Here is a 55,691-nt window from a genome sequence, read left to right as displayed (position 1 = left end):
GCCCTTGATGGTGATCATCGAGGTGACGACGCGGGCCCAGTCGACCGGGAAGTCGTCGGCGGGCAGGCCGAGCATGGCGATCTTCCCGCCGTGGGTCATGTTGGCGATCATCGACTGCATCGCCTCGGGGCGGCCGGACATCTCCAGGCCGACGTCGAAGCCCTCGCGCAGGCCGAGCTTCTGCTGGCCCTCCTCGATGGTGTGCTCGGCGACGTTGAGCGCCAGCGTCACGCCGACCTCGCGGGCCAGGTCGAGGCGGTACGGGGAGACGTCGGTGATCATCACGTTGCGCGCGCCGGCGTGCTTGGCGACGGCGGCGGCCATGATCCCGATCGGGCCGGCGCCGGTGACCAGCACGTCCTCGCCGACCAGCGGGAAGGACAGCGCGGTGTGCACGGCGTTGCCGAACGGGTCGAAGATCGCGGCCACGTCGAGGTCGACCGGCACCCGGTGCACCCAGACGTTGGAGGCCGGCAGGGCGACGTACTCGGCGAACGCGCCGTCGCGGTTGACGCCCAGGCCGATCGTGTTGCGGCACAGGTGGCGGCGGCCGGCCAGGCAGTTGCGGCACTTGCCGCAGACCAGGTGGCCCTCGCCGCTGACCAGGTCGCCGACCGCGATGTCCGCGACGCCGGCGCCGATCTCGGCGACCTCGCCGACGAACTCGTGGCCGATCACCATCGGGGTCTTGATGGTCTGCTGCGCCCAGCCGTCCCACTTGCGGATGTGCAGGTCCGTGCCGCAGATGCCGGTCCGCAGGACCTTGATCAGCACCTCGCCGGGGCCGATCTCGGGCTTCGGGACGTCCATCAGCCAGAGTCCGGGCTCGCTCTTGTGCTTGACGAGTGCCTTCACGGGCTTCGGCTCCTGACGTGCGAATGGGCGCCTGCGGACGTGGGCAGGCCGAGGCGGCCCGCAGCGGCCGCTCCTGGCGACCGCACCTCCGGGCAGGCAGAAATCTGCCTGGTGGGGAGGGGTGCGGTCCATCGAGGAATTCTTAAGGGCGGCCACAGCTGGGCTAAACGATCGTGCCCGAGCTGGGCCCCGGCGCGGGTGCGGCGTGCCGTCGGCCACCCGTTCGGCGGAGCGTGCGGCCGCCACGGCGACACCAACCGGGTGGCCGGACGGGGTACTTGACAGCGCGCCGCCAGCCGGATTGGGGCACTCGGCTGACGGCGGGCCCGTTCGGATCAGCCGGAAGTCGGCCCGCGCGCGGCCGGTCGGCAGCGGTGCTTACGGTGGCGCTGCTCCCGTGCGGCCCCGTGGAGCAGCGGCTCCGGGGCCCTCCGCCCCAGAGATTCGCCCCAGAGAGGCGCCTCGATCCATGACCAAGACCCGACGGCCGCGCCCGGCCGTTCCCCGGTCCATAGCCGTCCCCCGGTGCACCGCCACGCCCAGCCCGGTCCGCCGGGCGGGCGCCGCCGCACTGGCGCTGACCGGCCTGCTCTCCGCCGCGGCCTGCTCCGGCTCGTCGTCCGGGAAGCAGGCCGCCGAGCCGGTGATCACCGCCGAACCGGCCGCGCTCAGCCCGTCCTACGCCTCCCCGTCGGGCAGCACGTCCCCGAACGGCGTCGTGGCGCTCACCCCGGACGTCACCGCCAAGCTCGACGCGGCGGTCCAGCGGGTCCTGACCCAGACCGGTGTCCCCGGCATCAACGTCGGGATCATCACCCCCGGCGGGACGTACCTGAAGTCCTTCGGCGTCGCCGACAAGACCGCCGGAACGGCCATGGACCCCTCGCTCCACCTGCGGATCGGCAGCGAGACCAAGACCTTCACGGCGACCGCCGTGCTGCGCCTGGTCGACCAGGGCAAGGTGGGCCTGGACGACCCGATCTCCAAGTACGTGGACGGCGTCCCCGGCGGCGACGGGATCACCGTGCGCGAGCTCGGCGAGATGCGCAGCGGGCTGTTCCCGTACAGCTCCGACCCGGACTTCGTGAACACCCTGATCAACGACCCGAACCACGTGTTCACCCCGGACCAGCTGCTCGCCTACGGATACAAGCACCCGGCCGTCTCCCCGCCCGGCACGCAGTTCCAGTACAACAACAGCAACTACATCATCCTGGGCAAACTGGTCGAGAAACTCGGCGGGCAGCCGGCCGGGCAGTACATCACGGACCAGGTCATCACGCCGGCCACGCTGGGCCAGACCAGCTTCGCCACCGACCGGACCATGCCCTCGCCGTACGCCCACGGCTACACCGAGCAGACGCCGACCGGGGCGATCGCGGACGCCACGAACTGGGACCCGTCCTGGGCCTGGACGGCCGGCGCGATCATCAGCACCGTGGCCGACCTGGAGAGCTGGGCCAAGACCATGGCCACCGGCGCCCTCGTGAAGCCTGCCACCCAGGTCGAGCGCCTCAAGACCCTGCCGACCCCCGACCCCGGCGTCGGCTACGGCTTCGGGCTGTTCAACAACAACGGGTGGATCGGGCACAACGGCTCGATGCCGGGCTACGAGAGCGTCGCGGTGTACCTGCCGCAGGCGCAGAGCACGCTGGCGCTGCAGCTCAACACCGATGTGCTGTACCAGGGTTCGGAGCCGTCCTCGCTGTTCGCGAACGAGATCACCAAGATCCTCTCGCCGAAGTACGTCTACTCGATCCCGCCGGCGACGGCCGCGCCGTCGGCACCGGCATCGGGGTCGGCCTCGGCCTCCGGCTCGGCTTCGGGGTCGCCTTCGGGTTCGGCCTCGGGCTCCGCGTCGAGTTCGGCGTCCACCGGGATCTCGCCGTTGATCCCGGCGGGCAACTCGCCCTCCACCGTGCGGGCTTGAGCGCATCAAGGGAGGAGGCCCAACCCTTCCGGGGTCGGGCCTCCTCCTGGACGCTCCGTCACATGCCCAGCACCCGGGCCAGGTCGTACGACACCGGCTCGTCCAGCTGGTCGTACGTACAGCTCTTCGGCGTGCGGTCCGGCCGCCAGCGGCGGAACTGGGCGGTGTGCCGGAAGCGCGTGCCCTCCATGTGGTCGTACGCGACCTCGACCACCCGCTCCGGGCGCAGCGCCACCCACGAGAGGTCCTTGGTGCCGGTCCACCGGCTGACCGCCCCCGGCAGCCTGCCCTCCGCGTGCGCGGCCTCGTCGGCCCAGGCGCCCCACGGGTGTTCGGAGAGGTCCGTCAGGCGCAGCGGCGCCAGCTCCTCGGCCAGTTCACGGCGCCGGGCCATCGAGAAGGCGGCGCACACGCCGACGTGCTGGAGCCGGCCCCCGGCGTCGTTGATGCCGAGCAGCAGCGAGCCGACGACCGGGCCGCTCTTGTGCTCGCGGTAGCCGGCCACCACGCAGTCGGCGGTGCGCTCGTGCTTGATCTTGAACATGGTCCGCTCCCCCGGCCGGTAGGGCTGGTCCAGCGGCTTGGCCACCACGCCGTCCAGCCCCGCGCCCTCGTACTCGGCGAACCAGGTCTGCGCGAGGTCGCGGTCGGTCGAGGCGGGGGCGGTGAACACCGGGTCGGCGGCGCCGGCGAGCGCCGACTCCAGCGCCGCCCGGCGCGCCGACAGCGGCTCGTCCAGCAGCGACGCGTCGCCGAGCGCGAGCAGGTCGAAGGCGACGAACGAGGCGGGCGTCCGCTCGGCCAGCAGCTTCACCCGGCTCGCGGCCGGGTGGATGCGCTCCAGCAGCTCCTCGAACCGCAGCCGCCCGTCCCGGGCGATGACCACCTCGCCGTCGACCACGCAGCGCTCCGGCAGCTCCCGCCGCAACGCCACCACCAGTTCGGGGAAGTACCTGGTCAGCGGCTTGCCGGTGCGGCTGCCGAGCTCGACGTCGGCGCCGTCGCGGAACACGATCGTGCGGAAGCCGTCCCACTTGGCCTCGTACTGCATCCCCGGCGGGATCTTCGCCACCGACTTGGCGAGCATCGGCGCCACCGGCGGCATCACGGGCAGGTCCATGGGTCCGATCCTCGCGCGCGCCGCCAAAAGGCGCGCGGCGGGCGCGGCGCGCTTAGCGTGAGAGGCATGGGCTCAGCCGTGGAACTGGAGGTCGCCGGGCGCACCGTCCGCCTGTCGAACCCGGACAAGGTGTACTACCCGGAACGCGGGTTCACCAAGCTCGACGTCGCGCAGTACTACCTGGCCGTCGCCGACGGCGTGCTGCGCGGGCTGCGCGACCGGCCGACCACGCTGCAGCGCTTCCCGGAGGGCGTCGAGGGCGAGTTCTTCTACCAGAAGCGCGCCCCCAAGGGCCTGCCCGAGTGGCTGCCCACCGCCCGCATCAACTTCCCCAGCGGGCGCTCCGCCGACGAGATCTGCCCCACCGAACCCGCCGCCGTCCTGTGGGCCGCGAACCTCGGCTGCCTCACCTTCCACCCGTGGCCGGTCCGCCGCGCCGACACCGACCACATCGACGAGCTGCGCATCGACCTCGACCCGCAGCCCGGCACCGACTTCCACGACGCCGTCCGCGCCGCCCACGAACTGCGGGCGCTCCTGGAGGAGTTCGGGCTGCGCGGCTGGCCCAAGTCCTCCGGCGGGCGCGGCCTGCACGTCTACGTCCCGCTGGCGCCGGAGTGGACGTTCACCGACGGCCGGCACGCGGTGATCGCGCTCGGCCGGGTGCTGGAGCAGCGCATGCCCGGGAAGGTCACCACCGCGTGGTGGAAGGAGGAGCGCGGCGAGCGCATCTTCGTCGACTACAACCAGATGGCCCGGGACCGCACCATCGCCTCCGCCTACTCCCTGCGCGCCCGCCCCCGCGCCACCGCCTCCGCCCCGCTGCGCTGGGACGAGCTCGACGACGCCGCCCCCGAAGACTTCGACCTGCGGACCGTCCCCGCCCGCTTCGCCGAACTCGGCGACCTGAACGCCGGGATGGAGGGCGAGGCGTTCCGCCTGGAGGCGCTGCTGGAGCTGTACGACAAGCAGCTGCACGACGAGGGCCTCGGCGAACTCCCGTACCCGCCCGACCATCCCAAGGCCGAGGGCGAGCCGACGCGGGTCCAGCCGAGCCGGGCCAAGAAGAAGTGACGTGACGTAGCCCGCTAGGCTCGGCGCCATGGGAACACGGGGGCTGGCGGAGATTCTGGCGGACGCGGAGGGCGGGGTCTTCCCGCCGTCGGACGGAGCGGTGACGGTCGTCCCGCAGCCGTCGGAGCGTGAGGCGGGTGTGCTGTCGTTCTCCGCGCACGCGGTCGTCTTCACCGACGAGGACCCGGCCTGGGTGCACGGGACGCTCGCCGCCGTGCCGAGCGATCCGCTCGCCGCGCCGCTCTGCCCGCCGTTCCTCACCGCCTTCGCCGCGCGCACCGGGCGCGTGGTCAACAACATCGACCTGCTCACCGTCGCCACCCGCCTGCCCGGCCCGCCGCCGCTCCCGCTGGCCCCCGTCGAGGACCGGGAGCACCCGCGCGTCGTCCGCGCCCTGCGGTACCGCGAGGACGTCCGCGTGTTCACCGCCGAGGGCGGCGTGCTCGTCCTCGGCCGCGGCGTCGCCGGCCGCTGGGAGGCCGCCATCGAGGTCGACCCGCAGGCCCGCGGGCGCGGCCTCGGCCGGGCCCTGGCCACGGCCGCCCGACACCTGCTGCCCGAGGGCGACGTCCTGTGGGCGCAGCAGGCGCCGGGCAACGCGACCAGCGTCCGCGCGTTCCAGGCCGCCGGGTACAAGCCCGTCGGCGCCGAGGTGCTACTGATCGTGGGGCGGCCGTGATGGCCCCGTCCGTCGTCCCGGAAGACGTCCGCGCCCGGTTCGCCGTCCGCTTCGGGCCGTCGGCGGAGGCGTGGTGCGACGCCCTGCCTGCGCTCGTGGACGGGCTCGCGGGCCGTTGGGGCCTGAGCGTGGTCGCGGCGGGCGGGGGCGGGACGGCCCGGGTGTTCCGCTGCACGGACGGCGCCGGCGCCACCGTGTGGCTCAAGCTCACCCCGGACCGCCGGGTCGCGGCCGAGGAGGAGGCGGCGCTGCGGGCCTGGGCGGGCCTGCCCTCCGTCGTCCGGCTGCTCGCGCACGACGACGCGACGGGCGCACTGCTGCTCGCGGGCGTCGCCCCGGGAACGACGTTGCGGCAGCGGGCGTGGCGGCCGGAGGAGGTCGCGGAGCTGCTGTCGGCGCTGCGTTCCGTCCCCGTCGACGGGGTGGCCCTGCCGTCGCTGGCGCAGCGGGTGGACTTCCTGTTCGACCTCACCGAGCGCCGTGCCCCCGGGCTCGTCCCGGCGTCGGCACGCGCCTTCGCGCTCTCCCTCGCGGCGGACGGCCCCGTCGCCCTCGTCCACGGCGACCTGCACCCCGGCAACGTCCTCGACGGGCCGGACGGACCGGTCGCCATCGACCCGCGCGCGACGCTCGGCGACCCGGACTTCGACCTCGTCGACTGGGTGCTCGACGGCGTGACGTCCCGCGCGGACCTCGACCGTCGCATCGCCGGCCTCTGCGCGCTCGTACCCGGCTCCGACCCCGCCCGCGTCCTCGCCTGGTGCCGCGCGATCGCGCCGATCGTCGCCGGCCCGCGCATCGCCGCCGGGCGGGACGGCGCGGACACCGTCTTCCTGGCGGAGCTGGGCGGCCTCAGAGTCCGATGACGGCCAGGGCGATCCAGGCCACCCCGGCGATCGTCAGCACCACGACCAGGACGAGCGCCGCCACCCCCGGCACGAGCATCGCCTTTCCCTCGGCCATGCCCAGCCCGAGCCCCACCATCACCAGCAGCCCGACCGCGCCGGGCAGCAGCGTCAGCGAGATCAAGGTGACCGTCCGCGCGACCTCGGCCGCCGAGACGACGTGGCACTCGTCGCCCTCGCACACCGCCCGCACGCCCTGCCCCACCGAGGCCCCGGACCAGATCCGCGCCCGCTCGTTCGCCGCACCGCCGCCGTCCGGCCGGAACACGCCCCGGCAGTCCGCGGGCGGCGGCCCGTCCTCGTAGGCGGAGATCACGCACGTGGCGGCCGTGAACTCCCCCGACACCCCCACCAGCCCGGCCGCCCGCTCGAACTGCCGCACCGGCCCGCCGACCAGCCACCCCGACAACCAGAGCAGCAGCACCCCGACGACCACGGCCACCGCCCGCCGATCCGCCATGACCCACCCCCGCCACGGGGGGACGCCCGCCGCCGACCCCTGGTTGCCGTCACCCGATCGGGTGTGGTTCGCCCGGTCCGGGCACAAGGCGGCGTGTGGCCGTGTTCCTGGGCTACGACGGAAGGGAGCACATCATGACCGACGCCGAGATCAGGATTCCGGTCGAGGCCCGCGACCGGCTCGCCGCGCTGGCGGCCGCCGAGCAACTACCGCTCCGCGCCTACCTCGTTCGCCTCGCCGGGGTGGTGCCCCCTCCGACGGACAGGACCGAGCACGCCGAGCGGGCCCGCGCGGCCCTCAAGGCGTGGAACGGCTACGACCCGAGCCCCGAGGACGTCGAGGTGCTGGACGCCGAGCTCGCCCGGCGCCTGGCCGGGGCGGTGGCCGGGTGACCGGACGGCATGCCGGCCTCGCGCGGTCCTCGGCGGGACCGCGGCTGCAGGCCGCCGGCGGTCAGCCCAGCCGGGCGCCCGCCGGGGCCAGGTCGGCGATGGTGCCGACGGCTTCGGCGATCTGGGCGTCCGTCAGGTCGCCGCGGGCGGTGAGGCGCAGGCGGGAGATGCCGTCCGGGACGGACGGGGGGCGGAAGCAGCCGACGGCGAGGCCGGCGCGGCGGCAGTCGGCGGCCCAGGCGACGGCGGCCTCGGGGCCGGGGGCGCGGACGGAGACCACGGCGGCGTCCGGTTCGCAGGCGTGCAGGCCGGCGGCGGTGAGGCGGGCGGCGAGGGTGCGGGCGACCTCGCGGGTGCGGTCGGCGCGGTGGGGTTCGGCGCGCAGGAGGCGCAGGGCGGCGAGGGCCGCGCCGGCGGCGGCGGGGGCGAGGCCGGTGTCGAAGATGAAGGTGCGGGCCGTCTCGGTCAGGTGGCGGATGACGCGGCGCGGACCGAGGACGGCGCCGCCCTGGGAGCCGAGGGACTTGGAGAGCGTCACCGTCGCGACGGTGTCGGGCTGCCCGGCGAGGCCGGCCGCGGCGAGGGCGCCGCGGCCGCCGGGGCCGAGGACGCCGAGCCCGTGGGCGTCGTCGACGAGCAGCGCGGCGCCGTGGGCGCGGGCGGCGGCGGAGAGGGCGGGCAGCGGGGCGGCGTCGCCGTCCACCGAGAAGACGGAGTCGGTGACGACCAGCGCCCGCCGCTGCGTGCGCTCGCCGAGCGCCCGGCGGACGGCGTCCGGGTCGCTGTGGGGGGCGCGGTGGACGTCGGCGCGCGCGAGGCGGCAGCCGTCGATGAGGGAGGCGTGGTTGTAGGCGTCGGACACGATGACGGTGTCCGGGTCGGTGAGCGCGGTGAGCGCGGCGAGGTTGGCGGTGTACCCGGAGGAGAAGACCAGCGCGGCCTCCACCCCGCAGAACGCGGCCAGTTCCTCCTCCAGTTCGGTGTGCAGCGCCGTCGTGCCCGTTACCAGCCGCGACCCGGTCGACCCGCCGCCCCACCGCAGCGCCGCGTCCGCCGCCGCCCGGGTCACCACCGGGTGCCGGGTGAGCCCGAGGTAGTCGTTCCCCGCGAGGTCCAGCAGCCCGTCCTCGGCCTCCCGGCTGCGCAGCGTCCGCGTCAGCCCGGCATCGGCGCGCAGCGCGGCGGCCTCGTCCAGCCAGTCGAAGACCCCCGCCGGGGCGGGGGCGGTCGAGTGCGATTCGGGGGCGTCGGACGCGAGGGGGTGGGCCATGCCCGGCACTCTGGCACGCGCCCCGACGACCGGGCAATGTGCGACTCGGCACATGATCGGCGCCCGCGGTTGTGCGCGCCCCGCAGGACGTCCGGCGCGCCGATCGTGCGCCCACCGTGCCGTCGTGAGGGGGCGGGCTTTGCCCGGGGTGGCGGCCAGCAGGCAAGATAGCCGGGTGAGCCTCCTAGATCTGATGCCGAAGCCCGCCACGCCCGATGCGCTGTTCGAGACGTTCGCAGCCTGGGCGGAGGAGCGTGGGATCACGCTGTACCCGGCGCAGGAGGAGGCGCTGATCGAGTTGGTGTCGGGGAACAACGTCATCCTCGCGACGCCGACCGGGTCGGGGAAGAGCCTGGTGGCCGCGGGGGCGCACTTCGCCGCGCTGGCGGAGGGGCAGCGGACGTTCTACACCGCCCCGATCAAGGCGCTGGTGTCGGAGAAGTTCTTCGACCTGGTGAAGATGTTCGGCACCGAGCAGGTCGGCATGATGACCGGCGACGCGAGCGTGAACCCGACCGCGCCGATCATCTGCTGCACGGCCGAGGTGCTGGCGCAGATCGCGCTGCGCGACGGTACCCGGGCGGACATCGGGCAGGTCGTGATGGACGAGTTCCACTTCTACGCGGAGCCGGACCGCGGGTGGGCGTGGCAGATCCCGCTGCTGGAGCTGCCGCAGGCGCAGTTCCTGCTGATGTCGGCGACGCTCGGCGACGTGCGCCGGTTCGAGGAGGACCTGACCCGGCGCACCGGGCGGCCCACGACCGTGGTGCGCAACGCGACGCGTCCGGTGCCGCTGTTCTACGAGTACCGCCGCACGACGATGCACGACACGCTGGAGGAGCTGCTGAAGACCGGCCAGGCGCCGGTCTACGTCGTGCACTTCACGCAGAAGGAGGCGGTGGAGCGGGCGCAGTCGCTGATGAGCATCAACATGTGCTCGAAGGCGGAGAAGGACGCCATCGCCGACCTGATCGGCAACTTCCGTTTCACCACCAAGTTCGGCCGCAACCTGTCGCGGTTCGTGCGGCACGGCATCGGCGTGCACCACGCGGGCATGCTGCCGAAGTACCGCCGGCTGGTCGAGCGTCTGGCGCAGGCGGGTCTGCTGAAGGTCATCTGCGGCACGGACACGCTCGGCGTCGGCGTCAACGTGCCGATCCGCACGGTGCTGTTCACCGCGCTGTCGAAGTACGACGGCACCCGGGTGCGGATCCTGCGCGCCCGCGAGTTCCACCAGATCGCCGGGCGGGCCGGGCGGGCCGGGTTCGACACGGTCGGCCAGGTGGTGGCGCAGGCGCCCGAGCACGTGATCGAGAACGACAAGGCGATCGCGAAGGCCGGGGACGACCCGAAGAAGAAGCGCAAGGTCGTCCGGAAGAAGGCCCCGGAGGGCTTCGTCGGCTGGACCGAGGAGACCTTCGAGAAGCTGATCGCCGCCGACCCGGAGCCGCTGGTGTCGCGGTTCAAGGTGAGCCACGCGATGCTGCTGTCGGTGATCGGCCGCCCGGGCAACGCCTTCGAGGCGATGCGCAAGCTGCTGACCGACAACCACGAGGAGAAGGCGGCGCAGCGCCGGCACATCCGCACCACGATCGCGATCTACCGCTCGCTGCTGGAGGGCGGCGTGGTCGAGCGGCTGCCGGAGCCGGACGCCGAGGGCCGGATCGTGCGCCTGACCCTGGACCTCCAGGAGAACTTCGCGCTCAACCAGCCGCTGTCCACCTTCGCGCTGGCCTCCTTCGAGCTGCTCGACCCGGCCTCGCCGTCGTACGCGATGGACGTGATCTCCGTCGTGGAGGCCACGCTGGACGACCCGCGCCAGATCCTCGCCTCGCAGCAGAACAAGGCGCGCGGCGAGGCCGTCGGCGAGATGAAGCGCGACGGGATCGAGTACGAGGAGCGCATGGAGCGGCTCCAGGAGATCACGTACCCGAAGCCGCTGGAGGAGCTGCTCACCCACGCCTACGAGGTCTACCGCCGGGCGCACCCGTGGATCGGCGACCACCAATTGGCGCCGAAGTCCGTGGTCCGCGACCTGTACGAGCGGGCGATGACGTTCTCGGACTACGTCGGCCACTACGAGCTGGCCCGCACCGAGGGCATCGTGCTGCGCTACCTGGCGGGCGCCTACAAGGCGCTGGAGCAGACCGTCCCCGAGGACGTGAAGACCGACGACCTCAAGGACGTCATCGCGTGGCTCGGCGAGCTGGTCCGCCAGGTCGACTCCAGCTTGCTCGACGAGTGGGAGCAGCTCGCCAACCCGACCGAGGCGGCCACCGCCGAGGTGACGCTGGAGGACAAGGCGGCGCCGGTCACCGCCAACGCGCGGGCCTTCCGGGTGCTGGTGCGCAACGAGCTGTTCCGCCGCGTGGAGCTGTGCGCACTGGAGCACTGGGCCGAACTCGGCGAGCTGGACGGCGAGTACGGCTGGAACGCGGACCGCTGGGCGGACGCCATGGACGGGTACTGGGACGAGTACGACGACCTCGGCACCGGCCCGGACGCGCGCGGCCCGAAGATGCTGATCATCGAGGAGGAGGACTCCGCCTGGCGGGTCCGCCAGATCTTCGACGATCCGGCGGGCGACCACGACTGGGGGATCAGCGCGGAGGTCGACCTGTACGGCTCGGACGAGGAGGGCCGCGCCGTGGTGCGCGTGACCGCGGTGGACCGGCTGGGCGGCTGACGATCGGCCGACGGCCCGTCAAGACGTGAAGGAGGGGGCCCGCTTGAGCAAGCGGGCCCCCTCCGGCGTACTGCAGTGGGCGGGCCGGGACGTGTCTTTCGGATCACCCGGGCTGATCCGAAAGACGCGCCCTACATCCAGACGAACTGCGCGCCCGCCGTGTACGACACGGCGCGCGTCGCCTCGTCGAGGACCTGCTCGGGCGTGGGCGCCGGGGTCCCGGACGCCGACGGGCTCGCCGCGGGCGCGGAGCCGGGCACGGTGCTGGGCGTCGCCGACGGCGCGTGGGCGTCGGCGGGCAGGCGGGAGCTGGTCACCGTCACGTAGTGCCCGACCGCCTCGACCCGCGGCTCGGTGCCGGGCTTGGCGGCAGCGGCGGCCGGGGAGTTGTCCACGTCGGCGTTGGGGAGGATGAAGGCCAGCGCACCGGGCTTGGCGCGCAGCGCCTCCGCGGCCCGGCCGGCGGCGGCCTGGTCGGCGAAGCGCAGGATGGTGACGCTGCTGAGCACCGGCTTGTCCTGGCCGGTGACGCTGACGGTCAGGTAGGCCTGGCAGCCGCTGTCCTTGAGCAGGTCCTGGGCGCGGTCCTGCTGCGCCTCGACGCAGTTCTCGCCGCGCCGCGCGCCGTTGCGCTTGCCCTTGTAGGCGCCGAGCTCGATCAGCCGCTGGGACGGGAAGTACGTCTCGACGTTGAGGGCCTCGGGGTCGGTGGGCGGCGGCGGGGCGCCGACGACCGGCGGGGTCCTGGCCGCGTCCTTGGCGGACGGGCCGAGCCCGGGTATGTAGTCGCCGGGATTGGGCCGGGTGATGATCCAGCCGCCGGCCACGACCACGCCCACGACCGCCGTCCAGCCGATCAGCCGCCGGGCGGACGGCCGCCTGCCCCGGTACGCGCCGGCGCCCCCGCCGAACCGCTGTCCTGCCTGGCCCGTCTGGCCGTCTCCCGGAGTCGGGGTGCGCTCCCCCTGCGTGGTCATGGCGCAGATTCTAAGCAACGGCCGGGTGGCCCAGATCACGGGGTCGGTGCTTGTGGATCATCGCTCACTACTGCCGGGTAACAGCCCGCCACGCACTGCGTTCGGCGGCGAACCAGCCGCTCGCCGGCCGTCCGGGCGACCGTGTCACCGCCGACGTGACTCGCGTCACTACCGTGAGCTCCGACACTGTGACAACTCGCACATCCTCCCGCCGATCTTCTGGTGGGTTTGCTCTGGCGTCGGCCGAACACCAACAGGCAGGATCAGGCCCATGGATCTGCTCGATACCCTCACCGCCAAGGGCCTGCGCGGCGAAGTCCCGACCCGCGAGGAGGCGCTGGCCGTCCTCGCCACCACCGACGACGAGCTGCTGGACGTCGTCGCCGCCGCCGGCAAGGTCCGCCGCAGGTGGTTCGGCCGCCGGGTGAAGCTCAACTACCTGGTGAACCTCAAGAGCGGGCTCTGCCCGGAGGACTGCAGTTACTGCTCGCAGCGGCTGGGCTCCAAGGCCGAGATCCTCAAGTACACCTGGCTCAAGCCGGAGCAGGCCGCGGACGCGGCGCGCGCCGGCGTGGCGGGCGGCGCCAAGCGCGTCTGCCTGGTGGCCAGCGGCCGCGGCCCGACGGACCGCGACATCGACCGCGTCACCGACACCATGGCCGCCATCAAAGACGCCGACCCCGAGGTCGAGATCTGCGTCTGCCTGGGCCTGCTCTCCGACAACCAGGCGGAGCGGCTGAAGGCGGCCGGCGCGGACGCCTACAACCACAACCTCAACACCTCCGAGAGCACCTACGGCGACATCGCCACCACCCACACCTACGCGGACCGCGTGGACACCGTGCAGAAGGCGCACGGCGCCGGGCTCTCCGCCTGCTCGGGCCTCATCGCGGGCATGGGCGAGAGCGACGAGGACCTGGTCGACGTCGTGTTCGCGCTGCGCGAGCTGGGCTCGGACTCCGTCCCGGTCAACTTCCTCATCCCGTTCGAGGGCACGCCGCTCGCCCAGGAGTGGAACCTCACCCCGCAGCGCTGCCTGCGCATCCTCGCGATGGTCCGCTTCGTCAACCCGGACACCGAGGTGCGGATCGCCGGCGGGCGCGAGGTGCACCTGCGCTCGATGCAGCCGCTCGGCCTGCACGTCGCCAACTCCATCTTCCTCGGCGACTACCTGACCAGCGAGGGGCAGGCCGGGCAGACCGACCTCGACATGATCAAGGACGCGGGCTTCGAGGTCGAGGGCGCGGGCGAGGCCACCCTGCCGCGCCACCGGGCCGACATCGCCGCCGCCTCGGGCTGCGGCTCGACGGCCTCCGGCTGCGGCACGAGCGCCGCCGCCCCCACCGCCTCCGGCTGCGGTTCGGCCGCGTCGGCCTGCGGCAGCGGCGGCGGCTGCGGCCCGTGCGGCGGGCACGGCCACGCGGAGCCCGCCCCGGCCGCCGCTGTCGCGAACGACGCCGCCGAGTCCACGGACGGACTGCGCAGCGACCTGGTCAAGGTCCGCCGCCGCGGCGCCGGCACCGAACTCGCGCCCAACGCCTGACGGTTCGGCCGCCACCGGGGCCGCGCGCCCGCCGCGCGGCCGTCCGGCCGGCACCGGACCCACGCTCCACGCCCGACAGTCCAGGAGAACCCCCGTCATGTCGTCCCAGCTGTCCCCGGACACGCTGCTCTCGCTCGACCGCGCCCACGTCTGGCACCCGTACGGCCCGATGCCCGGCACCGCCACCCCGTTCGTGGTGGAGTCCGCCTCCGGCATCCGGCTGCGGCTCGCCGAACCGGTCGCGGGCGGGCGGCGGGAGCTCGTCGACGGCATGTCGTCCTGGTGGGCGGCCGTCCACGGGTACCGGCACCCGGTGCTCGACGAGGCCGTCCGGGACCAGCTGGGGCGGATGAGCCACGTGATGTTCGGCGGGCTCACCCACGAGCCCGCCGTCCGGCTCGCGGCCCGGCTGGTGGAGATCACGCCCGAGCCGCTGCAGCACGTCTTCCTCGCCGACTCCGGCTCGGTCGCGGTCGAGGTCGCGATGAAGATGTGCCTCCAGTACTGGCGCTCCACCGGCCGCCCCGAGAAGCGACGGCTGCTGACCTGGCGCGGCGGCTACCACGGCGACACCTTCCACCCGATGTCCGTCTGCGACCCCGACGGCGGCATGCACCACCTGTGGGGCGGGGTGCTGCCCGGGCAGCTCTTCGCGCCGCAGCCGCCCGCCGGGTTCGACGAGCCGCTCGACCCCGCGTACGCGCGGGAGTTCGAGGCGCTGATGGAGCGGCACGCGGACGAGCTCGCCGCCGTCATCGTCGAGCCGGTCGTCCAGGGCGCGGGCGGGATGCGCTTCCACTCCCCCGCCTACCTGCGGATGCTGCGCGAGCTGTGCGACCGGCACGGCGTGCTGCTCGTCTTCGACGAGATCGCGACCGGGTTCGGCCGCAGCGGCGCCCTGTTCGCCGCCGACCACGCGGGCGTCTCCCCCGACGTCATGTGCCTCGGCAAGGCCATCACCGGCGGGTACCTGACGCTGGCCGCCGCGCTCTGCACGGGCGAGGTCGCGGACGGGATCAGCCGCGGCGAGGTGCCGGTGCTGGCCCACGGGCCGACGTTCATGGGCAACCCGCTGGCCTGCGCGGTCGCCAACGCCTCCATCGACCTGCTGCTCGGGCAGGACTGGGAGACCGAGGTGAAGCGCATCGGGAACGGCCTGCGGGACGGGCTCGCGGCCGCCGCCGACGTACCCGGCGTGCACGACGTGCGCGTCCAGGGCGCCATCGGGGTGGTGCAGTTGGACCACCCGGTCGACGTCGCCGCCGCCACCGAGGCCGCCGCCCGCGAGGGCGTCTGGCTGCGCCCCTTCCGGGACCTGATCTACACCATGCCCCCCTACGTGACGCAGGACGAGGACGTGGCCCGCATCGCGGCCGCCGTAACCGCCGCGGCGGTGGCGGGATGAGCGCGAGTCGCCGCGGCGGTGACGGGATGAGCGCGAGTCGCCGCGGCGGTGGCGGGATGAGCGCGAGTCGCCGCGGCGGTGGCGGGACGAGCGCGCGGATCCTGTTCGTCACCGGGACGAACACCGACGTCGGCAAGACGATCGCCACGGCGGCCGTCGCGTCGGCGGCCCTGCGCGGCGGCCTGCGGGTCGCTGTGCTCAAGCCCGGACAGACCGGCGTCGCACCCGGCGAGCCCGGGGACGCGGCCGAAGTCCGGCGCCTGGCGGGCGATCTGACGATCCGTGAACTCGTGCGCTACCCCGAGCCGCTGGCCCCCGACACGGCGGCCCGCCGGGCCGGGATGCCGCGCCTGGCCCCGGAGGACGTCGTCGCCACCGTCCGCGAGCTGGCGGCGGAGCACGACCTCGTCCTGGTCGAGGGCGCGGGCGGCCTGCTGGTGCGCTACGACGACGAGGGCCGGACGCTCGCCGACCAGGCCAGGGCCGTGCTGGACGCCGGACTGCCCGCCGAGGTGCTGCTCATCGCGTCGGCCGGACTCGGCACCCTCAACATCGTCGCCCTGACGGCGGAGGCCCTCGCGGCGCGCGGACTTCCGCTCGCGGGCGTCGTCGTCGGCTCCTGGCCCGCCGCGCCCGGCCTCGCCGAACGCTGCAACCTCGCCGACCTGCCGCGCTCGGCCGGCGCCCCGCTCCTCGGCGCGCTCCCCGAACGCGCCGGCGCCACCGCCGACTTCGCCGCACTGGCCCTCGCCTCACTGGCCCCGGAACTGGGCGGTACCTGGGATGCGGAGCACTTCGCCGAGGCCCACCGGCCGGAATGAGCCGGGCTTCGCTCGAAGGTGTGATGTCGGCCCCCGAAGCGTGTGCGGGCCGGTTCGGCTCAATACCGTTCTCCCCATGACAGACGGGCTGACGGTAGACGAGGCTCTCCGAGCCTTGGCCGCCCTGGAGGCGGCGTGGAAGGACGACGACGAGGCCCTGTCCGCCCTCTCCGCGGGCGGGCCGGACGAGCAGACCCTCCCGGCATTGGTGGCCGCGTACGGCGAGCACGCGATGGACACGCTCATGGCGCTCGCCTTCGGCCTGCGCTCGACGATGAGCGACGAGGAGATCGCCGAGCTGTCGGACGCCGTGAGCGCCAACATCGGCGCCCGGATGAGCGCACTGCTCACCCGGGCGCTGAAGGTGTGGGGCGCGGTGGCCCCGCCGGACGACCTGGTCGTGACGAAGGCCATCGCCCACGTGGTGATCGACGCGATGCGGGCGGTCACGGAGGACCCGAACAAGACCGAGGTCCTGCCGCTGCTCGCGACCTTCCGCTCGTACGCGCTCAACAACCCCTGACCGCCGGCAGGGCGGGGCGGGGTGCCCGTGCCGCGTCCGGCGGTGGGACGCCCCCTACCGGTCGGCGGGCAGGTCGAACCCGAGCGCGGCCAGCGCCTCCTCGGCGGCCTCCCGGTCCTGCTCGTAGCTGCCGCCGGAGACACCGAGGCCTCCGACGCACCGGCCGTCCGCGAGGACCGGGTAGCCGCCACCCACCGCCATCAGCCGCGGGTGCCCGGCCAGCGGCGTGACCTGCGGATCGGCCAGGTAGCCGTTCCACGCGTGGGTGGGGATCCCGAACGAAGCCGCCGTCCACGCCTTGTCGACGGCCACCTCGGCGGTGAGGAAGGGCGCCCCGTCGGCGCGGTCGAAGGCCTTCAGGTGCCCGCCCGGGTCGAAAACGGCGACGGCCGCCGGGAAGCCGATCCGGTCGGCGGCCGCGCGCACGGCCGCGATCAGCTCGGCGGCGGCGGTCCGGCTCACCGCCTGGACGGGCGTGGTGTTCGCGGACGTGTCGGTCCTCACGAGGCCGCTCCTTCGGTGACGGTCAGGACGATCTTGCCGCGGGTGCGGCCGGTCTCGCCGAAGGTGTGGGCCGCGCCGGCCTCTTCCAGCGGGAAGGTCTTCGCCACCTCGACGGCGACCTCGCCGGCGTCGATCAGGCCGGCGATCGCGGTCAGCGCCGTGCCGTCCGGCTCGACCAGGAACGGGGTCACGCGCACGCCGGCCGCCTCGGCCGCGGCGGCCAGCTCCGGGGAGACGCCGGCCGGGATGGTGACCAGCAGGCCGCCGGGGCGCAGGACCTTCAGCGACCGGGTGCTGCTGTCGTCGTGGGCGTCGCCCACCAGCTCGATGACGACGTCGACGTCGGCGACGACCTCCTCGAAGCGGGTCGTGGTGTAGTCGACGGTCTCGTCCGCGCCGAGCTCCTTGAGCCAGGGGTGGCGGGCGGCGCTCGCGGTGGCGATCACGTGGGCGCCCAGGCGCCGGGCGAACTGGACGGCGAAGTGGCCGACGCCCCCGGCGGCGGCGGTGATCAGGACCCGCTGCCCGGCCTGGACGTGGGCGGTGTCGACGACGGCCTGCCAGGCCGTCAGCGCGGCCAGCGGCACGGCGGCGGCGTGCACGTGGTCGAGGGCGGCGGGCTTGCGGGCGAACTGCCGGGCCGGGGCGGTCACGTACTCGGAGTAGCCACCCGCGAGGCGGGGGAACCACGGCATGCCGTAGACCTCGTCACCGGGCTTCAGCGTGGTCACGCCGAAGCCGACCTCCTCGACCACGCCGGACACGTCCCAGCCGAGGGTGAACGGGCCCTCGCCCAGCAGGCCGGCCATGCCCGAACCGGCACGGGTCTTCCAGTCCACCGGGTTGACCCCGGCGGCGTGCACCCGCACCAGCACCTCGGTGGGCAGCGGCACCGGGCGCGGCACCCGCTCGACCCGCAGCACCTCCGGGCCGCCGAAGCCGTTCTGGACCATCGCGCGCATCGTGTCCGTGGACATGTGTCATCTCCTGCGAAAGGCGCTTCCGGAGAGGCTCTCGCGGGCCTCCCCCTGACGTCGGCGACGCTATCCGCAGGGATGTGGTTACCTTCAAGGGACACTACTTCCTTTTGGAAAGCATCCTGCTGAGGAGAGTAAGAAGCATGGCGACCAGCTGCCCCAGCGGCCAGCACGACCACCACGACGTCTACACCGCCCAGTGCCCCTGCCGCCCGCTGCTCGACCTGCTGGCCAACAAGTGGTCCGCGCTCGCCATCGGCGCCCTGGAAGAGGGCCCGCAGCGCTTCGGCGCGCTCCAGCGCCGGCTCGGCGGCATCAGCCCGAAGGTGCTGACCCAGACGCTGCGCCGCCTGGAGGACTTCGGCATCCTCGACCGCACCGTCTACCCGGCGGTCCCGCTGCACGTCGAATACTCCCTCACCGAGCTCGGGCGCAGCGCCGCCGTCCCGCTGAACCACCTGCGCAGCTGGGTGGAGCAGAACCTGGACCAGGCGGCCCGTGCGGAACCGGTCGCGGAGGCCTTCGCGAGGTGAGCGGGGTGAGCGAGGTGAGCGAGGCAAGCGGGGTGAGCGAGGTGAACGAGAAGTCGGGCCCGCCGACTTCCGGTGTTCCCCGGGAGTACGCTGCTGCCTCGCGAGCCCTCAGAACGGTGATCACGGCAACCGGACCGGGCTGCCACCGCGTCCGAGGGGCAGGACCGGCAAAAGGACACGGGGGAGACGGCTCATGGGAATGCGGCGACCTGACCGGGCGAGCGACGAACGGGCGTTGGCGCGGCGGCAGTTGCTGACGTGGGCGGCGACGGGCGCCGCCGTGCTCGGGGCCGGCGGCGCGCTGACCGGGTGCAGCAGTTCCGGGTCCGCGAGCGCCGACAGCGCCAACGGGGACTCGCCGAACGACTCCTTCTCCCCGGCCGCACCGACCGACCCGCCCGCCGTCCCCGGGCTCCCGGTGCCGTCGGCCACCCCCGTCGGGGTGCGCAGCAAGCCGGTCTTCAAGGTCCACGACCTGCTGCCCACCGCGCCGTCCAACGCCGTCGCCCTGACCATCGACGACGGCCCGAGCCGGCTCTACACCCCGCAGGTGCTGCAGCTGCTGCGCAAGTACGACATCCGCGCCACGTTCTCCGTGGTCGGCAGCGAGGCGCACGCCAACAAGGACGTCATCCGGCAGATCGCCGCGGACGGCCACGTGCTGGCCAACCACACCATGACGCACCCCCAGCCGTTCTCGCACCGCAGCGCCGCGCAGATCCGGCAGCAGCTCACCGACACGCAGTCCGTCGTCGTCGACGCCGGGGCCCCCGTGCCGACGCTGTTCCGCTCGCCCGGCGGCGACTGGTCCCCGACGGTCTTCCAGGAGGCCGCGCGCCTCGGCCTGACCCCGATCGACTGGGACGTCGACCCGCGGGACTGGGCCCGGCCCGGCGTCAACAAGATCACCGAGAAGCTGCTGGCCGCCAAGCCCGGCGACATCCTGCTCTGCCACGACGGCGGCGGCGACCGCTCGCAGACCCTCGACGCCCTGCGCTCGGTGCTGCCGGCGCTCAAGGCCAAGGGCTACGCCTTCGTGACGCTTTGATCGGCGGAGCGCCCGTCACCCGCCGGGCCGCGCTGCTCGGCGGGGCCGCCGCCGTCCTCGCCGGGTGCTCGGACGGGGGCGGGCCGACGGGGTCGCTACGGCTGGCGAGCGGGCCCGAGGGCGGGCCGTACAACGCCTTCGGACGCTCCTTCGCCGACGCCGTGGCGGCCAGCCGCCGGCGGCTGTCCGTCACCCCCGTGAGCACCGCGGCCAGCGTGGACAACCTGCGGCGGCTCGACGGCGGGTCCGTCGACCTCGCGCTCGCCACCGCGGACGCCGCCGAGGACGCGGTGCTCGGCCGCGACACCTTCGCCCGGCCGCTCGCCGTGACGGCGCTCGCGCGGGTCTACGTCAACTACATCCACCTCGTCGCGCCCGCCGACGGGCCGGTGCACGAACTCGCCGACCTCGCCGGGCGGCGCGTCGCGACCGGTGCGGCGGGCTCCGGGCTCCAGGTGACGGCCAAGCGGCTGCTCCAGCAGGCCGCGCTGACCGGCGGCGCCGCGCCGGTGCAGGAGGAGACGCTCGGGCTGGCCGAGTCGCTGGCGGCGCTGCGGGCGGGCGAGGTGGACGCGGTGTTCTGGTCCGGCGGTGTGCCGACGCCCGCCGTGGCCGGGCTCTCGGCGCAGCTGCCGGTGCGGTTCGTGCCGCTGGACGACGTCGCCGGGACGCTGCGCGAGCGGTACGGCCCGGTGTACTCGGCGGTCACGCTCCCGGCCGGGGCGTACGGCCTGCGGAGCCCGATCGGCACCGTCGGAGTCGGCAACTACCTGACGGCCCGCCCGGGTGTGCCGGAGGACGCCGTGCGCGAGCTGCTGCGGATCCTGTTCGACCGGTGGGCCACGCTGCTGCGCGCCGTGACGGCGGGGGCCCGGCTGGAGCCCCGGTTCGCCGTCTCCACCGGGGCGGTGCCGCTGCACCCGGGGGCGGCGGCGTACTACCGGTCGGTCTACGGCTGAGCTTTCCCCAACGCTCCCGTTGCTCACGGCTCCGGACGGGGATCGTCGATGTCGACGGTGGAGATCCCGGGCGGATACAGTTCCGGACAGGCCGTCAGGATCAGGTGCTGCAGCGGACGCACCGGCGTGGGCAGGCTCGTGGAGATCGCATGGGCGACATCCGGGCCGCCGTAGCCGTCGCGGACCATGGTCGCCACCAGGACGGCGGTCGTCGCGTCCAGGAATCCAGAATGATCACGCGCCACGCCTCGGGGCGACCTTGGCACGGGCGTCGGCGGCGGCGATGTCGTAAACCCTTTGCAGCAGGTTGGGGCCCTCGTCCAATTCCTTGTCGGCGAGGGTCATCCCGAAGTGCTCCCGCAGCAGCCGGCGCCCCTCGGCCACGCGCTCCGCGATCTGCTCCGCGGTGGGCTGTGCCTCCACCAGCAGAGCGACCTGGGCGCCGATCGTGGTGCCGCGGGCCGCCGCGAGAGCGGCCAGCCGGTCACGCGTTTCAGGGGAAACCTTGATCGTCGCATCAGCCATATCTCGACCGTACCCCGCTGGTACAACCAGCGGGGTACGGATTGAACCCGAGGGGCCCGGGCCGCCGGCGCTCACGGCCGCTCGGCCGACCCCTGGCTCGGGCTCCGCCTGTCCGCCCCCGGGAGCCGGAGCTCGACGGTCAGTCCGTGCGGGCTCGCCGGGGCGACGTTCAGGGTGCCGCCGCACGCTCGCGCCAGCTCATCGGCTATGGCCAGGCCGAGGCCCGTGCCGGGGACGTTCTGGTGCTCGGGGGCTCTGCTGAACCGCCTAAGCAGTAGCGGGAGTTGCTCGGCAGATACGCCCGGGCCCGTGTCGGACACCCGGACGACGACGACAGTGCCGCCGCCGTCGCCGTCGGGCGCGGCCTCCGCCGTGACGTGGATCCGCTCCCCCTCCGGGACGAACTTGCCCGCGTTGTCGAGCAGCGCGTCCAGCACCCGTCCGGCCGCGTCGGGCAGCGCTAGGGCGCGCAGGCCGGGGGTGACGTCCGCCGTCAGCTCCTGGCCGCCGGCGCGGAACACGGGCGCCCAGGCGGCCACCCGGTCGCGGACGGCCGCCGACACGTCGTGTTCCGCGAGCGGCTCGGACGCGGACTCCATCCTCGCCAACGCCAGTAGCCCGTCCAGGAGTTCGGCCAGCCGGTCGGCCTCGTCCAGGGCCAGGGCGTGCGCGGCGAGGCCGGGGCCGGGCGGTACGTGCGGTTCGGCGTTCTCCAGTTGCAGTACCAAGGTGGCCAGCGGGTTGCGGAGTTGGTGGGAGGCGTCGGCGACGAAGTCGCGCTGGCGGCGCAGCGCGTCGGCGACGGCCTGCGCCATGCCGTTGAAGTGCCGCCGCAGCCTGCGCAGTTCCGGCGGGCCGCCGTCCGACACCGCCCGCGCCTCCAGCCGTCCGTCCGCCAACCGGGCCACCGCGCGGTCGAGTTCGTCGACGGGCCGCAGCAGCCAGCGGGCCAGCCCCGCCGCGACGAGGGCGGCGGCGACGAACGCGGTGACGGCGCCCGCGGCGATGAGCGCCCAGCGGACGAGGACGTCGTGGCGCGCGGCGGCGGTGGGGACGGTCAACAGGACGGCGCCGTTGACGCGTTCGTCCTGGCCCACGGGTTCGGCGAGGAGGACGGTGTCCGGCCCCCAGGGGAGGATCGTGGGCAGCATCTCGGTGGAGCGGCCGGTGAGAGCCCGGCTGCGCGCGTCCTCCGCGATGGCGTCCGTGGGGGTCGCACCGGCCCGGCCGAGGACGCCGCCGGAGGTGTCGACGACGGTCACGGCGGCGCCGTAGAGCTCGGCGTAGCGGGTGAGTTCGGCGGTGAGTTCGCGGCGGTCGGCGTCGGTGCGGATCCGGTTGGCGAGGTCGGCGAAGCGGACGGCGTCGGCGCGGCGCTGGAGGAGGAGGTGTTCCGTCCGGCCGCGGGCGTAGGAGTCGGCCAGGGGCAGCGAGAGGAGCAGCACGGCGGTCCCGATGAGCGCGGTCAGGACGGCCAGCAGGCGGCGCCTCATCCGGTACCGCGCTCCCGCCCCAGGTCGCCGAGCTGGTAGCCGTACCCGCGGATCGTGCGGACGAGTCCGGCCCGCCCGGTCTTGGCGCGGATCCCGGCGACGTGGACGTCGAGGGAGCGCGAGGAGCCGAGGAACGCGTCGCCCCAGATGCGGTCGAGGATCTCCTCGCGCGAGCGGACGTCGCCGGGCTGCGCGGCGAGCAGTGCGAGGACGTCGAACTCGCGCCGGGTGAGCCGGACTTCGGCGCCGCCGACGGTGACCGTCCGGCCGGCGAGGTCGACCGCGACGTCGCCGGTGCGCACCTGCCGTCCGTCGCCGGTGCCGGGGCCGGTGCCGTCCGGGGGCGCGGGCCGTCCGAGCCGGCGGCGCACGGTGTCGACGCGGGCGATGAGTTCGGCCATCCGGAACGGCTTGATCACGTAGTCGTCGGCCCCCGCCCGCAGCCCCTGGACGATGTCGCGCTCCTCGCTGCGGGCGGTGACGACGATCAGCGGCACCTGGCAGACCGTGCGCAGCTTGCGCAGCAGGTCGAGGCCGTCCAGGTCGGGCAGGCCGAGGTCGAGCAGGACGAACCCGGCCTCCCGCACGTGCCGCAGCGCCTCGGCGGCGCGCACCACCCGGCGCACGGTGTGGCCGCGGCGGGCGAGGGCGGTGGCGAGGGCCTGGGCCATGCGGTCGTCGTCCTCGACGAGAAGCACGTGCACGCGGTCCTCCCCACCTGTGAGGTGACTACCGTACGGCCTGCGCCACCGGACCCGCCTCGGGGGTCCCGGCCGGGTCGAGCTCGGCGTCGCGGGTGTCGGGCATGAAGAGGTACGTGACGAGCGACACCAGCGCGCAGGCCGAGACGTACCAGAAGAACCCGGACTCGTGGCCGGCGTTCTTGAACCAGAGCGCCACGTACTCGGCCGTGCCGCCGAAGAGCGCGTTGGCGAGCGCGTACGGGAGGGCCACGCCGAGGGCGCGGATGCGGGTCGGGAACAGCTCCGCCTTCACGGCCGCGTTGATCGACGTGTAGCCGGTGACGATCAGCAGGGCCACCACGGACAGGCCGAGCGCGGACCAGTACGAGGAGGCCGAACCCAGCGCGGACATGAGCGGGTAGGTGCCCACGGTGCAGCCGATCGCGAAGGTGATCAGCAGCGGGCGGCGCCCGATCCGGTCGGAGAGCAGCCCGGCGAGCGGCTGCACGGCGGCGAAGACCGCGAGCGCGGTGAAGCTGACCAGCGTCGCGGTGTTCTTGGGCAGGCCGGCACTGCCGATCAGGTACTTGGTGAGGTACGTGGTGTACGTGTAGTAGGCGACGGTGCCGCCGAGCGTGAGCGCCATGACCAGGACGGCCTGGCGGCGGTGCTCCCACAGCCCGCGCAGCGTGCCCCGGGCGCCCTCGGCCCGGCCGGCGGTCTCCTTGGTGAACGCGTCCGTCTCCGGCAGCCGGCGGCGCAGCCAGAACACCACGAGCGCGAAGACGGCGCCGAGGAGGAACGGCACCCGCCAGCCCCAGGCGTGCAACTCCTTCGCGGTGAGCGTGTGTTGCATGACGATGAGGATGCCGAGGCCCAGCAGCTGGCCGACCGTCATCGACACGTACTGGAACGACGACCCGAGCCCCCGACGGTCCGGTGCCGACGCCTCCGTCAGGTAGGTCGCGCTCGCCGCGTACTCGCCGCCGATGCTCAGGCCCTGCAGCAGCCGCGCCACCAGCAGGACGGCCGCCCCGAGGTACCCGGCCTGCCCGTACGTCGGCGCGACCGCGATCAGCACGGCCGCCGCCGACATCATCGTGACCGTCAGGGTCAGCGCGCTCTTGCGCCCGTGCCGGTCGGCCGCCCGCCCGAGCACCCAGCCGCCGACCGGCCGCATCAGGAAGCCGACGGCGAAGATCCCGGCGGTGTTCATCAGCTTGGCCGTGGAGTCCGACCCGGGGAAGAAGTCGTCGGCGAAGTACACCGCGAAGCTGGCGTAGACGAACCAGTCGTACCACTCCACGAGGTTCCCCAGCGACCCCCCGACGAGCGCGAGCCGCCGCCGGGCCCGCTCCTCGCGCGACGGTTTCGGAGGGGCGGCGATCGACCCAGGCGACACGGACGACGCGGACGGCTCGGACGATGCGGATGACTCGGACGACGACATTGCGGCTCCCACGGGTGTTCCAGGGCGGGTGAGGTGCCCCAGAGCGTGCAGCCGGGCCGCGACCGGCGGCAAGGAGTGCGGCCCAGATCTAACGTCCCGCTAAGGAAGCGGCCCCGCGCTCCGCCGACCGGCGGACTGTACGGCCACACACCGTCAGCACACCTCCGACCGACCTGGCCCTGTGCAACGTGACTCCTCCCCCGGTTGAAGCCGGGGGCTTCTCGCTAAGCCTGGTCGGCTTCGCGACGGGCCGGCCCGGCCCGTAGGACGTTGACGGCTCCCACGGTGTCGGCGTGCGCCGGGCGCCGGAGGCGAACAAGGCTCCCTGACACCTCCCGATTCCCGTGACCCGCAGGGGCGTGGCCGACGTCGGCCACGCCCCTCCCGCGTCTCAGGCCGCCGGGGGCAAGCCGGCCGCCTCGGTGGCCGCGATGGCCTGCCGCAGGGCCTGCCGGGCCTGGTCCAACTCATCGGCGCGGCGGTCGAGTTCGGTGAGCTGGGTGCGCAGCTTGCGCAGCACCCCCGGACACGCGCGCAGCGGGCCCTCCGGCTCGCCGCAGGGCAGGAGCTGCTGGATCGTCCGCGTCGGCAGCCCGGCCGCGAGCAGGGCGCGGATCTGGCGCACGGTCCGCTCGGCGGACGGCTCGAAATCCCGGTAGCCGTTGGGGAGACGCGTCGACGTGAGCAGGCCGACCCGCTCGTAGTAGCGGATCAGGCGCTCGCTCGTGCCGCTGCGCCCCGCCAGTTCGCCGATCCTCATCGTGCCCCGCTCCCCCGTCCGGCTTGACCTTGTCACGGTGTCAGGGTTGAACACTAGTGCCCGTCCCCGCACGGCGGCACCGACCAGGAGATTCCGTTGATCATCGACGCGCACAGCCACGTCCACGACCCGGTGGACAGCCACCTCGCCCTGCTCGACGAGGCGGGCGTCGACCGCGCCGTGCTCTTCGGCACCCGGCCGCACCCGGAGCGGGCCGGCGACCTGGCCGGCTTCAAGCGGGAGATGAGCGTCCTGCACGACACGATCAGCGGCCGCTCGGCCGGGGCGGATGCCCACGCGGCGGCGGTGGACGAGCTCGCGGCCGTCTGCGCGGCGCACCCGGACCGGTTCATCGGCTTCGGCAAGGTGCGGTTGGACGTACCGGCCGAGCGGATCGCCGAGGAGGTGCAGCGGGACGTCGTCGCACGCGGCTTCCGGGGCATCGGCGAGCTGACGCCGCCGCCGGACGGCGCGGGCCTGGTCGAACCGGTGCTGCGCGCCGCCGCCGACCACGGCGGGCTGCCGGTCGTCGTCCACGGCTTCGCACCGACCACCGCCGGCGACATCGCGACGCTGGCCGAGCTCGCCCGCCGCCACCCGCGCGTGCCGCTCGTGCTCAGCCAGCTCGGCGGACTCCACTGGCTGCAGGCGATCGAGCTGGCGCGGGAGACCCCGAACCTGTACCTCGAACTGTCCACGGCGAGCGTCGTGTTCGCCGTGCGGCTGGCGATCCGCGAGGTGCCCGACCGGACGCTCTTCGGCTCGGACGCACCCTACGGCGACCCGGTCGTCACCCGCGCGATGGTCGAGCGCGCCACGCCGCCCGGCGAACTGCGGGACCGCGTGCTGGGCGGGACCTTCGCCGAACTCCTGGGCCTCTGAGGCCGCTTGAGGCTTCCGCCCGCCCCCGACGGGGGTGGGGGCGGGCGGAACGGGTGCCGCACGAAGCCGGCCGGACACAGGCCCGGCGGGCAGGGCGTGACGCGCCCGGGCGGGGAAGCGGCGGCATGCCGAGCGACGGCCCCGCGTCCCGGCCAGAGCGCGGACGAACCGGCCGGACACAGGCCCGGCGGGCGGGGCGTGATCCACCCGGGCGTCGCGGGCCTCGGGCTGAACCGAAAGGCACGCCCCACCCCCACAGGCCGCCGCGGGTCGCGCCACCGTCGGGGCACGGCCGCAGCCCGGGTCTCACGCCTCGGCGGCCGCCGCCAGCGGGCCCAGGGCGGCCGCCCGGCGGGCCGGAACGGCGGCCGCGAGGGCGCCGATCGCGAGCGAGACCGCGCACACCAGGAGCAGCGTGCCCCACGGCAGCGCCGGCGTGTAGTGCTCCACCGCGCCGGTGGCCAGCGGGCCGACCGCCCACGCGCCGGCCAGGCCGGCCGCCAGGCCGAGGAGGGTGCCGTACGCGGCGACGGTCACCGCCTCCAGGCGGATCATCCGCCGGACGCCCGCGCGGTCCAGGCCGACGGCACGCAGGACGCCGATCTCGCGGGTGCGTTCGGCGACGGACACGGCCAGGGTGTTGACGATGCCGAGCGCGCCGATCAGCGCGCCGACGGCGAGCATGCCGTACATGACGGCCAGCAGGTCGCCCATGACCCCGGCCGCCTCGCGGACGAGCTGCGCGCGGTCCTGCACCTTCACCAGCGGGCTGTTGCCGAGGGCGGTGCGCAGCCGCTGTTCGAGGGCCGGGGAGGTGGCGCCGTCGGCGGTGCGGACGAGGATGCGCTGGACGGAGCCGGGCAGGTAGCTGTTCTGCGCCACCTCCGCGCGCGCGGCGAGCACGTCCCGGGCCGTCGGGTCGTCCCGGTAGACCGCCACGACGGTGTACGGGCGGGCGTCCTGGGTGCGGCCCATGCGGGCGTCGAGGCGGTCGCCCGGGGCGAGGTGGTGTTCGCGGGCGACGGTGGCGGAGACGGCGACCCGGCCCGGACCGAGGTCCTGGAGCGAGCCGCCGGTCAGGTCGAGCCGCAGGACGCCGCCCGCCGTGTCGGGGTCGACGCCCGCGACCTCCAGGACCGTGCCGCCGGCCACCAGGGTGGAGTCCGTGACGGCGCTCGCCGTCCGCACGCCCGGGGTGGCGGCGATCCGTGCGACGGCGGCCGGGTCGACGCCGTCCATGGTGGAACGGGAGCCGATCACGTAGTCGGCGGCGAGCCCGGCGGCGGCCCGGTGGTCGAGGGCCTGCGCGGCGGAGTGCCCGATGGTGGCGAGGCCGGTGACGAGCGCGGTGCTGATCATGAGGGTGGCGGCGGTCGCGGCGGTGCGCCGGGAGTCGCGCAGCGCGTTCTCCCGGGCGAGGCGCCCGGCGACGCCGAGGCAGCCGGTGAGCCTGCCGAACGTCCGGATCACCGGGGCGGCGAGCACCGGCCCGAGCGCGATCAGGCCGCAGACGAGCACGGCGCAGCCGAGCATCGCGCTCTGCAGGTTCGCCTCCGAGGCGTCCTTCGCGCCGCGCAGCGACACCAGCAGGGCCGCGGCGAGCGCGACCAGGACGAGGCCTGCCACGGCGCGGAGGCGCAACCGGTGGGCGGTCGGCGGCTGTTCGGCCGTCCGCAGCGCCTCGATCGGCGCGACCCTCGCCGCCCGGCGGGACGGCAGCCACGCGGCGAGCACGGTGACGCCCACGCCCACGGCGAGCGCCGCCGCGACGGGCGCGGGGCCGATCACGAGGGGGCCGCGCGGCAGCCCGTCGCCGAGGAGTCCGGGCAGTGCGGCGGCGATGCCGAGGCCCAGCAGGAACCCGGCCGCCGACGCGGCGAGCCCGACCACGAGGGCCTCCAGCAGGACGGCCCGCGCCACCTGGCGGCGCTGCGCGCCGATCGCCCGCAGGAGCGCGATCTCGCGGGTGCGGCGGGCGACGAGCATGGTGAAGGTGTTGACGATGAGGAACGAGGCGATGAAGAGCGAGACGCCGGCGAAGACCAGCGGCAGCTTCTCGTAGCCGCGGGTGAGGGTGTCGACGAGGATCGTCTGCTGGGCGGCCCGGGCGGCGCCGGTGGTGGCCTCGGCCCGGTCGGCGGGGAGCACGGCGGCGACCTTGCGGGCGAGGTCGACCTGGTCGGTGCCGGGCGCGGCGGCGAGGTCGATGCCGGTGTAATGGCCGGGGGTGGCGAACAGCTGCTGGGCCGTCGCCCGGTCGAACAGGACGAGGGTGCCGCCGGCCGTCACCCGGGTGTCGTCGGTGGTGACGAGGCCGACGAGGCGCTTGGTCATGGCCGGCCCGTCGGTGGCGAGGGTGACCGGGTCGCCGATCCTCAGCCGGCCGGCGGCGGCCGTGCCGCGGTCCACGGCGATCTCGTCGCCGCCGCGGGGCGCGCGGCCCTCCGTCAGCGGGTAGCGGCCGTCCGTCCCGTCCTTGCCGGGGACGTAGGCGGCGGCCTGGTTGGCCCAGCGCGCGCCGACCCGCAGCGGGGTGCCGTCCGCCGCGTTCAGGACGGCCGAGCCGTCGGCGGACGGCCGGACGGCGGCGACGCCGGGCACGTCGGCCAGCTTCCGCACGAGCGCGTCGTCGAGCACACTGGTCGGCTGGTCGGCGCCGGCGCCGGGCCGGGGTTCCTTGGCGGTGACGGTGAGGGCGACGCCGGCGAAGTTCTTCGAGGCGGCGGCGCGGTGGGCCGCCGTGGTGGAGTCCGCGAACACGAGGGTGCCGGACACGAACGCGACCCCGAGGCAGACCGCGAGCACGGTCATCGCCAGCCGGGCCTTGTGCGCCAGGACGTTGCGCAGAGCTGTTGTCAACATGGCTTTCTTCCTGGGCGGTTGGCGGCGTCAGCGGGCGGCGCGCGCGTCGAAGCTCTGCATGACGTCCAGCACGCGGTCGGGCGTGGGGCGCACCATCTCGTCGACCAGCCGGCCGTCGGCGAGGAAGACCGCGCGGTCGGCGAAGGCGGCGGCGACCGGGTCGTGGGTCACCATGACGACCGTCCGGCCCAGTTCGCGGACGGAGTCGCGCAGGAAGCCGAGGACCCCCGTCCCGGCGCGGGAGTCGAGGTTGCCGGTCGGCTCGTCCGCGAACACCACGGCGGGCTGCCCGGCCAGTGCGCGGGCGACCGCGACGCGCTGCTGCTGCCCGCCGGACAGCTGCGCGGGCCGGTGGCCGAGCCGCTCGGCGAGGCCGACCATGGCGACCACCCGGTCCAGCCAGCGCTGGTCGGGGCGGCGCCCGGCGATGGCCAGCGGCAGCGTGATGTTCTCCAGCGCGGTGAGCGTCGGCAGGAGGTTGAACGCCTGGAAGACGAAGCCGATCCGGTCCCGGCGCAGCCGGGTGAGCTGCCGGTCGTCGAGCGGGCCGAGCTCGGTGGTGCCGATGCGCACCGAGCCGGAGGTGGGGGTGTCGAGCCCGGCGGCGCAGTGCATCAGGGTGGACTTGCCGCAGCCGGACGGGCCCATGATGGCGGTGAACTCGCCCTCCCGGAAGCCGATGCTGACGCCGTCGAGGGCGGTGACCCGGGTGTCGCCGGAGCCGTAGACCTTGGTCAGGCCGGTGGTGGCGGCGGCGATGCCGGGCGCATGGTGCAGGGTGAGCGGATCGGGTGTCACGGGGGCTCCTCTTCGGTGCGGGGACGTGCACTTCAGAGGGTGTCGGGGGAACGTATCGGTGCCCTGGGCGGCCGTGTATCGATGGCCGGTCCCGTTTGTAGCAGTTCCGTAGCGCGTCGGACGGGCGTCAGTCCGGTGGCAGGCTCAGGGTCGCGAGGGCGCCGCCGTCCGGGGCGTTGTCCAGGCGCAGGTCGGCGCCGAGGAGCCGGGCCTGGCCGAGGGCGATGGTCAGGCCGAGGCCGTGGCCGGTGCCGCGTTCGCGGGCGCCGGTGTGGAAGCGCCGCGGGCCGTGGAGCAGCAGGTCCGGCGGGTAGCCGGGGCCGTGGTCGCGCACGGCGACCGTCCGGCCGTCGACGCGGACGTGCACGGGGGCGGCGCCGTGGCGGTGGGCGTTGACGACGAGGTTGCCGACGATGCGCTCCAGCCGGCGCGGGTCGGTCTCCACCCGGAACTCCCGGTCCGCCACGGTGACTTCGGCGTCCAGGCCGGTGCGCGTCACCGCCTCCGCGACGACGGCGCCGAGCGGCACCGAGGCGCGGACGGGGCGTTCGGCGCCCGCGTCGAGGCGGGAGATCTCCAGGAGGTCCTCGACCAGGCCGCGCAGGTCGCGCACCCGGGCGCGCAGCAGGTCCTCGGTCTCGCCGGGCGCCAGGAGGTCGACGGCGGCGAGCAGGCCGCCGACCGGGGTGCGCAGCTCGTGGGCCACGTCGGCGGTGAACTGCCGTTCGGCGCGCAGGCGCCGGCCGAGGCTGTCGGCCATGAGGTCGACCGCGGCGGCGATGTCGGCCACCTCGTCGCGGCCGCCGGCCGGCCCGGTGCGGGCGTCGAGGTCGCCGGCGGTGATGCGGCCCGCGGTCTCGGAGACGCGGCGCAGCCGGCGGCCGAGCAGCCCGGCGCCGTAGACGGCGACGGGCACGGCGGCGCCGAGGGCGATCAGCGAGGCGACCGTGACGGTCGCGTCGAGGCGGCTCAGGGTGTGGAGTTCGGGGCTCGTGTTGACCCGGACGGCGAGCACCGGGCTGCCCGGGCCCGCGGTGCGCTGGGCGCCCCAGACGCTCGGGCCGAGGTTGCCGTGGACGCTCCCGTCGTAGGCCGTGTGCCGCTGCCCGTCGACCGGGTCGCGCAGTGCGGCGGGCAGGCCGGCCGGGTCGAGCTCGGCGCCGTCCGCGAGCGCGCCGGTGCGGCGGTAGACGTCCATGGCGGAGTAGACGGTGTTGAAGGCCTGCGCGTCGGCGCGGTCGCGGATGTCCTGCGCCGTCCACACGTGCACCAGCACGCCGACGGCCGCCGCGACCAGACAGGCGGTGAGGGCGGCCAGCGCGGCGATCTTCCACCGCAGGGACGTGCGGCGCGGGCGCCCGGGCGTTCGCACCGCGCTCAGCGCCTGAGCTTGTAGCCGAAGCCCCGGACCGTCTCGATCCGGTCCCGCCCCAGCTTGCGGCGCAGCCGCTGCACGCACAGGTCGACGACCCGGCTGTCGCCGTCCCAGCCGTAGTCCCACACGTCGCGCAGCAGGGTGTGCCGCTCCAGCACGACGCCCGGCCTGGCGGCGAACTCCAGGAGCACCTTCAGCTCCGTCGGCGTCAGCGCCACGGGAGCCCCGGCGACGGACACGACCATCCCGGCGGTGTCGATGGCGAGGTCCCCGAAGGTGAGCACCTCGCCGTCGGAGGCGGCCGGCCCGGCCCGCTCCGGCCGCGGGCCCGGCGCCGGTGCGTACGTGGCCCGCCGCAGCAACGAGCGGATGCGCGCGACCAGCACGAACGTGTCGACGGGCTTGACCACGTAGTCGTCCGCGCCGGCCTCCAGCCCCGCGACGACGTCGAGCCCATCCCCGCGGGCGGACATCATCAGCACGGGCACCAGACTCGTCTCCCGCACCCTGCGGCACAGCCCGATCCCGTCCAGGCCGGGCAGCATGACGTCCAGGATCAGCAGGTCGAACTCCCGCTCACGGAACAGCTCCAGCCCGGTGAGCCCGTCCGCCGCGGCCGTCATCGCGTACCCGTACCGCTCCAGCGCGACGCTGAACGCCCGCCGCATCAACGCGTCGTCCTCGACCAGCAACACACGGACCGGAGGGACGTCGGACACGGGACGGACGCCTCCTCTACGGACGGTCGGCGGGGCGGGGGCAGGAACGTGAAAGGGACGATACCGCAGACATCGGACACCCCCGCCGCACCGGAGGACATCGACGCCGGATCAAGCGCCCGTCGATACACGACGGATACAAAGACCCCAATCGCATTACCCATTAACACATCAGTCTTTACTGATTCTTGGGCATCAACTAGGCTCTCGGGGTTCCAACCACCGACCCGCACCCAAAGGGCGCACCATCCCGTGAGAGTTCCCCGCCTCGACGGCGCCAGGCTCGCCGTCGTCACGGCCCGCGTCGCGCTGGTCGCCGAGGTCCTGCTGAGCCTCTGGATCGCGTATGCGGCGTGGAGCATGCGCAGCGTGGCCTACCTGGACGACGACGGGACCGATTTCTCCCGCTACGGTGTCGCGGTCTTCCCCGCGCTGGGCCTGGTGTGGGCGGCGCTCTGCGGGTGGGGCGTCGTCGCGTCCGTGCGGCGGTCGCGCTCCGGGGAGCGCGGTGTGGTCTTCGGCCTGACCGTCGTCGCGGTGGCGCACTTCCTGGGCGGGATCTGGAGTGCCGTCTGCGGGGGCTGGCACCTGGGCGGGGGGCTGTTCCTCCTCTCCGTCCTCTACGCGACCGCCGCCAACCCGGCCCGGCCGCACCGGGAGCCCGGCCTGACGGGCGGCTGACGGGCGGCTGACGCGCCGGGGCACGGCGAACGGGCGGACACCACCCCGCAGGTGGTGTCCGCCCGTTCGCGGGTCAGGAGGTGGCCTGGACGCCCTGGAGGGCGCTGATCAGGCTGTCCACGTCCTGGACGGTGTTGTAGAGGGCCAGCGACGCGCGGACCGCGCTCTGGACGCCGTAGGCGGCGAGGGCGGGCTGGGCGCAGTGGTGGCCGGCGCGGACGGCGATGCCCTGCTGGTCGAGCCGGGCGGCGACGGCCATCGGGTCGACGCCGGCGAGCAGGAAGGTCAGCACGCCGATCTTCCCGGGCGCGTTGCCGATCAGCCGGAGCCCGGGCACGGTGGCCAGGGCCGCCATGGCGTACGCGGTGAGCTGTTCCTCGTGCGCGGTGGCCGCCTGGCGGTCGAGGCCGGACAGGTAGCGCAGCGCGGCCCCCAGGCCGGCGACGCCGGCGATGTGGCCGGTGCCGGCCTCCAGGCGGTGCGGGACGGGGGCGTAGGTCGTCTCGTCGAAGGAGACCGAGTCGATCATGTTGCCGCCGCCCTGCCACGGGGGCATGGCCTCCAGCACGTCGCGCTTGCCGTACAGGACGCCGATGCCGGTCGGGGCGAAGATCTTGTGCCCGGAGAAGGCGTAGAAGTCGGCGTCCAACGCCTTGACGTCGACCGGAAAGTGGCTGACCGCCTGGGCGCCGTCGATCAGCACCCGGGCCCCGTACCGGTGGGCGAGCGCCGTCATCTCGGCCACCGGCGGGACGGTGCCCAGCACGTTGGACGCGTGGGTGAGCGCGACCAGCTTGGTGCGGTAGCTGAGCAGGTCCCGGTAGGCGTCCTGGTCGAGCTGCCCGTCGGGGAGCAGCGGGATCGGCACGACCCGGGCCCGCCGCTCCTTGGCGATCAGCTGCCAGGGCACGAGGTTGGAGTGGTGTTCGGCGGCGGAGACGAGGATCTCGTCGCCGACGCCGAGGTTGGCCCGGCCCCAGCTCTGCGCCACGAGGTTGACGGCCTCGGTGGTGCCGCGGACGAAGACGATCTCGTCCGGGTCCGGGGTGCCGAGCAGTCGGGCGGCCTCGGCGCGGCCCTCCTCGTAGACCTGGGTGGCCTGTTTGGCGAGGGTGTGGGCGCCGCGGTGGACGTTGGAGGTGCTCGTCGCGTAGTGCTCGCCGACGGCCTCGACGACCTGGCGGGGCTTGAGGGTGGTGGCCCCGTTGTCCAGCCAGACGAGCGGGTGGCCGTTCACCTCCCGGTGCAGCTGCGGGAAGTCGCGGCGGACGGCCTCGACGTCGAACCCGCCGGCGGGCGCGGCGGGCGCCGACGTGGCCTGCGGGGCCTGCGGGGCCGACGTGGCCTGCGGCGCCGACGGGACCTGCGGGGCCGACGTGGCCTGCGGGGCTGAAGGGGCCGCCTGGGGCGGCAGCCAGTAGAACGGGATCGCGGTCATGTCGGTCCCGTACGGCGGCCGTTGGGCCACTCCGTGGATCCCGGAGCCGCGCCCGAACCCGTCAGGAGTAGTCATGGTAGTTGGACACCTCGACGTTCTGGAGCACGGCGACCGCGTCGTCCACCAGGGCGGCGGTGGAGAAGTAACTGGTCACCAGGTACGAGGTGATGGCCTGCCGGTCGACGCCCATCGCCCGCACCGCGAGGCCCGGCTCGACCTCGTCCGGCACCTTCGCCGGGCGCAGGCCGACGACGCCCTGGCGGTCCTCGCCGACGCGCATCAGCAGGATGTTGGTGGTGCCGGGCGCCGAGTTCGCCGAGCCCTTGAGGTCGAGCTTGTCGGAGGGCAGCAGCGGCACGCCGCGCCAGGTGAGGAACGGGCTGCCGAACAGCTCGACGATCTGCGGCGGCACCCCGCGCCGGGTGCACTCGCGGCCGAACGCGGCGATGGCGCGCGGGTGGGCGAGGAAGAACGCCGGCTGCTTCCAGACCCGGGTGAGCAGCTCGTCCATGTCGTCCGGGGTCGGCGCGCCCTTGCGGGTGCGCACGCGCTGGCTCGCGGCGACGTTGTTGAGCAGGCCGTACTCGGCGTTGTTGAGCATCTCCCACTCCTGGCGCTCGCGCAGCGCCTCGACGGTCAGCCGCAACTGGGCCTGGACCTGGTCGATGCCGGAGTTGTAGACGTCCGCGACGCGGGTGTGCACGCGCAGGACGGTCTGCGCGATGCTGAGCTCGTACTCGCGCGGGCTGTCCTCGTAGTCCACGAAGGTCTCGGGCAGGTACGGCTCGCCGGCGTGGCCCGACTGGAGGTCGATCGGGTGCTCGCGGTCGGTCGACGGCCGCACGGCGGCGGCGGCGAACTCGTCGAGCTGCGCCCGCAACGAGGGCTCGCGGTCGGCGAGTTCGACGAGCGTGCGGCGTTCGACGGAGAGCACGGTGCACGCGCTCACGGCCTTGACCCGGTACGTCGTGTCCGTGCCGTTGGCCCACTCGGCGCCGTCGAAGAAGTCGCCCTCGCCGAGGACGGCCAGCAGGGCGTCCGCGCCGTACTCGTTGGTGGCGCGCTTCTCGGCGCGGCCGAACGCGATGATGTGCAGCTGGTCGGCGGGGGCGCCGGCCTCGACGATGAGCTCGCCGGGCGCCACCTCGCGCTCGACGAAGGCGCTGGCGAGCGCGGCGAGCAGCGGGCTGTCCACCTGGCTGAGGAAGGCCAGTTCGCGCAGGTCCTCGGCGACGACCTGGTTGGCGCCGGCGCCGTCGACGTAGGTGCTGATCAGCCCGTCGCCGAGGATGAAGCCGCGGCGGCGGTTGACGCGGAAGACCCCGGCCTCCAGGTCCACCCAGGGCAGCGCGCGCAGCAGGTAGCGCGGGGTGATCCCGAGCATCTGCGGCACGGTCTTGGTGGTGGTGGCGAGGTTCCGGGCGGCGGAGGTACTGAGGCTCTGCTGACTCTGCTGGCTCTGCTGGACGGCCTCGGTGGTCACGTGTGGTCCCCTCCCGTAAATCGGCTGATCCGACGATGCGTCAGATTGTTGCGGCCGATCCGGGTTCGTGTGAGGACGTTTAGGTTCACCGATCTGTGGACGCACCAGTACGCAGGGCTACCGAGCCCCGCCAAACTCACTCGAACGAGTGAGTTTGGCCATAAGCGCCCCGGATGTGTTCCCAAGCAGGGCTTTGAACGGCGCAGTAAAACGGGGCCGACGTCAGCCCACCCGGTGCGCGGCCTCGGTCAGCACGGCACCCAGCGGCAGGTCGATCCGGGCCGCGGCCAGGTCGTCGCCACGGGTCCGCCCCTGGTTGACGATCGCCACCGGGGTGCCCGCGCGGGCCGCGTGCCGCACGAAGCGCAGGCCCGACATCACGGTGAGGGACGACCCGAGCACGACCAGCGCCTGCCCGGCGTCGACCAGCCCGAAGCAGCGCTCGACCCGGGGCTTCGGCACGCTCTCGCCGAAGAACACGACGTCCGGTTTGAGGACCCCGCCGCACGCCCCGCAGGGGGCCACCCGGAACGCGTCGACCAGCTCCTGCGGCAGCTCGGCGTCGCCGTCCGGGCGGACCTCCGCCCCCGCCGCGCGGAAGCCCGGGTTCAGCTCCTCCAGCCGCCCGTCCAGCTCCTCGCGCGCGCTGGTGCGCCCGCACTCCAGGCACACCACCCGGTGCAGTCCGCCGTGCAGTTCGACGGCCGCCCGGGTGCCGGCGGCGCGGTGCAGGCCGTCGACGTTCTGCGTGATCACTGCCGCCACGTGGCCCGAGCGGCGCAGCCGCTCCACCGCCCGGTGCCCGGCGTTGGGCTCAGCCGCCGCGATCGTGCGCCAGCCGGTGTGGCTGCGCGCCCAGTACCGGCGGCGGGCCTCCTCGCCCGCGGTGAACTCCTGGTACGTCATCGGCGCGCGGCGGCGCCGGCTGCCGGTGGCGCCCCGGTAGTCGGGGATGCCGGATTCCGTCGACAGCCCCGCGCCGCTGAGCACCACGACGCCCCGCCCGGCCAGCAGCCGGACCAGCGTCTCCAGGCCTTCGAGATCGGCCGCCGTGGCGTCGTCGAGCGTCGCGTGCGCACTCACGGGGCAAGAGTAGAACTCATGGACGAGTGACGGCGAGGACGGCCATGTCGTCGTCCCGCGGGCCGCCCGTCCAGGCCGCCACGTCGCGCCCCAAGGCGTCCAGCACCTCCCCCGGCCCGGCGAACGGACCCAGCGGGGCGAGGCCCTTCACCGGGTCGTAGAACCGCCCGGCGCCGTCCCGGGCCTCGGTGACACCGTCCGTGACCAGGAGCAGCGTGTGCCCGGCCGGGAACGGCCACCGGTCCGGCGCCGAGCGGTCCGGGCCCAGCGCGCCCATGCCGAGCGGCAGGCCGGGGTCGGCCGCGTCCAGGCGCCGCACGCCGCCCGGGCCGGCCGCCCCGCCCGGGCCGCCCAGCAGGTACGGCCCGGGGTGGCCGCAGCTCAGGACGTGCACGGCGTCCCGGCCGCCCGGGAACTCCGCGAGCAGCGCCGTGCTGAACCCCTCCGTCCGCACCTCCTCGTCGCGGTGCTCGCTCTCGCGGGCCAGCGACTGCTCCAGGGCGTCCGCGAGCGCGACCAGGTCCGAGGCGCGCGAGGCGTTCTCCCGGAACGCCCCGAGCAGCACCGACACCGTCGCCACCGCCGGCAGGCCCTTGCCCCGCACGTCCGCGATCATCAGCCGCACGCCGTACGGAGTCTCCTGGACGGCGTACGCGTCGCCGCCGATCAGCGCCTCCGTCTGGGCCGCCCGGTAGCAGGCGGCCACCGTCAGCTCCCCCGCCCGGTCCGGCGGCGCGGGCAGGACGGCCAGCTGGGCGGCCTCGGCGACGCTGCGCACCGTGGCCAGCCGCCGGCCGTGGCGCGCGACGACGCGGTTGATCCAGACGCCCAGCAGCGCGGCGAACACGGTGTTGGTGAGCTCCAGGTAGCCGCCCTCGGTGCCGACCGTGCCGTCGCGGAAGGACAGCCCGACGATGCCCACCACATTGGCGGCGGCGACGGCGAGCGTGTCCCGCAGCGGCAGCAGCGCGCCCGCCAGGACGGCCGCGGCGGCCACCATCGGGTCGCCCCAGTAGTTCGTCGTGTCGAAGCCGTTCCACAGCAGGCCGCCGGCGACCAGCAGCCACGGCAGCACACGCAGGTAGCGCGGCCACGCGCCGTCCCTCGGTGTCATCGGCGCCACCCGCCTTCCTGGCTCCGCTCGCGGGGGCGGTCTCGCTTCCGATCCTAGGGCGAAAGACACGCCCTAGAAGCTCCGGGACCGGCGAGGGCGCCCGTGCCCGCGGACCCACTGCCAGGCGGTGCGCGCCGCCGCGACCGGGTCGAAGGCGGCGGGCCGCCCCCGGGTGAACGGGTAGCAGGCGAGGCCGATGAGGACGGCGGTGAAGTGGCCCGCGCTGGTGAAGTCGCGGTTCTGCAGCAGGCCGTAGCCGTAGAACACGACCACACCCGCCGCGTACACGTACCGCCACGGGCGGACGAGGGCGTACGTGAGCACGGCGACGACGCCCGCGAGGGCGTAGCTCACGCCGACGTCGAGCGTGTACACGGCCCGGTGCGGGGCGAGGCCCCGGCTGATCGCCCAGTACAGCGCGCCCTCGCTGATGTACGTCGCACCGATGTGCGCGATCAGGACGACCGCGAGCCAGCGCACCGTGCCGAGCCACCGCTCGGCGGGCACGTGGAAGACGTTGTAGAGCACGAAGTAGAACCACCAGCCGCCGCCCTCGATCCACAGGGCGCTGCTGAACAGCACCTTCAGCGGCGCGACCTCCAGGTGGTGCAGGTTGGTCGAGCGCTTCTCCAGGATGTGGTGGGCCACCCTCGGGCTCACCCGGTCGATCACGAAGGTGGTGCTGAGCAGGATCGCCAGCCAGACGAACGTGCCCGGCGCGCTCCGGACGTACGACCAGACGGCCCGGGCCAGCACGGAGGTGCGGCCCGGCACGCGGGCGTGGCTCATCGAGGATCCTCTCTCCGTTCGCCCAAGCCTCGCCCAAGCCCATCACACCCCGGCGACAGGACAGGGCCGTCCGGGTGAACCGGAAGCACTGCGGGGAGCGTCGTCCTCTCCGTAAGCCCCCCGTTCAGGAGATCGCACCCATGGCAGCCATCCGTCCGACCCCCGGCCGAATACGCACCGGCCTGCTCGCCCTCGCGGTGGCCGCCGCGCTCACCGGCGGGCTGCTCTGGTGGCAGCCGTGGCACCACGAGCCGAAGCAGCTCGCGTTCACCACGGCCACCGGCGGCACCGACCGCGCCGGCACCGGCGAGCACCTGTACCGGTACAAGGTGCGGGTGGAGAACGGGCTGCCGCAGCGCCCCGAGCAGTTCGCGGCCGACGTGGACGCCGTCCTCGGCAACGTCCGGCAGGGCTGGGCGGCCGGCGGCGCCGTGTCCTTCCAGCGGGTGGCCGCCGACCCGGTGGACTTCACGGTGTACCTGGCCACCCCGGAGTCCACCGACCGGATCTGCGGCCAGTACGGACTGGACACCGGCGGCACGGTGAACTGCGCGGCCGGCAAGCAGGTCGTCATCAACGCCAAGCGCTGGACCGACCTCACGCAGTTCTACACCGGGCGCCCCGAGCTCTACCACGCGCTCGCGGTCAACCACGAGGTAGGCCACATCCTCGGGAACGGGCACGTCGACTGCCCCGGCGCGGGCGCTCCCGCACCGGTGATGATGCAGCAGATCAAGGGCATGCACGGCTGCGTGCCGAACGGCTGGCCCTACTCCGAGGCCGGCACCCTGCTGACCGGCCCGCCCGTCCCGGCGTCCACGGCCTCGCCGGCGCCGTAAGCGGTTCACACGGGCCGGCGCCCCGCGCCCACCAGTTCCACCAGGTGCTCCGCCGCCACCGCGGCACCGTCCGCGCGGACCGTGCCCGCGACGGCGGCGGCCCGGGCGCGCAGCTCCGGGCCGAGGGCCGTCCCGAGCGCGGCGGACAGGGAAGCCGCGGTCGGCACCGGACCGTCGTGCGCCACGCCGATGCCCAGGGCGGCCACGCGGGCGGCCCAGTACGGCTGGTCGACCACCTGCGGCACCAGCACCTGCGGCGTCCCGGCGCGCGCGGCGGCCGTCGTGGTGCCCGCGCCCCCGTGGTGCACGACCGCGGCGACCCTCGGGAACAGCGCCTGCTGGTTCACCTCGCCGACGACGAAGCAGTCGTCGGCGCCGTCGATCGGGGCCAGGTCCGCCCAGCCGCGCGCGACGACGATCCGGCGGCCCTGTGCGCGGACCGCGTCGACGACGTCCTCGGCGATCGTCTCCTTCGACTCCCCCATCGGCATGCTGCCGAAGCCCACGTACACCGGGGCCTCGCCGGCCTCCAGGAACGCCACCAGGTCCGCCGGGAGCGGGCGGTCGTCCGGCAGGATCCACGCGCCGCTCTGCACGGGGTCGACGCCGGCCGGCCGCTCCCAGGGCCCGAGCACCGGGTCCGTCGCCAGCCACGGACGGTCGGTGTTGACGTGGGTGCGCACGTCGTCCACCCGGGGCAGGCCCACCGTCGCCCGGTGCTCGTTGACCACCCCGCCGAACACCTCGTTCATGACGCCGACGTGCAGCTCCCACAGCACCCGGTTGTCGGTGACGTCCTCGGGGAACGGATGCCCGGGATACGTGTACGGCCGGTGGTGCGGGGACGGCAGCATGGTCGGCTGCAGCGCCACGTAGGCGAAGTGGACGCCCAGCTTCTCGGCCGCCGACCGCGCCCCGGCCACGGTCGGGAACAGGCCCGTCGCCACCACCGCGTCGGCGTCCCCGGCCGCCGCGGACACCGCCTCGAAGTAGCCGGCGGTCAACCGCGCGGCGCGCTCCTGGATGCTCCCCGCGATCGGCCGCACACCCGTCACCAACTCCCGCACCGACGGACCGGCCGGCACCAGCTCCACACCGACGTCGGCCAGCCGCTTGGCGAACTCCTCGTCCGGCGGCGCGCACACCCGCACCTCCGCGCCGCGTTCGCGCAGCCGCACGGCCAGCGCCGCCATCGGCTCGACGTCTCCGCGCGACCCGTACGTCGACAGCACCACTCGCATCGTCGTGACTCCCCGTTTCCGCAGGTTGAGACCTCGTTGAGATCTTGAGGTGGTGATTCTGCGGGACAGTGGGGGCCTTGCCGCAAGACCCCCGGTGCGCTATAAGTTGAGAGTGGCAGGGAGTGGGCACACCTCCCTGACGCCGACTCAAGTCACCCGATTCTCCTCAAGGCTGACCGAAAAGCAGGTCCTCACGGCCGACCGGCACCCCCCTGATGTGACACCGGCAACAAGGGTGTTGTCATCAGCGGCAGGGCAAGGGGAGGATGGTTGCGGGGCGTAGCAATATCCCACGATCCGTACCGAATTGGCACCGGCCGCTCGGCGTGATCGGGAACGCCCCCACGCAAGTGATGAGTGCACGAAACGGGGGAATCGTGGACTGGACACGTCGACAGGTGTCGCGCGCGGGGCCGCCACGGACCGGGCGTCCCTGCGCACACGCCTGCCCGCTCACGGGCTGAAACTCCCCGGGCTCTCCCCCACCTCGTTCCCGGCGAATTCGACGACCGCTCAGACGACCGCTCAGACGACCGCTTCGACGACCGTCCCGGCGGTCGTCCGGCCGGTCACGCCCGGGACCGGCCCCACCGGTCCCGCCCCCACCCACCGCGGAAGACCGACCCACCCGCGCCACCGAACCTGGAAGGCATCATGCAGGTGCTCATCGTGGAAGGCCAGGAAAGCGTCTCCCGAGCGCTCGCGGTCAGACTGGAGCAGCACGGCTACGAGGTCGCGACCGCCCCCAGCGGCGCAGCGGCACTGGAGTCCTGCGACGACACGGACATCATGCTGCTCAACATGGAGCTCCCCGACCTCGACGGCCTGGAGGTCTGCCGGCGCATCCGCACCATCAGCGACACCCCCATCGTCGCCTTCACCGACCGGACGGCCGACCTGGGCCGGATCCGCGGCCTCCGGGCCGGTGCGGACGACTGCCTCGACAAGCCGTACGAGTTCCACGAGCTGCTCGCCCGGATCGAGGCGATCATGCGCCGCGTCCGCCGGGTCCTCGGCGTGCCGTCCGTCCCGGTGCGGGTGCTGACGATCGGCGACGTCTCCATCGACGGCGCCACCCGCGAGGTGCGCCTGCGCGGGCGGGCGGTGCAGCTCACGCGCAAGGAGTTCGACCTGCTGCACTACCTGGCCCGGCACCCCGGCACGGTGGTCTCGCGCCGCCGCCTGATGAGCGAGATCTGGGACGATACCTCCGCCCACGCGCTCGGCCCGCGGGCCAGCCGCACGCTCGACACCCATGTCAGCTCGCTGCGCGGCAAGTTGGGCCACAGCGGCTGGATCGTCACGGTGCGCGGCGTCGGCTTCCGGATGGGCCACGTCTGCACGGGCCGCGCCCGGCCCGACGCCGAGGCGGGCTGATCCGGCGGCCCGCTCCGGCCCGGCCACCGACCCGGGGCCGGTGGCCGGAGCGGGACTCAGACGCGGCTGACGAAGGTGAACCCGGCCCCGTCGACCGCGCTGCGGAGCGTCGCCTCGTCGAGCGGCTCGGCCGACGCGACGGTGACGCGGCCGGACGGCGCGTCGGCGACGACGTCGGTGACGCCGGGCAGGGCCGAGAGCCCGGCGCTGACCGTCTTCTCGCAGTGGCCGCAGCTCATGCCGTCGACGGTCAGGACGGTGGTGATGGTGGACATGCGGGTACCTCCGGTATCGGACGCGGTCGGTGGGCGACGCCGACAACGACACCCCAAACCACGCCCGCATCCCAGGGACACGCCGCCCGGATGGCACCATCGAGTGGTTCCGGGAACCGATCGCCCCACCCGCCCGACGGGGCCCGCGGCGCGGCCCGGCCGCGTACCCTCGACAGCGGTTACGTCCGACCGACTGCCTGGGAGGCGCAGTGGTGATCGCCGTCCGGTCATTCCGTTCCGACGACGCTCCGCGGGTGGCGGAGATCGTGCACCGCTGCCTGCGGGAGGTGAACAGCCGGGACTATCCGGCGGAGGTCATCGACCGGATGTGCGAGCACTTCACGGCTCGGCGGTTCGTCGAGCTGTCCGCGGACCGGCACATCTTCGTCGCGGAGGACGAGGGGGTCGTGGGGACGGTCTCCCGGGACGGCCACAAGGTCTTCAGCATGTTCGTCGATCCGGATTCGGCGGGGCGCGGGATCGGCCGCCTGCTCATGGACCACATCGAGGCGCTGGCGGCGGCCGAGGGGCATGCGCACATGGAGGCCGGCGCCAGCATCACCGCGCACCGGTTCTACCTCCGGCGGGGGTACGCCGACGTCCGGGAGAGCGACTCCGGGTTCGGCCTCACCTACCTCGTCCGCAAGCCCCTGCAGCCGTCCGCCGGCTGAGCACCTCCGCCTCACGCCGCCCCGCGCACGATGTCCTCGCCGTCCCGGCCCCGCAGGGCGAGTGCGGCCGGGAGGACGGCCGCCGTGAGGGCGACGGCCGCGCAGGCGGCGGCGAGCGCGCCCATCGTGCCCCAGGGCATGGCTGCGGGCGTCGGGCCGATGAGGTGGACGAGGGCCGCCCAGGAGCCGCCGACGCTGATGGCCGTACCGAGGACGCCCATCGCGGTGCCGGCCGCCACGCACATCAGCGTCTCGACGGCGACGGTGCGCAGCACCTGGATCTTGGTGGCGCCGGCGAGGCGCAGCAGGGACAGTTCGCGCCTGCGGTCGGTGACGGTCATGACCAGGGAGTTGGCGAGGGCGATGGCCGCGTAGCCGATCGCGAGGCCGAGGATCATCAGCAGGGCGTTCCAGGCGGCCTCCGCGTCGGCGTTGGTCGCGGCCTTCCAGACGTCCTGCGGGGTGGCGAGCCGCGCCCCGAGTCCGTGGACGGCCGCTTCCAGGCCCGTCTCCGCCTGCTGCCGGTCGGTGCCGGACGGCAGCCGCAGGTCGATCCGGCTCGCGAGGGCGGGCCCGCCGACGCCGTCGGTGACGGCGTTCGGGCCGGTGACCCACGCCTGGACGGCCTCGGCACCGGTGCCGAGGACGGCGGCGACCCGCAGCGTCCTGGGAGTGCCGTCGGCCAGGCGGACGGGCACCCGCTGCCCGACCGCGGGCGAGCCGGGCCAGGTGCGGCTGAGCACGATCGTGTCGGGGCCGAGGTCGGCCACGGAGCCGGCGACGACCGGCAGGCGGTCGACGGCGGCGAGCGCGGCGGGGTCGGCCGCGGCGGCGCGGAAGGGCACCAGGGACTCGCCGTCCTGCTCGGCCATCACGGAGGTCGGGGTGATGACGAGGGCCTGGACGCCGGGCACGGCGCGGACCCGGTCGACGACCGCCCGGTTCAGCCCGGGGGTGCCGGCGGGCGTGACGACGAGGTCGGCGGCGGCGAGCTGGTTGCGGACCTCGGTGGCCTGCGCGCGGTCGATGGTGTCGAGGCTGCCGAGCAGGCACCCGGCGAAGGCGACGATCAGCACCACCGGGGTGGTGGTCGCGGCGGTGCGGCGGAAGGCGGTGAGCGCGCTCTGCCGGGCGGTGGCCCAGACGATGCCGCCGCCGTCCTCGGCGGGGCGGCCGCGCAGCCGGGACGAGAGGCCGGGCAGCGCGGTCAGCAGGCGGAGCACCGGTCCGGCGAGCACGCCCGCGAGCAGCACGCATCCGGCGACGACGGCGAGCAGGAGGGCGAGCGAGTCGGCCGCGTTGGCGGCGGCGTCGGGCCACTGCCGGGCGGTGATCACGAGGGCCGCGATGCTGCCGCCGAGGACGAGCAGGCCGCCGGCCCAGCGGAAGGCCAGCGCGGCCCGGGAGTGCCGTTCGACGTCCGCCTCCGCCAGCGCCTCGCCGGGGCTGACCAGGCCGGCCTTGAACGACGAGAGCACGACGCCGCTCATCGCGGTCAGCAGCCCGATCAGGCCCGCGACGAGCAGCCCCCACCAGGTGATCGGGACGGTGAAGCCGTCCGGGACCATGCCGTGGCCGATCAGCCAGTGCCCGGCCACCGGCGCCCCGGCCGCGCCGAGAGCGCACCCGGCGGCGGAGGCGAGCACGCCGACCACGAGGGCCTCGCGATTGACGAGGGTGCGCAGCTGCTTGCGGGTGGTGCCGATCAGCCGCAGGAGGGCGAGTTCGCGGCGCCGCTGGGCGATCGACAGCGCGAAGGTGGCGCCGACCACGAACACGGCGGTGCCGCCGGAGACCGCGGCGGCGAGGCCGAGCGGCGTCTGGACGTCGTCCAGCCGGCTGCTGACCTCGGCGTAGTGCGGATCGGCCAGGCGGCGGTCGGCGCCGGTGAGCACCTGGGCGACGCTCGCGCCGCCGGTGGCGGCCACGGCCGCGCGGACGGCGTCGGCGTCGCCGAAGGCGGCCAGCACGCCGACGGCCGGGCAGTACCGGGCGGCCTGGGCGTCGGTGAAGAAGACGGCGTGCTCGAAGGGCTCCGCCTCGGTGATGCCGGAGACGGTGGCGCTGTGCGGGCCGTCGGCGGTGGCGAACCGCACGGGCTGCCCGAGCTGCTCGGGGCGGCCCCCGCCGATGACGACCTGGTCGTCGGCGGCCGGTGCCGCGCCGGCGGTCAGCCGGTAGCCCCCGAGGGCCGCCGAAGACCAGGCGCGTCCGACCTGGTCGCGCGGGCCGTCGGCCAGCTGGGCGTAGCAGGTGTGGTCCTGGACGGTCCGTCCGGTCCCGGCGACGGCGGCGATCAGGTCGGCCGGCAGGCCCGGCTGGAGAGGAACGGGCGTCGGCTGGGTGTCGCCGTGGACGCTCGTGAAGTCCACGCTCCGGGCGGCGGTCACCAGGACCGGGGCCTGCGAGTAGCGCTGGCGGGCCTGCTCTGGGACGCCGGCGGTGGCGGCGATGACCAGGATCGACGTGGCGATCAGGGCGACGCCGCAGGCCAGCGCGACGAAGCTGCCGACGAACGAGGCCCAGCGCAGGCGGACGGTGGCGATGGCGAGGCTCAGCATGCCACGGCCTCCAGGGCGGTCATCCGGGCGGCGACCTGCTCGGCGGTGGGCTGCTCCAGTGAGCCGGCGAGGCGGCCGTCGCGCAGGAAGACGACGCGGTCGGCGTGGGCGGCGGCGACCGGGTCGTGGGTCACCATGACGACGGCCCGGCCCGGGGCGTCCGCCATGGTGCGCAGCAGCGCGAGGACCTCGCGGCCGCTCTTGGTGTCGAGCGCACCGGTGGGTTCGTCGGCCAGCAGGACGGCGGGGCGGGTGATCAGGGCCCGGGCGATGGCGACGCGCTGCTGCTGCCCGCCGGAGAGTTCGCCCGGCCGGTGTCCGGCGCGGTCCGCGAGGCCGACGGCGGCCAGGGCGGCGCTCACCTCGGCGGCCGCGGGGCGCCGCCCGGCCAGCTTGGCGGGGAGCGCCACGTTCTGGGCCGCGGTGAGGGCGGGGAGCAGGTTGAAGGACTGGAAGACGAAGCCGATCCGCTCCCGGCGCAGCACCGTCAGCTCGTTGTCCCGCAGGCCGGTGAGGACGGTGCCATCGACCCGTACCTCGCCCCCGTCGATCGGCTCCAGGCCGGCCGCCGACCGCAGCAGGGTCGACTTGCCGGAACCGGACGGGCCCATGACGGCGGTGAAGGTGCCGAAGGGGAAGCCGACACTCACCTCGTCCAGGCCGACCACCGGTTCGGGCCCGCGGCGGTAGGTGCGGTGGACCGCTCGGAGTTCGACGGCGAAGTGCGTGGCGTTCATGATCCAAGTCAACCGGCCGGGGCGGACGCGGCTCAATGGCCGGGGGTTCAGTCCTGGGGGTGTAGCTGGCTACACCCCCAAGGCGGCGTACCGGCCTACTTGTGCGGCACCGGGATCGAGGTCACCAGCTGCTGCTGGAGGTGGTCCGGGTTGGTGCCGTCGTCGTAGGTGCTGACGGAGGTCGTGTAGTCGGTGGTGCCGGAGACGGCGCTCCCGGCGATGGTGTTGCCGAAGTAGTCGCCGATGAACGTCGACGAGCCCTCGACCGGGGAGTCGAGCTGCGGGTCGAAGGTGTGGGCGCTCAGGCGGGTGTTGTGGCCGATCGGGCCGAGGGCCGGGTCGTAGAACTGGATGCTCGTGTTGACGCAGTAGTTGGCGGCGCCGTAGGGCGCGACGCCGGGGCTCTTGGCGTTGGCGGTGTCCAGCGCCAGCCCGGCGGCCGTCGCCTCGGGGGTGCCTGCCGCCGGGCAGGGGAGGCGGCGGTCGTAGAAGGCGACGCTGACGGTGCCGTCGGGGCCCGTCGTCAGGTTGGGCTGGAACTCGTCGACGGGCGCGGCGTTGTCGTTGACCCGGACCGGGGCCGACCAGGTCGCGCCGTCGTCGTAGGAGGCGGTGAGCAGGACGTTGACGACGCCCGTGCCGTAGTCCTCGTACGCCGAGTAGAGCGGGTAGTGGCCGTTCACCGGCTGCGTGCCGAGGGTGAAGGTGTCCTCGATGCCGTCGCGGAACGTCGTGTTGGCGTACGAGCCGGGCGGCGGCGTGATGTTGCCCTGCACGGTCGAGACGGTGGACCAGGTCCGTCCGCCGTCGTGCGAGGCGTCGAGGAAGATCGTGGTGCAGCAGAACTTGTGCGCCGGGTCGGAGTTGGCGAGCGTCGTGTACACCGTGCCGTCGGGGGCGACGTGCGGCAGCAGGTAGGTGGCGCCCTGCGGGGTGGACGGCGGCTCGGGGAGCGCCTGCGGGGCGGACCAGTCGGTGTGGGTGCCGTCCGGGCGGGCGTCGGAGTAGGCGACGTACGGGACGGGCGTCTTGCTGTGGAAGTCCACCCACATCGCGTAGATGCGGTTCCGGTGGGCGCTGTCGGGGTTGGTGTCGACGGCGATCCACTGCTTGTCGGGGCCGTTGCCGATGCTGTCGTAGGTCGCGACGTAGTCCGGCCGGCCGTTGTGGGTGGTGATCCACTGGGTGGCGGTGGTCGCGCCGTGCGGGCGCACGGAGAGGGAGATGGCCTGCGACGGGACGGCCGGGTTGGCCTCCTGGGCGGTGCCGGGGATGAAGTCGTGGGTGCCGTTGGGGTCATAGACGAACTGGTACGGCAGGAGCAGGGAGTAGTAGTTGCCCCACGTGTCGAAGGCGCCGACGGGGTCGGTGTTGTCGGTCCAGCCCTCGTAGCCGGGGATGTGGCCCTGGACCGGCCAGGTGCGTCCGCCGTCGTGGGACTCGAAGAAGCCCAGCAGGTGGTTGTAGCCCTCGGCGCTCACGACCCACTTGGACGCGCCGATGAGGTGGCTGGGGTCGGTCGGGTCAACCCGCAGGTCCGACTCCGAGTGGCCCTTGACGAGCATCGGCGTCGCGGCCGGGTAGCCCGGGTTGCTGCCCGCCTGCGTCGCGTACGGGCCGGCGGCTCCGGTGTCCTCGCCGGTGGTGGCACCCGAGGCCGGGCAGGGCGTCATGCCGCTGTAGGCCCCGGCGGGGCCGCTGTCCACGGTGTAGGGCACTTCGGGGCGGTAGCAGCTGGTCCGCTGGGCGGTGGCCAGGACGTTCGTCACGTGGGAGGCGGCCTGGCTCGCGGCGTAGGCGGCGTCGGTCTGGGTGCCCTGTGGGAGGGCGGGGGCGGTCGCTGCCGAGGAGGAGAACGGGGAGAGGAGGGAGAGCCCGAGCAGGGCGGGGCCGAGGAGCAGGGAGAGTCTTCTACGGGTACGCAAAGGGAGGGCCTCCTACGTTCTGGGGTGAACCTGGGGCACTGCGTCCTGGAACGACGGGTCGGGCGGCTCGTGGAGCGGGACCGGCGACTCGGCGTGATGACGGTAGGTGGCCGCGGGCACGCCAACAAGGTCGTCCGCGCGAACTTGACGGTCCGTTGACCGCGCCCCGAGGCTCCCTTTCCCCGGGGCGCGGACCTTGACCGGCGGCGAACACCGAGGCGGGGGCGGCCCGTTGGCCCTCCGCGATGACCGACCGTTCGGCCGGTACGGACCAAGGGCGCCCCCGCCGGGCGGCGGTGACCGTCAGTGGCCGCCGCGCGGAGGCTCGCAGTCGGTGCCGTCGGGGTAGCCAGCGAACGCCTCTGCGGTGGCGCTCCCGACGTGTTCACCGCAGACCGCCCTTGGGGGATCAGTACGCGCTCGGCCGGTTCTCCTTCACCCAGCGCTTCTCGGCCTCGCTCCCGGTCGGCGGCGGCGCGAAGCCGTCGATCATCCAGAGGTCGCGCGGCGTCTCGTCGATGTGGAACTCGCAGTACAGCCCGCGGTCCTTGGTGTGGGGCGCGAGCAGCGCGGAAAGCCTCTCCCTGGTCCGCCGGCGCTGGTCCGGGTCGTCCATGTGCCGCGCGATGTGCTCGACGACGATGCGCACGGCGTCCGGGGCGGGCTCGCCGCCCACGTGGAACGAGTCCGCCGCGACCTCGTGGAAGAGCGTCATCACGTAGAACGGCGGCAGCCCGAAGCCGGTGTAGAAGCCGGTGATGTCGTCCGCGAGCTGCTTCTTCTGCTGCGGGGTGTAGGTGCCGGGCGGGTGGTACACGTGCCAGAGCGGCATGGCTCTTCCTCCTGTGCGGATATGACGTGTGGTCGGTTACGGCCGGGCGTTCGGTTGCGGCCGGGCGTTCAGTTGCGGCCGAGGACGGCGAGACCCTCCACCGGCCCGGACAGCGCGGCCTTGATCGCGCGGGTCGCGTCGTCGACGAGCACCTCGCTGTCCCCGCGCTCGACGCCGTCGAGGACGATCCGGGCGACGTCGGCCGCCGCGATCTTCTCCACGGGGATGGCGGCGACCATCTCGGTGTCCGCGAACCCCAGGTGTACGCCGACGACTTGAGTGCCCTGCGCGGCGAGTTCGAGGCGCAGCGAGTTCGTCAGCGACCACAACGCGGCCTTGGACGCGCCGTACGCCCCTGCGCCGGCTCCCCACGACAGGAGCGAGTGCAGGTCGACGACGGCTCCCCCGCCGCGCGCGGCGAGCACGGGCGCGAAGGCCTGGGCGATGCGCAGCGGGCCGATCACGTTGGTCTCGAACGTGTCCCGCACGAGGTCCAGGTCGGCCGTGAGGAGCGGCGACGGGTGCAGGACGCCGGCGTTGTTGAAGACGAGGTCGACGTCGCGGGCGTGCGCCGCGAGGGCGGCGACGGAGGCACCGTCGGTGACGTCCAGCGGGAGGACCTCGATCCGCGCGTCGCCGGCGGGGGTGGGGGCGGGCTTGCGTGCGGTGGCGTAGACCTTCGCCGCCCCGCGCCGCAGGAGTTCCTCGACGAGCGCCTTGCCGATGCCGCGCCGGCCTCCGGTGACCAGCGCGACGGAGCCTTCGATGACGGTCATGTGCCTTCTCCTCGCTTCACTTCGCTCTCGGATCAGGTTTAGATTATTACCATCATCTAAGTGGCCGCGGAAGTAGGATCTTCCCCAGCCCCCCGGAGGAAGAAGGGACCGCCGACATGCCCCGAGTGTCACGAGCCGAGGCGCAGCAGCACCGGCAGCAGGTGATCGACGAGACGTCCCGGCTGATCCGGGAGAAGGGCGCGGGCCAGGTCAGCGTCCCGGAGGCGATGGCCGCCGCCGGGCTGACGCACGGCGGCTTCTACCGCCACTTCTCGTCGAAGGACGACCTCGTCGCCCAGGCCCTCCGGGCCGCGTTCGGCGAACGGCGCGAGGCCATGGACCGGCTCACCGGGGAGGGCCCCGCAGAGGGCCCCGAGGAGGGCCCGTCCCCGCGCACCGAGTTCGTGTCGCGCTACCTGTCGACGGTCCACCGCGACAACCCGGGCGGCGGCTGCCCGGCCGCGACCCTCGGCGCCGAGGCAGCGCGCGCCGAACCGGGCAGCGCGGTCCGCACGGCGTTCACGGCCGGCCTGCGCGACCTCGTCGACGGCCTGCAACGGCTGGACGGCGACGGGCGCGAGACCGCACTCGCCGACCTGTCCACCCTGGTGGGCGCGATCCTCCTCGCCCGCGCGAGCGACGACGCCGAGCTGTCCGAGGAGATCCTCACCGCCGCACGCCACCACCTGACCACCCCGGGCGCATAGGAAGTCGACCCCGCCGACTTCTCGCGCCCGCCCTCGGCCGCCCGCCACATCCGAGCTCCCGCGATCGTCGTGCCCGAACGTCGTGCGCCGGACCGGGGCGAACCCCGGTCCGGCGCACGACGTGTCACAGCTAGCTCACCACCGGTGCCACTTCACCTGGACCCCCTGGTAGACAACGAGGTTGCCGTCGTCCTGGATCTTCAGGTACGCACCGGGGCTGCCGCTGGTGGAGGTCGTCCAGAGCATGGCCCCGCCCGTGCCGTAGAGCACGAGGTTGCCGTCGGTCTGCATGGCGAGGTGGTCGCCGCGGCCGACCGTGTCCCAGGTCTGGGCCACGCCTCCGCCCGGGGCGTACATCACCAGGTTGCCGTCGGTCTGCATGGCCAGCCGGTACCCGCCCGGCGCGGTGATGGACTCGCCGCGGTAGAGGGTCTCCCCGGCGGCCAGAACCGCGTCAGGGCCCTGGGCGAGGCCGAGATCCTTCCACGGGTAGGAGTCCTTGCCCGGCGTGTCGCTGGTGCCGGGCGCGACGTGCTGGGTCCACCACTGGGCGAGCCAGTTGTGCCCATTGAAGAACACCGTCCGGTCGGACGCGGCCTGGTCGGGCGTGTAGACGGCGCTGGCGTCCCAGTCCTTGGCACGGGGTGCCCGGGGGCTGTCGTTGAGGTACCACAGCTGGTTGGTGTTGCCGGTGTCGCAGCCGGCGACGAGCGGCTGGGCCATGGCGCCCTCGTACGTCAGGCAGTGCGTGCCCTGCTGGTTGTGCAGGTACACCGTGCCAGTGCCGTCCGGTCCCGGCGCGACCCACCAGCGCTGGCTGGAGCCACCGTTGACGCCCCTCGCGTACACCTTCCAGGTCGCCGGGTCCAGGTCGAGGGCGGCGTTGTCGGAGTTGGCCCGCAGCAGGAGCCAACCGCTCCGGTCGTCGACGCTCGCCGCCGTCCAGTCCCAGGCGTGGCCGTCGTCGGCGAACGGCCAGGTCTCGGCCGTGCCCGCGTTGGAGCCGGTCAGCAGCGCGCCGTTGGCGGCGGCGGACTGGATCCGGTAGCTGTTTCCGGCGCTCAGGGCGACGCTCGGCTTCCCGGCGAACATCGGCCCGCTCTGCGGCGGGTCCGGCACGGGCAGCACGCAGGTCCCGGCCGCGGCGGCCGGGGCCACCGTGCCGACGCCCCGCCGGTTGTCACTGGTCAGGCCGTAGGTCTGGCCGCCCTGGGTGAGGGTGAAGTCGACCGGTCCGGTGATCGGCAGGTAGTACTTCAGCGGGATATCCCTGGACGCGCCGCTCGGCAGATCCTCGCACGCGCCGAGACGGATCGTGACGCGGTGGAAGTCGCCCTTCAGGCCGCCGACGTTGCTGCCGGTGTGCCCGGGCGCGACGTTCTTGATCTCCTTCCAGTTGCCGTCCTTGACCAGCGCGGGCGCGGAGGTCGGGATGTCGAAGGCGATCTGCGCGTCGCCGCGCAGCGTCACACCGCTGTTGTTGGTGATCCGCAGGGTCGGCTGGAGCGGCCACAGGTCCTTGACGGCCGTCGGGAAGGCGACCAGCTCGGCCTTCACGTCGGCCACCTGGGAGGGCAGCGTCACGCTCGAACCGGCCGCCCGGGAGTTGCCGTAGGCACCCTGGCCGCGCAGCTTCGAGTCGAGCAGGCTGGTCATGGTGTAGCCCGTCCCGCACTCGCCCTGGGCGGGGCAGGCGTAGTCGCCCGCCAGCTCCCAGATCATCACGCCGCCCGCGCCCTTGGCGGACACGTAGTCGGCGACGGCGCCCACGCCCTGCTCGTCCTCGGTGGAGATGAACGTCTTCGTGGTGTCGTTCCACAGCCACGAGGACTTGAGGGTGTCGTCCCACTGCCGGGTGTAGCCGGTGGAGACGCTCTGGCCGCCGAGGCCGTAGGCGGGCAGGTAGGAGGGCGTGATGCCGCGTTCGAGGTTCTTGGCGTGCCACATCGGGTTCGACCCCGCGCCGAGCTCGCTGCCGTCCGGGTTGGTGTCGTGCCACAGGTTGTCGACGCCCGTCGCGCCCGCGCCGCAGGGCGAGGTCCCTCCTTGCTGACCGGTGCCGGCGGGGCACTTCGTCTGGTCGGGCATCGACGCCGTGCCCCACAGGCCGTTGCCGACTCCGCCAGTCACTCCGCTCCAGCCGCGGGTGTAGTACGGCACGCCGAGGTTGATCCGCCCGGCTTGCAGGGCGCCGCGGTAGTAGTGGTACGCCCAGTCCGTGTTGAAGTAGCCCTCCGCACGGTACTCGGGGTTCTTCGCCGTGTCGTAGATGCCGGCCGCGGCCAGTTCGCTGTCCCGGCCGTCGTCGTACAGCGGCGCGTTCGGGCCGACGTTGTTGTTCCAGCTGCCGTGCAGGTCGTAGGACATGACGTTCGCGAAGTCCAGGTACTGGAGGGCGGCGAAGTTCTCCATGCCGCGCACCATGTAGCCGGAGCCGGAGCCGGCCGTCGTCAGGAGGTAGTACCGGCCGTCGGCCGTCGCCGCGCGGTCGAGCTTCTCGCGGATCGTCTTCATCAGCGCCGTGTAGCCCGCCGACAGGCCCGGGCGGCGGCTGTCCGACACCGGGCGATCGCTCGGGTTGCCGGCCTGCGGGAGGGCGGTCGGGTACTCGTAGTCGATGTCCACGCCGTCGAATGAGTACTGGCGCAGGAAGTCCACGACCGAGTCGGCGAAGGTGTCGATCCGGTCCTGGGCGACGCTGCCGTCGCCGTTGACGGTGAGGGCGTAGAAGCCGCTCGACTGCGCCCAACCGCCCACGGAGATCAGGGTCTTGACGCGTGGGTGCTGCCGCTTGTAGCGGGTGAGGAGGTTGAGCTCGCCCCGGTACGGGAGCGACTCGTCCATCTCCGCGCCCGGCACGCCCGGCCACGTCATGCCGACGTTCGGATTGCTCGCGTCGGCAGGGTTCCCGACGGAGATGCGGTTTCCGTCGATCCAGGCGAAGGCGTAGTTGACGTGGGTGACCTGGCCCCACGGAATGCTGTTCGGGAGGTACATGTCCTGCCCGTTCTGCCCGGTGCGCCAGCTGCTTTGGTAGCCGACGACGCGACGGGGGTGGGCGGCGCCCATGCGCTCGCGGCCCTGGTCGTCGTACGCGGTGCAGTACGGGGCCGAGACGCCCGCGGTCGGGGTCATGCCGTCGGGGCGGCAACTCGACTGGTCACCACCGGGGTTGGGGGCCCAGTGGTCGGCGGCGTCGGGGTCGGGCGGGGCGGTGGGGCCGTTGCGGGCTTGCACGGTTCGGTTGTTGATGGAGTTCAGCACGGTCACCATCGCGGCCATGGCGACCGCAGAATAGCCCAGATAGCTCTTCCGGTCCCGGATCGCACGAGAGATCTTGTCCCAGTCCTTGATCTCGGTGAACATTCGCGCCGCTCGCCAGACGTTCCCCGACCACATCGCGCTCCTGATGTTCTCCCGGACCAAGCGGTTACGGATCGATTCCGGGAACGCCACGACCAGGGTGGCCAGAGCACCCTTGAGCTCGTCGAGGCTTCGTAGGGACGCCGCGTTCAGAAGGGCGTCGACCGCAGCCTGCAGCGAATGGACACCGACGTCAATGTTGAGGGAATCACGCCCCATACCGCCGTAACTGGCGTCGAACGACAGCACTTTCCGCTCCACAACGACGTCCCTCGCCAGCCCAAGGACGTTCCTGATGGCGTCAGTGGTTAGCGCCTCACCCGAGAAGACGTAGGCCGTCTTCGTGGCAGTGACGTAGAAGGCATCAATGAACGTGTTCCTCTGCTTGAGGATCAACTGAACCGCGTTCTCGGCGACCTTGCCGTCGGTCCCCAAGTCACCTACCCCAAAAGCCAAGTACCCGGGCGTGGTGGGCAGAGTCGTCCCCGGGTGGGTGTAGTGAACGTTGCTCCCGCTCGCTCCCATCCCGTCGACGGCCACCCGGGCCGCGCCCGCGAGCGCCTGGAACGCCGTACGAACCACCCCGGTCCGCGTGAAGTACCGCGCGGCGTACGCTTGATCGGCATTCGGAGCGACGGCGACGGCCTCCGTCGGCGTCACCACGGCGAACAGGGCGAGGGTGAGCAGCGCGGCAAGCGCGCGCAGCGGGCGCCTCATGCCCAGTACTCATAGGTCGCACGGACATTCCACTTCCAGGTGAAGTACGCGATGGTGTACTTCTTGCCCTTCTGCAGGTCGAGGTCGTGCCGGCCCATTCCGCTGGTGTCGGTGACGAACGTCGACCCCATCGAATCGCAGGAACCGCTGCGCGGGCAGGCCCAGTCCCAGACTTTGTACTTCCCCAGGTCGGCGTCCGCGGGTAGATCACCCTCGTAGATCGCGATCCAGTCCGACGCGCCGTTCGGGTCGTTGTCGGCAGGTCCCGACCAGTTCACGGTGATCCCACGCACGGCGAACGTTCCGTCACCCACCGAGGCCTGTCCGACGGAGACATTCGTGATCTCGTACTCGACGTTCACCGACGGCTTGTTACCCGACCGCTCCGAGATCGTCCCCGGCCCCGAACGGGACACCCGGGTCGGCGGCGGCGCGTCGTCGCCGGATGCGGGCGTCATCTGGACCATGGTCGCCGCGAGCGCACTCACGAGGGCGACGGCGCCGACCGCGCGCCGCCACAGGGTTTTGGACATGAGGAAATGCCTTTCACGTTGTCGGGCCGGGAGGGCCACGGACCGGTGGCGGCAGTAGACCAGCCCGGCGTCGACAAAAGATCAACGACAGTCGTTGACCCACCGGATGCGGAGCTCGTGGGCGCCGAGGGGGATCGAAAAGGTGGGGTGGGTGGTGAGGTAGGCGGAGAGGGAGCGCTCGGCGCAGGGGCCGAGGAGGTAGCGCTCCAGGAAGTGGTGCTGGTCGCGGGGCATGGGGAGGAAGCGGATCGCATCCCAGAGGGAGGCGAGGTTCGCGGCGGTGAGGTCGAAGGCGACCGGCGGGCGGTGGATACCCGTGATCTCGACGGTGATGACGTGGT

At 73.7% G+C, this 55,691-nt stretch carries 51 protein-coding genes (2 of these 51 only partly in view); 19 read left to right on the top strand and 32 right to left on the bottom strand.

The features are described from left to right. Positions 1-855 carry the 5' portion of an L-threonine 3-dehydrogenase gene (gene tdh, locus ACFVSN_RS12790; RefSeq protein WP_380445828.1) on the bottom strand. 174 nt of this gene lie to the left of the window's left edge, so the window shows 855 of its 1,029 coding nt (coding positions 1-855); its start codon is at positions 853-855; the stop codon falls past the left edge of the window. A 469-nt stretch (positions 856-1,324) separates the two neighbouring features. Between tdh and ACFVSN_RS12785 the strand changes: the two genes are divergently transcribed. Then, positions 1,325-2,785, top strand: coding sequence for a serine hydrolase domain-containing protein (locus ACFVSN_RS12785; protein WP_387594570.1), 1,461 nt, complete (start codon positions 1,325-1,327; stop codon positions 2,783-2,785). Positions 2,786-2,843: 58 nt separating this feature from the next. On the opposite strand, the gene ACFVSN_RS12780 is transcribed toward ACFVSN_RS12785, so the two are convergent. Then, complete coding sequence (locus tag ACFVSN_RS12780) at positions 2,844-3,905, bottom strand: ATP-dependent DNA ligase (protein WP_387594572.1); 1,062 nt, start codon at positions 3,903-3,905, stop codon at positions 2,844-2,846. Between the two features lie 66 nt (positions 3,906-3,971). Here ACFVSN_RS12780 and ligD point away from each other — a divergent pair, with 66 nt between their 5' ends. Genes ligD through ACFVSN_RS12765 form a run of 3 tightly spaced genes read left to right on the top strand, consistent with a single transcriptional unit; the run spans position 3,972 to position 6,524 of the window. Then, positions 3,972-4,979: a non-homologous end-joining DNA ligase gene (gene ligD / locus ACFVSN_RS12775; RefSeq protein ID WP_387594574.1), complete on the top strand. Its 1,008-nt coding sequence runs from the start codon at positions 3,972-3,974 to the stop codon at positions 4,977-4,979. Positions 4,980-5,007: 28 nt separating this feature from the next. Then, on the top strand, positions 5,008-5,658 hold the full coding sequence (locus tag ACFVSN_RS12770) for a GNAT family N-acetyltransferase (protein ID WP_387594576.1): 651 nt from the start codon (positions 5,008-5,010) through the stop codon (positions 5,656-5,658). Beyond that, positions 5,658-6,524: an aminoglycoside phosphotransferase family protein gene (locus ACFVSN_RS12765; RefSeq protein WP_387594578.1), complete on the top strand. Its 867-nt coding sequence runs from the start codon at positions 5,658-5,660 to the stop codon at positions 6,522-6,524. Before ACFVSN_RS12770 ends, ACFVSN_RS12765 begins: the two co-directional genes overlap by 1 nt. Here the strand turns inward: ACFVSN_RS12765 and ACFVSN_RS12760 are convergent. Then, positions 6,511-7,023 carry a hypothetical protein gene (locus ACFVSN_RS12760; protein ID WP_387594580.1) on the bottom strand — a complete coding sequence of 171 codons (513 nt, stop codon included), beginning with the start codon at positions 7,021-7,023 and terminating at the stop codon, positions 6,511-6,513. The two genes, ACFVSN_RS12765 and ACFVSN_RS12760, sit on opposite strands and share 14 nt — an antisense overlap. Positions 7,024-7,157: 134 nt before the next feature. Here ACFVSN_RS12760 and ACFVSN_RS12755 point away from each other — a divergent pair, with 134 nt between their 5' ends. Continuing rightward, entirely contained in the window at positions 7,158-7,415 is a 258-nt protein-coding gene (locus ACFVSN_RS12755; protein WP_387594582.1) for a hypothetical protein, read from the top strand. Between the two features lie 61 nt (positions 7,416-7,476). Here ACFVSN_RS12755 and ACFVSN_RS12750 read toward each other — a convergent pair whose 3' ends face one another. Then, positions 7,477-8,685, bottom strand: a complete 1,209-nt coding sequence (locus tag ACFVSN_RS12750) for an 8-amino-7-oxononanoate synthase (RefSeq protein WP_387954905.1) — start codon at positions 8,683-8,685, stop codon at positions 7,477-7,479. Between the two features lie 193 nt (positions 8,686-8,878). Between ACFVSN_RS12750 and ACFVSN_RS12745 the strand changes: the two genes are divergently transcribed. After that, on the top strand, positions 8,879-11,371 hold the full coding sequence (locus ACFVSN_RS12745) for a DEAD/DEAH box helicase (RefSeq protein ID WP_380493648.1): 2,493 nt from the start codon (positions 8,879-8,881) through the stop codon (positions 11,369-11,371). Positions 11,372-11,502: 131 nt separating this feature from the next. On the opposite strand, the gene ACFVSN_RS12740 is transcribed toward ACFVSN_RS12745, so the two are convergent. Further along, entirely contained in the window at positions 11,503-12,348 is an 846-nt protein-coding gene (locus ACFVSN_RS12740; protein ID WP_387594586.1) for a hypothetical protein, read from the bottom strand. A gap of 271 nt (positions 12,349-12,619) precedes the next feature. On the opposite strand from ACFVSN_RS12740, the gene bioB reads away from it, so the two are divergent. The 4 genes from bioB to ACFVSN_RS12720 all read left to right on the top strand — a co-directional run bounded on the left by bioB (position 12,620) and on the right by ACFVSN_RS12720 (position 16,640). Further along, positions 12,620-13,891, top strand: coding sequence for a biotin synthase BioB (gene bioB / locus ACFVSN_RS12735; protein WP_380445838.1), 1,272 nt, complete (start codon positions 12,620-12,622; stop codon positions 13,889-13,891). A gap of 97 nt (positions 13,892-13,988) precedes the next feature. Then, positions 13,989-15,296, top strand: a complete 1,308-nt coding sequence (locus tag ACFVSN_RS12730) for an adenosylmethionine--8-amino-7-oxononanoate transaminase (RefSeq protein ID WP_387954903.1) — start codon at positions 13,989-13,991, stop codon at positions 15,294-15,296. A 56-nt stretch (positions 15,297-15,352) separates the two neighbouring features. After that, positions 15,353-16,117 (top strand): dethiobiotin synthase, encoded by a 765-nt coding sequence (bioD, locus tag ACFVSN_RS12725; protein ID WP_387954901.1) that lies wholly within the window; start codon positions 15,353-15,355, stop codon positions 16,115-16,117. A 76-nt stretch (positions 16,118-16,193) separates the two neighbouring features. Continuing rightward, entirely contained in the window at positions 16,194-16,640 is a 447-nt protein-coding gene (locus tag ACFVSN_RS12720; protein WP_380445841.1) for a hypothetical protein, read from the top strand. 54 nt (positions 16,641-16,694) lie between these two features. On the opposite strand, the gene ACFVSN_RS12715 is transcribed toward ACFVSN_RS12720, so the two are convergent. Beyond that, a complete protein-coding gene (locus ACFVSN_RS12715) occupies positions 16,695-17,144 on the bottom strand; it encodes a heme-binding protein (RefSeq protein WP_387954899.1) in 450 nt (149 codons plus the stop codon). Continuing rightward, complete coding sequence (locus ACFVSN_RS12710) at positions 17,141-18,121, bottom strand: NADP-dependent oxidoreductase (RefSeq protein WP_387954897.1); 981 nt, start codon at positions 18,119-18,121, stop codon at positions 17,141-17,143. Before ACFVSN_RS12710 ends, ACFVSN_RS12715 begins: the two co-directional genes overlap by 4 nt. Positions 18,122-18,264: 143 nt before the next feature. Between ACFVSN_RS12710 and ACFVSN_RS12705 the strand changes: the two genes are divergently transcribed. The 3 genes from ACFVSN_RS12705 (at position 18,265) to ACFVSN_RS12695 (ending at position 20,661) form a co-directional block, all read left to right on the top strand. Further along, positions 18,265-18,654, top strand: a complete 390-nt coding sequence (locus tag ACFVSN_RS12705) for a winged helix-turn-helix transcriptional regulator (protein WP_387954895.1) — start codon at positions 18,265-18,267, stop codon at positions 18,652-18,654. A 193-nt stretch (positions 18,655-18,847) separates the two neighbouring features. Beyond that, the gene (locus ACFVSN_RS12700; protein WP_387954894.1) at positions 18,848-19,702 is read left to right on the top strand and encodes a polysaccharide deacetylase family protein; all 855 of its coding nucleotides are present in this window, start codon (positions 18,848-18,850) and stop codon (positions 19,700-19,702) included. Beyond that, on the top strand, positions 19,699-20,661 hold the full coding sequence (locus ACFVSN_RS12695; RefSeq protein ID WP_387954892.1) for a TAXI family TRAP transporter solute-binding subunit: 963 nt from the start codon (positions 19,699-19,701) through the stop codon (positions 20,659-20,661). Before ACFVSN_RS12700 ends, ACFVSN_RS12695 begins: the two co-directional genes overlap by 4 nt. 23 nt (positions 20,662-20,684) lie before the next feature. Here ACFVSN_RS12695 and ACFVSN_RS12690 read toward each other — a convergent pair whose 3' ends face one another. From ACFVSN_RS12690 to ACFVSN_RS12665, 6 genes are all read right to left on the bottom strand, one after another. Further along, positions 20,685-20,906, bottom strand: a complete 222-nt coding sequence (locus tag ACFVSN_RS12690; protein WP_387954890.1) for a hypothetical protein — start codon at positions 20,904-20,906, stop codon at positions 20,685-20,687. Then, complete coding sequence (locus ACFVSN_RS12685; RefSeq protein ID WP_380445848.1) at positions 20,896-21,186, bottom strand: hypothetical protein; 291 nt, start codon at positions 21,184-21,186, stop codon at positions 20,896-20,898. The genes ACFVSN_RS12690 and ACFVSN_RS12685 overlap by 11 nt, the downstream gene beginning before the upstream one ends. Before the next feature lie 71 nt (positions 21,187-21,257). After that, positions 21,258-22,679, bottom strand: coding sequence for an ATP-binding protein (locus ACFVSN_RS12680; protein WP_387954888.1), 1,422 nt, complete (start codon positions 22,677-22,679; stop codon positions 21,258-21,260). Continuing rightward, positions 22,676-23,383: a response regulator transcription factor gene (locus tag ACFVSN_RS12675; protein ID WP_387954886.1), complete on the bottom strand. Its 708-nt coding sequence runs from the start codon at positions 23,381-23,383 to the stop codon at positions 22,676-22,678. The genes ACFVSN_RS12680 and ACFVSN_RS12675 overlap by 4 nt, the downstream gene beginning before the upstream one ends. A gap of 25 nt (positions 23,384-23,408) precedes the next feature. Continuing rightward, on the bottom strand, positions 23,409-24,764 hold the full coding sequence (locus ACFVSN_RS12670) for an MFS transporter (RefSeq protein WP_387954884.1): 1,356 nt from the start codon (positions 24,762-24,764) through the stop codon (positions 23,409-23,411). Between the two features lie 439 nt (positions 24,765-25,203). Then, on the bottom strand, positions 25,204-25,572 hold the full coding sequence (locus ACFVSN_RS12665) for a MerR family transcriptional regulator (RefSeq protein WP_387594605.1): 369 nt from the start codon (positions 25,570-25,572) through the stop codon (positions 25,204-25,206). A 96-nt stretch (positions 25,573-25,668) separates the two neighbouring features. Here ACFVSN_RS12665 and ACFVSN_RS12660 point away from each other — a divergent pair, with 96 nt between their 5' ends. Further along, positions 25,669-26,454: an amidohydrolase family protein gene (locus ACFVSN_RS12660; RefSeq protein WP_387954882.1), complete on the top strand. Its 786-nt coding sequence runs from the start codon at positions 25,669-25,671 to the stop codon at positions 26,452-26,454. A gap of 306 nt (positions 26,455-26,760) precedes the next feature. Here ACFVSN_RS12660 and ACFVSN_RS12655 read toward each other — a convergent pair whose 3' ends face one another. From ACFVSN_RS12655 to cseB, 4 genes are all read right to left on the bottom strand, one after another. Further along, a complete protein-coding gene (locus ACFVSN_RS12655) occupies positions 26,761-29,316 on the bottom strand; it encodes an ABC transporter permease (RefSeq protein ID WP_387954880.1) in 2,556 nt (851 codons plus the stop codon). 27 nt (positions 29,317-29,343) lie between these two features. Continuing rightward, a complete protein-coding gene (locus ACFVSN_RS12650) occupies positions 29,344-30,093 on the bottom strand; it encodes an ABC transporter ATP-binding protein (RefSeq protein ID WP_387955277.1) in 750 nt (249 codons plus the stop codon). A gap of 148 nt (positions 30,094-30,241) precedes the next feature. Continuing rightward, complete coding sequence (locus tag ACFVSN_RS12645; RefSeq protein ID WP_380445854.1) at positions 30,242-31,486, bottom strand: sensor histidine kinase; 1,245 nt, start codon at positions 31,484-31,486, stop codon at positions 30,242-30,244. A gap of 5 nt (positions 31,487-31,491) precedes the next feature. Beyond that, a complete protein-coding gene (gene cseB / locus ACFVSN_RS12640) occupies positions 31,492-32,208 on the bottom strand; it encodes a two-component system response regulator CseB (RefSeq protein WP_380507074.1) in 717 nt (238 codons plus the stop codon). Positions 32,209-32,460: 252 nt separating this feature from the next. Between cseB and ACFVSN_RS12635 the strand changes: the two genes are divergently transcribed. Continuing rightward, positions 32,461-32,889, top strand: coding sequence for a hypothetical protein (locus tag ACFVSN_RS12635; RefSeq protein WP_380445856.1), 429 nt, complete (start codon positions 32,461-32,463; stop codon positions 32,887-32,889). A 73-nt stretch (positions 32,890-32,962) separates the two neighbouring features. Here the strand turns inward: ACFVSN_RS12635 and ACFVSN_RS12630 are convergent, their stop codons facing one another. The 5 genes from ACFVSN_RS12630 to ACFVSN_RS12610 all read right to left on the bottom strand — a co-directional run bounded on the left by ACFVSN_RS12630 (position 32,963) and on the right by ACFVSN_RS12610 (position 38,796). Beyond that, positions 32,963-34,402 carry a SufS family cysteine desulfurase gene (locus ACFVSN_RS12630; RefSeq protein WP_387954878.1) on the bottom strand — a complete coding sequence of 480 codons (1,440 nt, stop codon included), beginning with the start codon at positions 34,400-34,402 and terminating at the stop codon, positions 32,963-32,965. Beyond that, a complete protein-coding gene (locus ACFVSN_RS12625) occupies positions 34,389-35,810 on the bottom strand; it encodes a family 2B encapsulin nanocompartment shell protein (RefSeq protein ID WP_387954876.1) in 1,422 nt (473 codons plus the stop codon). The genes ACFVSN_RS12630 and ACFVSN_RS12625 overlap by 14 nt, the downstream gene beginning before the upstream one ends. A 222-nt stretch (positions 35,811-36,032) precedes the next feature. Then, complete coding sequence (locus ACFVSN_RS12620; RefSeq protein WP_380447641.1) at positions 36,033-36,893, bottom strand: NAD-dependent protein deacetylase; 861 nt, start codon at positions 36,891-36,893, stop codon at positions 36,033-36,035. A 16-nt stretch (positions 36,894-36,909) separates the two neighbouring features. Further along, on the bottom strand, positions 36,910-38,007 hold the full coding sequence (locus ACFVSN_RS12615) for a PP2C family protein-serine/threonine phosphatase (RefSeq protein WP_387954874.1): 1,098 nt from the start codon (positions 38,005-38,007) through the stop codon (positions 36,910-36,912). A 72-nt stretch (positions 38,008-38,079) separates the two neighbouring features. Continuing rightward, positions 38,080-38,796 carry a rhomboid-like protein gene (locus ACFVSN_RS12610; protein WP_387954872.1) on the bottom strand — a complete coding sequence of 239 codons (717 nt, stop codon included), beginning with the start codon at positions 38,794-38,796 and terminating at the stop codon, positions 38,080-38,082. A gap of 140 nt (positions 38,797-38,936) precedes the next feature. Between ACFVSN_RS12610 and ACFVSN_RS12605 the strand changes: the two genes are divergently transcribed. Further along, positions 38,937-39,635: a DUF3152 domain-containing protein gene (locus ACFVSN_RS12605; RefSeq protein ID WP_380507092.1), complete on the top strand. Its 699-nt coding sequence runs from the start codon at positions 38,937-38,939 to the stop codon at positions 39,633-39,635. Positions 39,636-39,640: 5 nt separating this feature from the next. Here the strand turns inward: ACFVSN_RS12605 and ACFVSN_RS12600 are convergent, their stop codons facing one another. After that, positions 39,641-40,876: a glycosyltransferase gene (locus ACFVSN_RS12600; protein WP_387954870.1), complete on the bottom strand. Its 1,236-nt coding sequence runs from the start codon at positions 40,874-40,876 to the stop codon at positions 39,641-39,643. Positions 40,877-41,530: 654 nt separating this feature from the next. Between ACFVSN_RS12600 and ACFVSN_RS12595 the strand changes: the two genes are divergently transcribed. Continuing rightward, positions 41,531-42,253, top strand: a complete 723-nt coding sequence (locus tag ACFVSN_RS12595; protein WP_387954868.1) for a response regulator transcription factor — start codon at positions 41,531-41,533, stop codon at positions 42,251-42,253. A 56-nt stretch (positions 42,254-42,309) separates the two neighbouring features. On the opposite strand, the gene ACFVSN_RS12590 is transcribed toward ACFVSN_RS12595, so the two are convergent. Beyond that, positions 42,310-42,528 carry a heavy-metal-associated domain-containing protein gene (locus tag ACFVSN_RS12590; RefSeq protein ID WP_380447629.1) on the bottom strand — a complete coding sequence of 73 codons (219 nt, stop codon included), beginning with the start codon at positions 42,526-42,528 and terminating at the stop codon, positions 42,310-42,312. Positions 42,529-42,782: 254 nt separating this feature from the next. On the opposite strand from ACFVSN_RS12590, the gene ACFVSN_RS12585 reads away from it, so the two are divergent. Beyond that, the gene (locus tag ACFVSN_RS12585) at positions 42,783-43,199 is read left to right on the top strand and encodes a GNAT family N-acetyltransferase (RefSeq protein WP_380447627.1); all 417 of its coding nucleotides are present in this window, start codon (positions 42,783-42,785) and stop codon (positions 43,197-43,199) included. Between the two features lie 11 nt (positions 43,200-43,210). On the opposite strand, the gene ACFVSN_RS12580 is transcribed toward ACFVSN_RS12585, so the two are convergent. The 5 genes from ACFVSN_RS12580 to ACFVSN_RS12560 form a co-directional block, all read right to left on the bottom strand. After that, positions 43,211-45,760 carry an FtsX-like permease family protein gene (locus ACFVSN_RS12580; protein ID WP_387954866.1) on the bottom strand — a complete coding sequence of 850 codons (2,550 nt, stop codon included), beginning with the start codon at positions 45,758-45,760 and terminating at the stop codon, positions 43,211-43,213. Further along, on the bottom strand, positions 45,754-46,497 hold the full coding sequence (locus tag ACFVSN_RS12575; RefSeq protein WP_380447623.1) for an ABC transporter ATP-binding protein: 744 nt from the start codon (positions 46,495-46,497) through the stop codon (positions 45,754-45,756). Before ACFVSN_RS12575 ends, ACFVSN_RS12580 begins: the two co-directional genes overlap by 7 nt. Positions 46,498-46,592: 95 nt before the next feature. Further along, positions 46,593-48,422: a sialidase family protein gene (locus ACFVSN_RS12570; RefSeq protein WP_387594628.1), complete on the bottom strand. Its 1,830-nt coding sequence runs from the start codon at positions 48,420-48,422 to the stop codon at positions 46,593-46,595. 409 nt (positions 48,423-48,831) lie between these two features. Then, positions 48,832-49,254 carry a tautomerase family protein gene (locus tag ACFVSN_RS12565; RefSeq protein WP_387594630.1) on the bottom strand — a complete coding sequence of 141 codons (423 nt, stop codon included), beginning with the start codon at positions 49,252-49,254 and terminating at the stop codon, positions 48,832-48,834. Between the two features lie 68 nt (positions 49,255-49,322). Next, positions 49,323-50,030 carry an SDR family oxidoreductase gene (locus tag ACFVSN_RS12560; protein WP_380447617.1) on the bottom strand — a complete coding sequence of 236 codons (708 nt, stop codon included), beginning with the start codon at positions 50,028-50,030 and terminating at the stop codon, positions 49,323-49,325. 116 nt (positions 50,031-50,146) lie between these two features. On the opposite strand from ACFVSN_RS12560, the gene ACFVSN_RS12555 reads away from it, so the two are divergent. Beyond that, on the top strand, positions 50,147-50,737 hold the full coding sequence (locus ACFVSN_RS12555; protein ID WP_380447615.1) for a TetR/AcrR family transcriptional regulator: 591 nt from the start codon (positions 50,147-50,149) through the stop codon (positions 50,735-50,737). A gap of 135 nt (positions 50,738-50,872) precedes the next feature. On the opposite strand, the gene ACFVSN_RS12550 is transcribed toward ACFVSN_RS12555, so the two are convergent. The 3 genes from ACFVSN_RS12550 to ACFVSN_RS12540 form a co-directional block, all read right to left on the bottom strand. Continuing rightward, positions 50,873-54,817, bottom strand: a complete 3,945-nt coding sequence (locus ACFVSN_RS12550) for a glycosyl hydrolase family 18 protein (protein WP_380448341.1) — start codon at positions 54,815-54,817, stop codon at positions 50,873-50,875. Further along, on the bottom strand, positions 54,814-55,350 hold the full coding sequence (locus tag ACFVSN_RS12545) for a hypothetical protein (RefSeq protein WP_380448342.1): 537 nt from the start codon (positions 55,348-55,350) through the stop codon (positions 54,814-54,816). The genes ACFVSN_RS12550 and ACFVSN_RS12545 overlap by 4 nt, the downstream gene beginning before the upstream one ends. 81 nt (positions 55,351-55,431) lie before the next feature. After that, positions 55,432-55,691: the 3' portion of a hypothetical protein gene (locus ACFVSN_RS12540; protein ID WP_380448344.1), read on the bottom strand. It continues 10 nt past the right edge of the window; only the last 260 of its 270 coding nucleotides appear in the window; the start codon falls outside the window, past its right edge; it ends in the stop codon at positions 55,432-55,434.

It is taken from the genome of Kitasatospora sp. NPDC057904 (genome assembly GCF_042887925.1).
GTDB lineage: Bacteria > Actinomycetota > Actinomycetes > Streptomycetales > Streptomycetaceae > Kitasatospora.
This window is presented reverse-complemented; position numbering and strand designations above follow the sequence as displayed.

What these genes read in the sequence shown, in the direction of transcription:
- ACFVSN_RS12785 (WP_387594570.1), top strand. Translation starts at nt 1,325, where the DNA reads ATGACCAAGACCCGACGGCCGCGCCCGGCCGTTCCCCGGTCCATAGCC.
- ACFVSN_RS12780 (WP_387594572.1), bottom strand. Translation starts at nt 3,905, where the DNA reads ATGGACCTGCCCGTGATGCCGCCGGTGGCGCCGATGCTCGCCAAGTCG.
- ligD (WP_387594574.1), top strand. Translation starts at nt 3,972, where the DNA reads ATGGGCTCAGCCGTGGAACTGGAGGTCGCCGGGCGCACCGTCCGCCTG.
- ACFVSN_RS12770 (WP_387594576.1), top strand. Translation starts at nt 5,008, where the DNA reads ATGGGAACACGGGGGCTGGCGGAGATTCTGGCGGACGCGGAGGGCGGG.
- ACFVSN_RS12765 (WP_387594578.1), top strand. Translation starts at nt 5,658, where the DNA reads ATGGCCCCGTCCGTCGTCCCGGAAGACGTCCGCGCCCGGTTCGCCGTC.
- ACFVSN_RS12760 (WP_387594580.1), bottom strand. Translation starts at nt 7,023, where the DNA reads ATGGCGGATCGGCGGGCGGTGGCCGTGGTCGTCGGGGTGCTGCTGCTC.
- ACFVSN_RS12755 (WP_387594582.1), top strand. Translation starts at nt 7,158, where the DNA reads ATGACCGACGCCGAGATCAGGATTCCGGTCGAGGCCCGCGACCGGCTC.
- ACFVSN_RS12750 (WP_387954905.1), bottom strand. Translation starts at nt 8,685, where the DNA reads ATGGCCCACCCCCTCGCGTCCGACGCCCCCGAATCGCACTCGACCGCC.
- ACFVSN_RS12745 (WP_380493648.1), top strand. Translation starts at nt 8,879, where the DNA reads ATGCCGAAGCCCGCCACGCCCGATGCGCTGTTCGAGACGTTCGCAGCC.
- ACFVSN_RS12740 (WP_387594586.1), bottom strand. Translation starts at nt 12,348, where the DNA reads ATGACCACGCAGGGGGAGCGCACCCCGACTCCGGGAGACGGCCAGACG.
- bioB (WP_380445838.1), top strand. Translation starts at nt 12,620, where the DNA reads ATGGATCTGCTCGATACCCTCACCGCCAAGGGCCTGCGCGGCGAAGTC.
- ACFVSN_RS12730 (WP_387954903.1), top strand. Translation starts at nt 13,989, where the DNA reads ATGTCGTCCCAGCTGTCCCCGGACACGCTGCTCTCGCTCGACCGCGCC.
- bioD (WP_387954901.1), top strand. Translation starts at nt 15,353, where the DNA reads ATGAGCGCGAGTCGCCGCGGCGGTGGCGGGACGAGCGCGCGGATCCTG.
- ACFVSN_RS12720 (WP_380445841.1), top strand. Translation starts at nt 16,194, where the DNA reads ATGACAGACGGGCTGACGGTAGACGAGGCTCTCCGAGCCTTGGCCGCC.
- ACFVSN_RS12710 (WP_387954897.1), bottom strand. Translation starts at nt 18,121, where the DNA reads ATGTCCACGGACACGATGCGCGCGATGGTCCAGAACGGCTTCGGCGGC.
- ACFVSN_RS12705 (WP_387954895.1), top strand. Translation starts at nt 18,265, where the DNA reads ATGGCGACCAGCTGCCCCAGCGGCCAGCACGACCACCACGACGTCTAC.
- ACFVSN_RS12700 (WP_387954894.1), top strand. Translation starts at nt 18,848, where the DNA reads ATGGGAATGCGGCGACCTGACCGGGCGAGCGACGAACGGGCGTTGGCG.
- ACFVSN_RS12685 (WP_380445848.1), bottom strand. Translation starts at nt 21,186, where the DNA reads ATGGCTGATGCGACGATCAAGGTTTCCCCTGAAACGCGTGACCGGCTG.
- ACFVSN_RS12680 (WP_387954888.1), bottom strand. Translation starts at nt 22,679, where the DNA reads ATGAGGCGCCGCCTGCTGGCCGTCCTGACCGCGCTCATCGGGACCGCC.
- ACFVSN_RS12665 (WP_387594605.1), bottom strand. Translation starts at nt 25,572, where the DNA reads ATGAGGATCGGCGAACTGGCGGGGCGCAGCGGCACGAGCGAGCGCCTG.
- ACFVSN_RS12655 (WP_387954880.1), bottom strand. Translation starts at nt 29,316, where the DNA reads ATGTTGACAACAGCTCTGCGCAACGTCCTGGCGCACAAGGCCCGGCTG.
- ACFVSN_RS12630 (WP_387954878.1), bottom strand. Translation starts at nt 34,402, where the DNA reads ATGACTACTCCTGACGGGTTCGGGCGCGGCTCCGGGATCCACGGAGTG.
- ACFVSN_RS12615 (WP_387954874.1), bottom strand. Translation starts at nt 38,007, where the DNA reads ATGACACCGAGGGACGGCGCGTGGCCGCGCTACCTGCGTGTGCTGCCG.
- ACFVSN_RS12610 (WP_387954872.1), bottom strand. Translation starts at nt 38,796, where the DNA reads ATGAGCCACGCCCGCGTGCCGGGCCGCACCTCCGTGCTGGCCCGGGCC.
- ACFVSN_RS12605 (WP_380507092.1), top strand. Translation starts at nt 38,937, where the DNA reads ATGGCAGCCATCCGTCCGACCCCCGGCCGAATACGCACCGGCCTGCTC.
- ACFVSN_RS12600 (WP_387954870.1), bottom strand. Translation starts at nt 40,876, where the DNA reads ATGCGAGTGGTGCTGTCGACGTACGGGTCGCGCGGAGACGTCGAGCCG.
- ACFVSN_RS12595 (WP_387954868.1), top strand. Translation starts at nt 41,531, where the DNA reads ATGCAGGTGCTCATCGTGGAAGGCCAGGAAAGCGTCTCCCGAGCGCTC.
- ACFVSN_RS12590 (WP_380447629.1), bottom strand. Translation starts at nt 42,528, where the DNA reads ATGTCCACCATCACCACCGTCCTGACCGTCGACGGCATGAGCTGCGGC.
- ACFVSN_RS12580 (WP_387954866.1), bottom strand. Translation starts at nt 45,760, where the DNA reads ATGCTGAGCCTCGCCATCGCCACCGTCCGCCTGCGCTGGGCCTCGTTC.
- ACFVSN_RS12575 (WP_380447623.1), bottom strand. Translation starts at nt 46,497, where the DNA reads ATGAACGCCACGCACTTCGCCGTCGAACTCCGAGCGGTCCACCGCACC.
- ACFVSN_RS12565 (WP_387594630.1), bottom strand. Translation starts at nt 49,254, where the DNA reads ATGCCGCTCTGGCACGTGTACCACCCGCCCGGCACCTACACCCCGCAG.
- ACFVSN_RS12560 (WP_380447617.1), bottom strand. Translation starts at nt 50,030, where the DNA reads ATGACCGTCATCGAAGGCTCCGTCGCGCTGGTCACCGGAGGCCGGCGC.
- ACFVSN_RS12555 (WP_380447615.1), top strand. Translation starts at nt 50,147, where the DNA reads ATGCCCCGAGTGTCACGAGCCGAGGCGCAGCAGCACCGGCAGCAGGTG.
- ACFVSN_RS12550 (WP_380448341.1), bottom strand. Translation starts at nt 54,817, where the DNA reads ATGAGGCGCCCGCTGCGCGCGCTTGCCGCGCTGCTCACCCTCGCCCTG.
- ACFVSN_RS12545 (WP_380448342.1), bottom strand. Translation starts at nt 55,350, where the DNA reads ATGTCCAAAACCCTGTGGCGGCGCGCGGTCGGCGCCGTCGCCCTCGTG.